At 38.0% G+C, this 57,671-nt stretch carries 52 protein-coding genes and 1 tRNA gene (1 of these 53 running past the window's edge); 29 read left to right on the top strand and 24 right to left on the bottom strand.

All coding sequences use genetic code 11. The features are described from left to right. Together BLQ05_RS05210 and ypfJ are read left to right on the top strand one after the other, a co-directional pair. Nucleotides 1-61, top strand: partial view of a DUF2189 domain-containing protein gene (locus BLQ05_RS05210; protein ID WP_023576650.1) — the final stretch only. 689 nt of this gene lie to the left of the window's left edge; 61 of the gene's 750 nt are visible here — the last part of the coding sequence; its start codon lies off the left edge, out of view; the stop codon is at nt 59-61. 40 nt (nt 62-101) lie between these two features. Further along, complete coding sequence (gene ypfJ, locus BLQ05_RS05205; protein WP_023576649.1) at nt 102-950, top strand: KPN_02809 family neutral zinc metallopeptidase; 849 nt, start codon at nt 102-104, stop codon at nt 948-950. Nucleotides 951-1,014: 64 nt separating this feature from the next. Here the strand turns inward: ypfJ and BLQ05_RS05200 are convergent, their stop codons facing one another. The 3 genes from BLQ05_RS05200 to BLQ05_RS05190 form a co-directional block, all read right to left on the bottom strand. After that, complete coding sequence (locus BLQ05_RS05200) at nt 1,015-2,550, bottom strand: YifB family Mg chelatase-like AAA ATPase (RefSeq protein WP_023576648.1); 1,536 nt, start codon at nt 2,548-2,550, stop codon at nt 1,015-1,017. Nucleotides 2,551-2,704: 154 nt separating this feature from the next. Next, a complete protein-coding gene (locus tag BLQ05_RS05195) occupies nt 2,705-3,334 on the bottom strand; it encodes a DUF6705 family protein (protein ID WP_023576647.1) in 630 nt (209 codons plus the stop codon). A 50-nt stretch (nt 3,335-3,384) separates the two neighbouring features. Then, nucleotides 3,385-3,657, bottom strand: a complete 273-nt coding sequence (locus BLQ05_RS05190; RefSeq protein ID WP_023576646.1) for a hypothetical protein — start codon at nt 3,655-3,657, stop codon at nt 3,385-3,387. A 49-nt stretch (nt 3,658-3,706) separates the two neighbouring features. On the opposite strand from BLQ05_RS05190, the gene BLQ05_RS05185 reads away from it, so the two are divergent. Further along, a complete protein-coding gene (locus BLQ05_RS05185) occupies nt 3,707-4,084 on the top strand; it encodes a PH domain-containing protein (RefSeq protein ID WP_023576645.1) in 378 nt (125 codons plus the stop codon). 31 nt (nt 4,085-4,115) lie between these two features. Here the strand turns inward: BLQ05_RS05185 and BLQ05_RS05180 are convergent, their stop codons facing one another. The 4 genes from BLQ05_RS05180 to BLQ05_RS05165 are packed head-to-tail and all read right to left on the bottom strand — an operon-like array spanning nt 4,116 to nt 9,127. Continuing rightward, nucleotides 4,116-6,140, bottom strand: a complete 2,025-nt coding sequence (locus BLQ05_RS05180) for a protein-disulfide reductase DsbD family protein (protein ID WP_035654579.1) — start codon at nt 6,138-6,140, stop codon at nt 4,116-4,118. Then, nucleotides 6,140-7,444 (bottom strand): tRNA lysidine(34) synthetase TilS, encoded by a 1,305-nt coding sequence (gene tilS, locus BLQ05_RS05175; RefSeq protein WP_023576643.1) that lies wholly within the window; start codon nt 7,442-7,444, stop codon nt 6,140-6,142. The genes BLQ05_RS05180 and tilS overlap by 1 nt, the downstream gene beginning before the upstream one ends. Before the next feature lie 24 nt (nt 7,445-7,468). Then, complete coding sequence (locus BLQ05_RS05170; RefSeq protein WP_023576642.1) at nt 7,469-7,828, bottom strand: hypothetical protein; 360 nt, start codon at nt 7,826-7,828, stop codon at nt 7,469-7,471. Nucleotides 7,829-7,834: 6 nt separating this feature from the next. After that, nucleotides 7,835-9,127, bottom strand: coding sequence for an anthranilate synthase component I family protein (locus tag BLQ05_RS05165; protein ID WP_023576641.1), 1,293 nt, complete (start codon nt 9,125-9,127; stop codon nt 7,835-7,837). A gap of 284 nt (nt 9,128-9,411) precedes the next feature. Between BLQ05_RS05165 and BLQ05_RS05155 the strand changes: the two genes are divergently transcribed. The 3 genes from BLQ05_RS05155 (at nt 9,412) to BLQ05_RS05150 (ending at nt 11,584) form a co-directional block, all read left to right on the top strand. Further along, nucleotides 9,412-10,737, top strand: a complete 1,326-nt coding sequence (locus BLQ05_RS05155) for a tetratricopeptide repeat protein (RefSeq protein ID WP_023576639.1) — start codon at nt 9,412-9,414, stop codon at nt 10,735-10,737. Between the two features lie 12 nt (nt 10,738-10,749). Continuing rightward, complete coding sequence (locus BLQ05_RS13820; protein ID WP_023576638.1) at nt 10,750-11,133, top strand: tetratricopeptide repeat protein; 384 nt, start codon at nt 10,750-10,752, stop codon at nt 11,131-11,133. A gap of 76 nt (nt 11,134-11,209) precedes the next feature. Further along, a complete protein-coding gene (locus tag BLQ05_RS05150) occupies nt 11,210-11,584 on the top strand; it encodes a DoxX family membrane protein (RefSeq protein WP_023576637.1) in 375 nt (124 codons plus the stop codon). Between the two features lie 332 nt (nt 11,585-11,916). On the opposite strand, the gene lpdA is transcribed toward BLQ05_RS05150, so the two are convergent. Further along, nucleotides 11,917-13,320, bottom strand: a complete 1,404-nt coding sequence (gene lpdA, locus BLQ05_RS05145) for a dihydrolipoyl dehydrogenase (RefSeq protein WP_023576636.1) — start codon at nt 13,318-13,320, stop codon at nt 11,917-11,919. 94 nt (nt 13,321-13,414) lie between these two features. Then, nucleotides 13,415-13,873, bottom strand: coding sequence for an Lrp/AsnC family transcriptional regulator (locus BLQ05_RS05140; protein ID WP_023576635.1), 459 nt, complete (start codon nt 13,871-13,873; stop codon nt 13,415-13,417). Nucleotides 13,874-14,052: 179 nt separating this feature from the next. Here BLQ05_RS05140 and BLQ05_RS05135 point away from each other — a divergent pair, with 179 nt between their 5' ends. The 4 genes from BLQ05_RS05135 (at nt 14,053) to BLQ05_RS05120 (ending at nt 19,601) form a co-directional block, all read left to right on the top strand. Further along, entirely contained in the window at nt 14,053-15,258 is a 1,206-nt protein-coding gene (locus BLQ05_RS05135; protein WP_023576634.1) for an aminotransferase class I/II-fold pyridoxal phosphate-dependent enzyme, read from the top strand. Between the two features lie 103 nt (nt 15,259-15,361). Next, complete coding sequence (locus tag BLQ05_RS05130) at nt 15,362-16,714, top strand: T9SS type A sorting domain-containing protein (RefSeq protein WP_023576633.1); 1,353 nt, start codon at nt 15,362-15,364, stop codon at nt 16,712-16,714. A 168-nt stretch (nt 16,715-16,882) separates the two neighbouring features. Further along, nucleotides 16,883-19,054: a S9 family peptidase gene (locus tag BLQ05_RS05125; RefSeq protein ID WP_023576632.1), complete on the top strand. Its 2,172-nt coding sequence runs from the start codon at nt 16,883-16,885 to the stop codon at nt 19,052-19,054. Nucleotides 19,055-19,331: 277 nt separating this feature from the next. Continuing rightward, nucleotides 19,332-19,601 carry a DUF6944 family repetitive protein gene (locus BLQ05_RS05120; RefSeq protein ID WP_143000915.1) on the top strand — a complete coding sequence of 90 codons (270 nt, stop codon included), beginning with the start codon at nt 19,332-19,334 and terminating at the stop codon, nt 19,599-19,601. A gap of 50 nt (nt 19,602-19,651) precedes the next feature. On the opposite strand, the gene BLQ05_RS05115 is transcribed toward BLQ05_RS05120, so the two are convergent. Continuing rightward, the gene (locus BLQ05_RS05115; protein WP_023576631.1) at nt 19,652-21,349 is read right to left on the bottom strand and encodes an amino acid permease; all 1,698 of its coding nucleotides are present in this window, start codon (nt 21,347-21,349) and stop codon (nt 19,652-19,654) included. 265 nt (nt 21,350-21,614) lie between these two features. On the opposite strand from BLQ05_RS05115, the gene BLQ05_RS05110 reads away from it, so the two are divergent. The 4 genes from BLQ05_RS05110 to BLQ05_RS05095 all read left to right on the top strand — a co-directional run bounded on the left by BLQ05_RS05110 (nt 21,615) and on the right by BLQ05_RS05095 (nt 24,817). Further along, a complete protein-coding gene (locus BLQ05_RS05110) occupies nt 21,615-22,250 on the top strand; it encodes a peroxiredoxin (protein WP_023576630.1) in 636 nt (211 codons plus the stop codon). Between the two features lie 95 nt (nt 22,251-22,345). Further along, nucleotides 22,346-22,654 carry a thioredoxin family protein gene (locus tag BLQ05_RS05105; RefSeq protein WP_023576629.1) on the top strand — a complete coding sequence of 103 codons (309 nt, stop codon included), beginning with the start codon at nt 22,346-22,348 and terminating at the stop codon, nt 22,652-22,654. Between the two features lie 2 nt (nt 22,655-22,656). Continuing rightward, nucleotides 22,657-22,914, top strand: a complete 258-nt coding sequence (locus BLQ05_RS05100) for a DUF6952 family protein (protein WP_023576628.1) — start codon at nt 22,657-22,659, stop codon at nt 22,912-22,914. Between the two features lie 151 nt (nt 22,915-23,065). Beyond that, nucleotides 23,066-24,817: a T9SS type A sorting domain-containing protein gene (locus BLQ05_RS05095; RefSeq protein WP_035654576.1), complete on the top strand. Its 1,752-nt coding sequence runs from the start codon at nt 23,066-23,068 to the stop codon at nt 24,815-24,817. Nucleotides 24,818-24,867: 50 nt separating this feature from the next. On the opposite strand, the gene arsB is transcribed toward BLQ05_RS05095, so the two are convergent. The 4 genes from arsB to BLQ05_RS05075 form a co-directional block, all read right to left on the bottom strand. After that, nucleotides 24,868-25,905, bottom strand: coding sequence for an ACR3 family arsenite efflux transporter (arsB, locus tag BLQ05_RS05090; RefSeq protein ID WP_035654575.1), 1,038 nt, complete (start codon nt 25,903-25,905; stop codon nt 24,868-24,870). Next, the gene (locus BLQ05_RS05085; RefSeq protein WP_023576625.1) at nt 25,898-26,530 is read right to left on the bottom strand and encodes an arsenate-mycothiol transferase ArsC; all 633 of its coding nucleotides are present in this window, start codon (nt 26,528-26,530) and stop codon (nt 25,898-25,900) included. The genes arsB and BLQ05_RS05085 overlap by 8 nt, the downstream gene beginning before the upstream one ends. Nucleotides 26,531-26,542: 12 nt before the next feature. Beyond that, entirely contained in the window at nt 26,543-27,013 is a 471-nt protein-coding gene (locus tag BLQ05_RS05080) for a DUF6428 family protein (RefSeq protein ID WP_023576624.1), read from the bottom strand. 112 nt (nt 27,014-27,125) lie between these two features. After that, on the bottom strand, nt 27,126-27,449 hold the full coding sequence (locus BLQ05_RS05075; protein ID WP_023576623.1) for an ArsR/SmtB family transcription factor: 324 nt from the start codon (nt 27,447-27,449) through the stop codon (nt 27,126-27,128). A 117-nt stretch (nt 27,450-27,566) separates the two neighbouring features. Between BLQ05_RS05075 and tpx the strand changes: the two genes are divergently transcribed. The 7 genes from tpx (at nt 27,567) to BLQ05_RS05040 (ending at nt 34,513) form a co-directional block, all read left to right on the top strand. Then, on the top strand, nt 27,567-28,064 hold the full coding sequence (gene tpx, locus BLQ05_RS05070) for a thiol peroxidase (protein ID WP_023576622.1): 498 nt from the start codon (nt 27,567-27,569) through the stop codon (nt 28,062-28,064). Further along, nucleotides 28,064-28,438 (top strand): diacylglycerol kinase, encoded by a 375-nt coding sequence (locus BLQ05_RS05065; protein WP_035654574.1) that lies wholly within the window; start codon nt 28,064-28,066, stop codon nt 28,436-28,438. Before tpx ends, BLQ05_RS05065 begins: the two co-directional genes overlap by 1 nt. Nucleotides 28,439-28,481: 43 nt before the next feature. After that, entirely contained in the window at nt 28,482-31,016 is a 2,535-nt protein-coding gene (locus BLQ05_RS05060) for a DNA translocase FtsK (RefSeq protein ID WP_023576620.1), read from the top strand. 1 nt (nt 31,017) lies between these two features. After that, a complete protein-coding gene (lolA1, locus tag BLQ05_RS05055; protein WP_023576619.1) occupies nt 31,018-31,662 on the top strand; it encodes an outer membrane lipoprotein periplasmic chaperone LolA1 in 645 nt (214 codons plus the stop codon). Between the two features lie 7 nt (nt 31,663-31,669). Continuing rightward, a complete protein-coding gene (locus BLQ05_RS05050; RefSeq protein WP_023576618.1) occupies nt 31,670-33,130 on the top strand; it encodes an LptF/LptG family permease in 1,461 nt (486 codons plus the stop codon). Nucleotide 33,131: 1 nt separating this feature from the next. Then, a complete protein-coding gene (ribB, locus tag BLQ05_RS05045) occupies nt 33,132-34,271 on the top strand; it encodes a 3,4-dihydroxy-2-butanone-4-phosphate synthase (protein WP_023576617.1) in 1,140 nt (379 codons plus the stop codon). Between the two features lie 157 nt (nt 34,272-34,428). Continuing rightward, nucleotides 34,429-34,513, top strand: a tRNA-Ser gene (locus tag BLQ05_RS05040). Between the two features lie 754 nt (nt 34,514-35,267). Here BLQ05_RS05040 and BLQ05_RS05030 read toward each other — a convergent pair. Further along, on the bottom strand, nt 35,268-36,698 hold the full coding sequence (locus BLQ05_RS05030) for a hypothetical protein (protein ID WP_143000914.1): 1,431 nt from the start codon (nt 36,696-36,698) through the stop codon (nt 35,268-35,270). A 334-nt stretch (nt 36,699-37,032) separates the two neighbouring features. Next, complete coding sequence (locus BLQ05_RS05025; protein WP_023576614.1) at nt 37,033-37,983, bottom strand: PhoH family protein; 951 nt, start codon at nt 37,981-37,983, stop codon at nt 37,033-37,035. A 97-nt stretch (nt 37,984-38,080) separates the two neighbouring features. Here BLQ05_RS05025 and BLQ05_RS05020 point away from each other — a divergent pair, with 97 nt between their 5' ends. From BLQ05_RS05020 to dnaN, 5 genes are all read left to right on the top strand, one after another. After that, a complete protein-coding gene (locus tag BLQ05_RS05020) occupies nt 38,081-38,908 on the top strand; it encodes an SAM hydrolase/SAM-dependent halogenase family protein (RefSeq protein WP_023576613.1) in 828 nt (275 codons plus the stop codon). 36 nt (nt 38,909-38,944) lie between these two features. After that, the gene (locus BLQ05_RS05015; RefSeq protein ID WP_023576612.1) at nt 38,945-39,241 is read left to right on the top strand and encodes a putative quinol monooxygenase; all 297 of its coding nucleotides are present in this window, start codon (nt 38,945-38,947) and stop codon (nt 39,239-39,241) included. A gap of 205 nt (nt 39,242-39,446) precedes the next feature. Next, complete coding sequence (gene gldF / locus BLQ05_RS05010; protein ID WP_023576611.1) at nt 39,447-40,172, top strand: gliding motility-associated ABC transporter permease subunit GldF; 726 nt, start codon at nt 39,447-39,449, stop codon at nt 40,170-40,172. Between the two features lie 2 nt (nt 40,173-40,174). After that, entirely contained in the window at nt 40,175-41,860 is a 1,686-nt protein-coding gene (gldG, locus tag BLQ05_RS05005) for a gliding motility-associated ABC transporter substrate-binding protein GldG (RefSeq protein ID WP_023576610.1), read from the top strand. Nucleotides 41,861-41,956: 96 nt separating this feature from the next. Then, the gene (dnaN, locus tag BLQ05_RS05000; RefSeq protein ID WP_023576609.1) at nt 41,957-43,075 is read left to right on the top strand and encodes a DNA polymerase III subunit beta; all 1,119 of its coding nucleotides are present in this window, start codon (nt 41,957-41,959) and stop codon (nt 43,073-43,075) included. Nucleotides 43,076-43,372: 297 nt separating this feature from the next. On the opposite strand, the gene BLQ05_RS04995 is transcribed toward dnaN, so the two are convergent. Next, on the bottom strand, nt 43,373-44,209 hold the full coding sequence (locus BLQ05_RS04995) for a universal stress protein (RefSeq protein WP_023576608.1): 837 nt from the start codon (nt 44,207-44,209) through the stop codon (nt 43,373-43,375). A 140-nt stretch (nt 44,210-44,349) separates the two neighbouring features. Further along, nucleotides 44,350-45,180: a universal stress protein gene (locus BLQ05_RS04990; RefSeq protein ID WP_023576607.1), complete on the bottom strand. Its 831-nt coding sequence runs from the start codon at nt 45,178-45,180 to the stop codon at nt 44,350-44,352. 258 nt (nt 45,181-45,438) lie between these two features. Between BLQ05_RS04990 and mnmE the strand changes: the two genes are divergently transcribed. Continuing rightward, nucleotides 45,439-46,827, top strand: coding sequence for a tRNA uridine-5-carboxymethylaminomethyl(34) synthesis GTPase MnmE (mnmE, locus tag BLQ05_RS04985; RefSeq protein WP_023576606.1), 1,389 nt, complete (start codon nt 45,439-45,441; stop codon nt 46,825-46,827). A gap of 237 nt (nt 46,828-47,064) precedes the next feature. On the opposite strand, the gene BLQ05_RS04980 is transcribed toward mnmE, so the two are convergent. Further along, nucleotides 47,065-47,880, bottom strand: coding sequence for a hypothetical protein (locus tag BLQ05_RS04980; RefSeq protein WP_023576605.1), 816 nt, complete (start codon nt 47,878-47,880; stop codon nt 47,065-47,067). A gap of 356 nt (nt 47,881-48,236) precedes the next feature. Between BLQ05_RS04980 and BLQ05_RS04975 the strand changes: the two genes are divergently transcribed. Then, complete coding sequence (locus tag BLQ05_RS04975; protein ID WP_023576604.1) at nt 48,237-49,694, top strand: FAD-dependent oxidoreductase; 1,458 nt, start codon at nt 48,237-48,239, stop codon at nt 49,692-49,694. 142 nt (nt 49,695-49,836) lie between these two features. Here BLQ05_RS04975 and BLQ05_RS04970 read toward each other — a convergent pair whose 3' ends face one another. From BLQ05_RS04970 to BLQ05_RS04955, 4 genes are all read right to left on the bottom strand, one after another. Next, the gene (locus BLQ05_RS04970) at nt 49,837-51,489 is read right to left on the bottom strand and encodes a T9SS type A sorting domain-containing protein (protein WP_023576603.1); all 1,653 of its coding nucleotides are present in this window, start codon (nt 51,487-51,489) and stop codon (nt 49,837-49,839) included. A gap of 33 nt (nt 51,490-51,522) precedes the next feature. After that, nucleotides 51,523-53,070, bottom strand: coding sequence for an autotransporter outer membrane beta-barrel domain-containing protein (locus BLQ05_RS04965; RefSeq protein WP_023576602.1), 1,548 nt, complete (start codon nt 53,068-53,070; stop codon nt 51,523-51,525). Between the two features lie 408 nt (nt 53,071-53,478). Further along, nucleotides 53,479-55,128, bottom strand: a complete 1,650-nt coding sequence (locus tag BLQ05_RS04960; RefSeq protein WP_081711853.1) for a helix-turn-helix domain-containing protein — start codon at nt 55,126-55,128, stop codon at nt 53,479-53,481. A 300-nt stretch (nt 55,129-55,428) separates the two neighbouring features. Further along, nucleotides 55,429-56,076 carry a DUF6642 family protein gene (locus BLQ05_RS04955; protein WP_316929301.1) on the bottom strand — a complete coding sequence of 216 codons (648 nt, stop codon included), beginning with the start codon at nt 56,074-56,076 and terminating at the stop codon, nt 55,429-55,431. 475 nt (nt 56,077-56,551) lie between these two features. On the opposite strand from BLQ05_RS04955, the gene BLQ05_RS04950 reads away from it, so the two are divergent. After that, nucleotides 56,552-57,007, top strand: coding sequence for a hypothetical protein (locus BLQ05_RS04950; protein ID WP_023576599.1), 456 nt, complete (start codon nt 56,552-56,554; stop codon nt 57,005-57,007). A gap of 65 nt (nt 57,008-57,072) precedes the next feature. Here the strand turns inward: BLQ05_RS04950 and BLQ05_RS04945 are convergent, their stop codons facing one another. Continuing rightward, nucleotides 57,073-57,489 carry an OsmC family protein gene (locus BLQ05_RS04945; protein ID WP_023576598.1) on the bottom strand — a complete coding sequence of 139 codons (417 nt, stop codon included), beginning with the start codon at nt 57,487-57,489 and terminating at the stop codon, nt 57,073-57,075. Nucleotides 57,490-57,671 lie beyond the last annotated feature (182 nt).

Below are 57,671 nucleotides of genomic sequence, written 5' to 3'. Positions count from 1 at the left end.
GCCTTACCTTTATTCTATGTATTATGCTATTTACAAAAACAGCATAGGTTTTGAAGAATAATTATTATCCTTAACGAATTCTAATTTAAAACTGTTTAATTATGAAATGGAGAGGAAACAGAGAAAGTGATAATGTGGAAGACCGAAGAGGTATTTCCGGCGGACAAGTGGCCGTTGGTGGCGGAATTATCGGTATTATCGTTTTATTGCTTAACCTATTTGGAGGTGAAAATGCACAGCAACTGACCCCTATTCTGGAGCAGATGCAACAAGGGCAACAACAACCAACCGAACAAAGAGAACTTACTGCGGAAGAAATTGAAATTGGAAAATTTGTTAAAACCAATTTCGCCTTCATGGAAGATACCTGGGTCAAGATATTCGAAGAAAACGGGATGACTTATGAAAAACCGAAAATGGTTTTATTCACAGGTCAGGTGCAAACCGCTTGTGGGGGGGCAACATCCGCATCCGGACCTTTTTATTGCCCGGCCGATAAAAAAGTTTACATGGACATGGCTTTTTTCGAAGAACTGCGAACCCGTTTCGGAGCCAAAGGCGGTGATTTTGCGATTGCCTATGTTATGGCACACGAAGTAGGTCATCATGTACAAACGTTATTGGGAACCTCGGGAAAAGTACGTCAGTTGCAAGCCGGTAAAAGTGAAGCGGAAGCCAATAAACTATCCGTTTGTTTGGAATTACAGGCCGATTTCTATGCCGGACTTTGGGCTTACCACAATAAACAATTTTTAGAAGAAGGCGATATAGAAGAAGCATTAAGTGCCGCTCATGCGGTAGGTGATGATGCAATTCAAACCAAAATGCAGGGACAAGTCAACCAGGAATCGTTTACGCACGGAAGTTCGGAACAACGAATGAAATGGTTCATGAGAGGCTACAAAACTGGCGACATAAGGCAAGGTGATACTTTTGCTGAAGAATTATAAAAAAATCGGGAAGCTTCCCGATTTTTTTATACTGCCAACTGAAATCTGCGAACTGATTACTGATTTATCCCAACCAACCATCCCTGTCCAGACTTCGGTATTGAATGGCTTCCGAAATATGATTGGCCCCTACTTTCTCTGCGCCCTCCAAATCGGCAATGGTTCTTGAAACTTTGAGAATTCGGTCATACGCACGGGCGGAAAGATTCAGCCGTTCCATAGCCGTTTTTAATAACTGAAGTGACGTTTCATCCAAAGCACAATGTTCCCTAATTTGTTTGGAACTCATTTGCGCATTGTAATGAATATGTTCAAAACTCTCGAATCGCGCCGACTGAATTTCCCTTGCTTTCGTTACCCTTTTTCGGATTTCAACACTGCTCTCCCCATTTCGCGTATCCGATAATTTTTCAAAAGGAACCGGAGTCACTTCGATGTGAATGTCGATTCGATCCAATAAAGGACCGGAAATTTTACTCAAATAGCGCTGCATTTCTGCCGGAGAAGAACTAACCGGCGCATCGGGATCATTGAAATACCCGCCCGGACTCGGATTCATACTCGCCACCAACATAAACGACGAAGGATAAGTAATCGTAAACTTCGCTCTGGAAATCGTTACTTCCCTGTCTTCCAAAGGCTGGCGCATGACTTCGAGAACTTCACGTTTAAATTCGGGTAGTTCATCCAAAAACAAAACTCCGTTATGTGCTAATGAAATTTCTCCCGGTTGAGGATAGCTGCCTCCTCCAACCAAAGCGGCACTTGATGCATTGTGATGCGGACTTCGGAACGGTCGCTGATTCATCAATCCGGTATCTTTTACCTTACCCGCGACACTGTGAATTTTTGTGGTTTCCAATGCTTCTTTTAACGTCATTGGCGGTAAAATACTTGGCAATCGTTTGGCTAACATGGTCTTCCCTGCACCGGGTGGTCCGATGAGAATCAGATTATGTCCTCCGGCGGCGGCGATTTCCATGCATCGTTTTATGGATTCTTGTCCACGTACTTCCGCAAAATCAAACTCGGGATAATCTAAGGTTTTATAAAATTCCTCACGGGTATTGATTACGGTTGGTTCTATCGTTCCTTTCCCTTCAAAAAAATCAATGACTTCCAATACATTTTCCACTCCGTAAACATCCAAACCCGCAACGATGGCCGCTTCTTTTACGTTTTCCTTCGGAAGAAAAAATCCTTTGTATCCTTCTTCTTTGGCTTTGATCGCGATGGACAAAGCCCCTTTTATGGGTTGCATGCCTCCGTCAAGGGAAAGTTCTCCCATAATGATGTACTTTCCAACTTCTTCCGATTTAATCTGACCCGTTGCCGCTAAAATTCCGATGGCAATAGTTAAATCATAAGCAGAGCCTTCTTTTCTCAAATCGGCGGGCGCCATATTGATGGTGATTTTTTTTACAGGAAGATTATAACCGTTGTTTTTTAATGCGGCAGCAATTCTATAACTGCTTTCTTTTATGGCGTTGTCGGGTAATCCTACCAAGTGGTAGCCTACTCCTTTATCTACGTTTACTTCTACGGTAACAGTCGTAGCGTCGACTCCAAAAACGGCGCTTCCAAATACTTTAACTAACATGGCGTGTAAATTTTATCAAATATAGTATTTTACTTATAAAAAACAAACGTACGGAATTAGAATCACAAATTAATTATTACTGTGCAATAGTAAATATAATTGCTGTTCAATAGAAAAAGGCTATCACAAAATCCAGATAGCCTTTTTCTATTCTTTATTCCCGAACAAGTGTATATTCTCCAAAAGGCAAACTAAAACCCTGATAATCATCTCCCAATCCAGCTGGTATACCACTTGCAGGATCTGTCATAATAAATTGAACTCTTAACTTTTCAACTCCACCTTCCATAACTCGTCTAATAATAAAATGAGCTCCAGCTGCCCAATCAGGGTTTCTACTTGGAAGCTCTTGAAATACCATAACTAATCTTTTTGTTACATCACAACCAACACATTCGGGAAACTGATTAATTTTATATCTCATTAAGCTATACATATTATACTTATGGATATCACTGTGATTATTATTAATATTATTAAGTGTATTTACGACAGTAACACCGTTCACTTTATATTCATATTCACCTATCAAATAATCTCTATAAAAAGTAACACCTGGCCTTGTTTCCAAAAATCTCAGTTTCTTTATAAATTTTACTTTTAAATAAGTAGTACCATCATTAAATAACCAACTTCCAACATATTGGTCTTGAAAATTTTCAGTGTCCTTGTAATAAAAATTATTTTTTTTATCTCCGGAACCAATCTGATATATTGGAAAAATTGTTTGAGATTTACAAGATATAGATGTAAATATCAATAAGCTTAAAATTATTTTTCTCATAAACTTCCTATTAAAAAAAATTACTGCCACAGTTTAAATACATCAACCAATCATTCTGCAAAACTTAACATAGTAATTGTTCCGGTAAAAATTAAAATGGCTAAAAAATAGTCAGATTTCAAAGAAAATTTATCCATTTGAATCCATTTAATCAGAGTCATTATGTAAACAACCGCAAGTCCAAGCAGGAAAGGAATGGTTAATAGTTCGCGTAAAAAATCAATGGCAACACTCTGTATTTTATAGGTACTTAGAAAGACCAGAGTACCAAAATAAAGAAAACTAATTATACTGAAAGTTACTGCGGCTTTTTTAAATGTCATACGTCGTTTTTTTATAAATTTATCGAAATTATTAATACGTCATAAAATTATGGGATTATTTAACGCCATTATGGGGAATGCTTCGGAAGTAAGCATCGAGAAAATTTCACAGGAATTCCAACCGATTTTAATTAACGGGGAACATATTGAGAAAGCATACAAAATCGTTCGCGATACTTTTGTTTTCACTAACAAACGTTTGATCTTGGTAGACAAACAAGGCTTAACGGGTTCGAAAGTGGATTACCAGTCCATTCCCTATTCAAGTATTAAGAAGTTCTCAAAAGAAAGCGCCGGTCTTTTGGATTTGGATGCCGAACTGAAAATCTGGGTAACCGGAGAAAGTTTACCGATTAAAAAACAATTCGGAAAAGACAACAACATCAACGAAGTATATCAGATTTTAAGTCAGCATATTTTGAAATAAAAAAACGCCACTCGATTGAGTGGCGTTTTTTTTATTTTTTGAATTTGGCTATTCCGTTTTCCAGCCAGGTTTTGTATTCGGTTGCGTCGGGTGTATAACCAACCGGCTCGGACAATCGGTTGCCTTCAGAATCCAAAACGATATAATACGGTTGTGCATTGGCTTTATAATTCGTAATCTGAAAATCACTCCATTTGTTACCGATGGTTTTAATTTCTTTCCCGGTTTCTTTTGACGTATATTTTTCGTTTTCAGGCAATTCACGTTTATCGTCTACATATAACGAAATCAGGACTACCTTATCTTTTAAAAGGGAAAGTACTTCCGGTTTCGACCATACATAATCTTCCATTTTACGACAATTTACACAAGCAAATCCTGTAAAATCCAACAATACGGGTTTGTTTACCGATTTTGCATACGCCATCCCTTTTTCATAATCTTCAAAAGCTATCAGATCGTGGGCTCCTAAATGGGCGCCATCCGGTAAAATTTGTGCTGATGCAGTTCCTCCTCCTTTTGAATTACCCACCCCATACGGACTTTCGCTATACGTCATTGGTGGCGGGAAACCGGAAATCAGTTTTAAAGGCGCACCCCAAAGTCCCGGAATCAGGTAAATGGTAAAAGATAAAACTAATAAGCCTAATGATAATCTACCGACTGAAATATGTGAAAGCGGACTATCATGTGGTAAGGTAATTTTTCCGAAGAGATAATAGGCTAATGTTCCGAAAATGGTAATCCAAATCGCTAAGAATGTTTCTCTTTCCAGTAAATGTAATTGTAACACTAAGTCGGCATTCGATAAAAACTTAAACGCTAAAGCCAATTCTAAGAATCCTAAAACCACTTTTACCGTATTTAACCAGCCACCGGATTTTGGCAGTGAATTCAACCAACCCGGGAACATTGCAAACAACATAAACGGTAAAGCCAAAGCCAATGAAAATCCTAACATCCCAACAATTGGTGCTATTCCACCTTTGGAAGCGGCTTCAACCAATAACGTTCCCACAATCGGTCCGGTACAGGAAAACGATACGATTGCCAAGGCCAAAGCCATGAACAAAATACCGATTATCCCTCCTCTGTCCGCTTGACGGTCCACCTTATTTGCCCAGGAATTTGGTAACATGATTTCAAACGCGCCTAAGAACGAAGCCGCAAAAACCACTAATAAAACAAAGAATATAATGTTAAACCAAACGTTGGTTGACAAAGCATTCAAGGCATCGGCACCAAAAACAGCGGTAACCAAAGAACCCAATAAAACGTAGATAAGAATAATGGAAACACCATAAATAATTGCGTTTTTAATTCCATCCGCTTTTGTTTTGCTTTGTTTCGTAAAAAAACTCACGGTCATCGGAATCATCGGGAAAACGCACGGTGTCAGTAAGGCCGCGAATCCGGAGAAAAAAGCGAGAATGAAAATCATGAACAAACCTTTTTTCTCTTCTTGTTTTCCAATCGGTTTCTCAGAAGCTGCAGCAGTTGTTGTTTTAGTTTCCGATGAAGCTACTGTATCTGTTTTCACTTCTTCTTGTGTTGAAGTAGTATCAACTGAAGTCGTTGTTGTAGTAACATCTGAAGCTTTCACCGCTAAAGCCGGCAATTTGATTTCGAAAGTTTTGTCTTGCTGAATACACGATTCCTTACAAACCTGATATTCCACGTAAACCGAAACCGATTTTGCGTTGGGATTGGTAACTTTTATCGTCTGACGGAATTGCGCTTTGTTTTCAAACATATACTCGTCTACTTCAAAAATATCGCTGTAGACTTTTTTATACGGACTTTCCTTTGTTTTTCCGACTAATTCATAGTTTCCTTTCGCATTTTTGAACTGGAAAACCGTTGGCAGGGAACCACCTTCGGGTGTGAATTGTGAAAACATATGCCATTCGTGTTCGATAACGGCATCAAAAATCAAAACCACTTCGGTATCGGATTTCTTCTCCACCGAAGTTTTCCATTTTACCGGATCTAATATTTGAGCATAACCAGTTGAAAAGGCTAAAGATAATAACAGTAGGGCGAATAATTTCCTCATTACTTCAATTCAATTTTTATAATAGTTTGTGTTGTTTCATTTGCAAGGAAGCGTCTGTCGGCACGTTTTCCGACTATCCAAACGACTTCATTTTCAGAACATAAAATACGGACATTTTCCTTATCGATAAGCGAATATTTTTCGTCTTTGAAATACTTACTCAGCTTTTTCTTTCCATTCATTCCGGAAGGGTAAAAATAATCACCTTCCTCCCATTTACGAAATGTCAGCGGAAACTTTAACGTATCTTTATCAACAAATATACAGCCTTTCTGCTCCAAAGAAATGTCACCTTTGTTACAAACCGTTATTTTTAATGGAACATTAAGATTCTCCTTATCTTCATAAACAGGAAAAATTTCCGACTCCAACTCGTTTTTTTCGGCTAAAATAAGCTCATTTCGGTCTTTAAGCAATCGGTAGTGTTCTGAAAAAACCTGTTTTCCAGATTGTGCGGCCACCAAATCGTAGATATCATTCCAAGCCGTAAATCCGAAAGGTTTCAGCCATTGGTACAAATACGCCTGATAATTCGGTAAAACCATTAATTCGGTAAGGTTGATTCTTTTCTGATAATTGACATCCTCCACCACTTTCCGATATACGATTCGGGAAGCGTCATCTACCATGGAATGAGCTTGTTGCAGGTTTTCCAATGTCTGTTGAAAAGCATCTGAAAAACCAGGATTTAATTCTTTAAAAATCGGAATAACGTTATGGCGGAGTGTATTGCGTAAGTATTTGTCGGAAGCATTACTGCTGTCTTCTCGCCATTTTATATCATTTTCCTTGGCATAGTTTTCAATTTCCTTTCTTGAAAAAATCAAAAGGGGACGAATGATTTTACCATTCTGTTGCGGAATTCCGGTTAGTCCTTCCAGCCCGGTTCCCCTGGTAAAATTGATTAGAAAAGTCTCTATGGAATCATCGAGATGATGGGCAGTCAGTACATAATCAAACCCTTCTTTTTCCAATACTTCGTTAAACCAATCGTACCGAAGTTGGCGTGCAGCCACTTGAATGGACAGTTTATGTAAATCGGCATACTCTTTTGTTTCAAAATGATTTACAAATAATTTTATGTTGTAGTGATTACATTCTGAATTTACAAAAGTTTCATCACCATCGCTCTCCCCACTTCTCAAATTGAAATTGCAATGGGCTACTGAAATATTCAATTTCAGATGATGTAACAAATGAACCAAAACCATACTGTCGATACCACCGCTTACTGCAATAAGCAACCTTTTCCCATTTAGAAAAGGAAAGTTTTCATTGATATGATTTTGTAGTTTTTGAAGCATTTTCTATTTTACAATTTAATTTTGCTATTGATTAAGATTGTGTTTTTTGTTAAATTCTTTTCGGTTAAAAAGATAAGTATTTAATTCTCTTTTAGAATTTCTGATGATAAACCTTATTTTTTCTTTTTTTTCATCATTAACCCTATTTACTCTATCTGACTTTTCTTTTTTGTATTCATGGTAAGTCCAAAGAGAAAACAGTAAAATTATAAAACCCAAAACAATTGCAGAAGTACCGTTTATAGTACCATGCACTATATTTCCACTTTTACTGAATGTAAATCCTCCTGAAATGGTTTCGTTCAATTTAAGGTTCAGACCTATCAATACAATCAGTATCCCTCCAATCAATGAAACTCCGAAAAATATTTTTTTACCGTACATTTAATTTTATTTATCTGACAACACTTCCCGCATCGCCCTCGCCTTCAGCAAACATTCTTCGTATTCACTTTCCGGTTTGGATTCGGCAGTAATAGCGCTTCCTACGGAAAAGGAAACGTATTTTTCTTTGGAATTATACAAAATACTGCGAATGACCACGTTGAAATCGAAATCGCTATTCGGAGTAAAATAACCCACTGCCCCACTGTATAAGCCGCGTTTGGTTTCTTCGAGTTCTTCGATGATTTTCATTGCGGATATTTTGGGAGCTCCCGTCATGCTTCCCATCGGAAAAGTTGTCTTTATGATTTCCAAGGGAGCAGTCGCTTCGTCAACCTTAGAAACTATGGTGGAAATCATCTGATGCACCTGTTTGAAAGTGTAAATTCCGCATAATTCTTCCACCTGTACCGAACCTTTTGTAGCGGTGTGCGATAAATCATTACGAACCAAATCGACAATCATGATATTTTCCGAACGTTCTTTTGGGTTTTGAGATAATTCCAATTTGGATTTTTCATCCATTTCCTCATCAAAAACCCTTTTGGCCGTTCCCTTAATGGGTTGCGAAATTATTTTGGTTCCTTCTTTTCGGAGATAACGTTCCGGGGAAGCCGATAACAAATAATCGGTATTGTTTTTAAAGAAAGTGGCAAAAGGCGGTTCGGAAATCGCATTCAGCTTTTCATAAATCGAGAGCGGATTGATTTCGGTATTTTGTGCAAAAAATTCCATACAGAAATTGGCCTCATAAATATCGCCGCGGTGAATATGTTTGAGCATTTCACCTACTTTTTCAAGATAACTTTCTTTTGAAATGCGTTGCTCGATACTTACAGAAGGACAACTTTTGACTTCTGACTTTTGACTTTCTGCTATTTCTTGAAAATCGTACTCAATCTCATCATCACACATGTTCAGATAACAGATTTCCAGCTCATTGTCTTTTAACAGAAATAACTTCTTTGGCTGAAAGAAAAACAGGTCCGGAAAATGCAAACCGTCAAAATTTTGGGATTTCAGAACTTCGGTATCATTTTTTAAATCGTACGACAAATAACCAAACAACCAGTCTTTCGCTTGCTGCTGGTATTGTTTTAAATCTTCAAAAGCATTGTGGTAATCCGTTTTGATGGATGTGAAAGCATCCGCAGCCAGAACGACATCGTAACTTCCATACTGCTGCGGATAGGCATTACTGTCGAGAAAAATGACTTCGCGAAATTGTTGTGCCCAACCCAATAATTGTGCTTTGAAAGAATCCGGATCCGAAATATGCTTAAAAACAGAAGTTCTCAAATAGTGTTATTTAAAAGGTAAAAGTACGGTTTAACTGCTAAGTTCGCAAAGATTTTCACCAAGATCACAAAGATGCTATGGTTTTTCCTGTAGCCCCGGTTGGAGTGGCATTTTTAGACCTGACAGGTTTTTGAAACCTGTCAGGTCTAAAAATACAACGGAAAACGGGAACATGGATTCCTGATAAATCCCAAGCCATTCGCTCCAAATTACTACTTCAGGAAGAATCAAATCATCAATTTTAAGTAACTTTATATTGATTTTCAATCAAATACATCAGCATCATGAAAAAAGTCATTTTACTATTGGTGATTGTACTTCCCTTGTTTTTTTCGTGCAAAAAAGAAACACCACAAAAAGAGGAAGCAGTAGCTGGCAAAAACAGTATGAGTTGTGCACCTCAAACCGTCGATGCGAAATGGTATACTTCGGATAACAAAGCGCCGTTATTCAAAGGCATGGATGTGATTCATTATCCGATAACCACCAAAAATCCCGAGGCACAAAAGTATTTTAACCAAGGCTTGGCATTAGCATATGGTTTTAATCATGCCGAAGCTGCCCGTTCCTTTTATTATGCCACAAAACTCGACCCCGAATGCGCGATGTGTTTTTGGGGATTTGCTTATGTATTAGGTCCGAATTACAACGCCGGAATGGAACCCGACAATTACGAGAGAGCCTATAAAGCCATACAAACTGCTTTGAAACTGAGCAACAAAGCTTCTGAAAGCGAGAAAGCCTTAATCAACGCATTATCAAAACGCTATGTGGAAAAAGCAATTGAAGACCGAAGCAGTTTAGATATTGCCTATTCAAAAGCGATGAAAGAAGTCAATGCTAAATTTCCGGACGACATCAATATCAATGCGTTGTATGCGGAATCTGTCATGGATTTGCATCCGTGGGATTTGTACGAGAAAAACGGAACACCAAAAAAATGGACACCAGAAATCGTTGCCTTGATGGAAAAAATCCTGAAAAAAGACCCGAAACATATCGGTGCCAACCATTTTTACATTCACGCGGTTGAGGCCTCCACTACGCCGGAACGGGCAAATGCCTCTGCTAAATTCTTTGATGACGGATATGCGGCTTCTTTCGGGCATTTGGTACATATGCCGTCTCATATTTACATCCGGACCGGGGAATACCATAAAGGGACAATGGCAAATATTAACGCGGTGAAAGTCGACAGTAATTATGTTACGATGTGTCATGCTCAGGGCGCTTACCCTCTGGCTTATTACCCTCACAATTATCATTTTATGGCGGGTACGGCTACATTGGAAGGTAATTCAAAATGGGCTATGATTGGCGCTAATGAAACCGCAAATCATGTGCATCCAAAAAACATGATTGAGCCGGGTTGGTCCACCCTTCAACACTATTATGTGATTCCGTATTATGTGGCTGTGAAATTCGGGAAATGGGATGACATCCTGAAAATGAAATTGGTTTCCGATACGCTGAAATATCCAAAAGCTGTCTCTCATTACTCAAAAGGAATGGCTTATTTAGGCAAGAACGATTTGCGAAAAGCCAAAGCCGAAATGATGCGTTTGGAAGTTTTAGCCAATGACAAATCGCTTGAAAAAATGACGATTTAGGAAATCAACTCCATGCATTCTATAGTTGAAATTGCCTCCAAAGTTCTGAAAGCGGAGATCTTAGCATCGGAAAGAAATTATACCCAAAGCATTACTCTTTTACAAAAAGCAGTTGCCATTGAAGACGGCTTAAATTATAATGAACCGCCGGATTGGTTTTTCTCCGTAAGACATCATTTGGGAGCCGTTCAGATTGAAGCCGGCCACTATGAAGATGCAATTAAAACCTACGAGGAAGATTTAAAAAGATTACCGAAAAACGGTTGGGCACATCACGGATTGAAATTGGCCTATGAAAAACTTCACAATAAAGCGAAAGCAGCTGAAATGGAACAACTTCTTTCAAAAAGCTGGGCTACCGCAGATTTAAAAATTACAACGTCCAGAATCAAGTAAAAAATTAGAAAATGAACTCGATTATTTGATTTATTTTCTTACATTTAGCTTGCTAACCATTTAAAAACGAATACTTATGAAAATCGCAACTATTATTGTAAGAGTTCTGATTGGTGCTTTATTACTATTTGCCTCAATCGCCTATTTTTTCAAACTGTTTCCGGAACCTGAGATTACAGGCGATCTTAAAACTTTTAATGAAGGATTAGCGGCTTCCGGCTATTTAATGAACCTTGTAAAAGGATTGGAATTGCTTTGCGGTATAGCTTTTATTTCCGGAAAGTTCGTACGCTTGGCAAATTTGGTTTTATTACCGATATCAGTAAATATTGTATTGGTTCATCTTAATTTAGATCCGGCCAATATTGGCGCCGGAGCCTTCTTGTTTCTGGGAAACCTTTTTTTAATTTACAGACATTGGGGAAGTTACAAAGAATTATTCAAAGCTTAACTCTTAAAGTAATAAGGAGTAATAAAATTAAGGGCTGATAAAGAATTGAAATTGTAATAATTATATCTAAACGTACATTTTTAGCTATAATTTAAATTTTAAAACTGATTTAACTACTATTAAAATAACCAACCCTTAATTACTATTAAAATTGATGATAAAGCGCAAATTAAAACATAATACGCTAATTAAGCCGTCACTAAATTTAGTGATATTGCCTCACTGTTTTTAGTGATTTTACAGTTGGATGTTTTTTTGCAGTCGTCAGATATAAAAAAGAAACCCGTCTCGTTTTTCACAACAAGACGGGTTTTAATTTTAATTTATTTTGATTACACGTGTAACGCTCTGTTATCGGTAGCTGCTAATGCCGCTTCTTTGATAGCTTCGGCAAACGTTGGGTGTGCGTGCGACATTCTTGAGATGTCTTCTGCAGATGCTCTGAATTCCATTGCTGTTACCGCTTCGGCAATTAAATCGGCAGAACGTGCTCCAATCATGTGGATTCCTAAAACTTCATCCGTTTTAGCATCGGCAAGAATTTTCACGAAACCGTCTGTATCCGCACTGGCACGGGCACGACCTAAGGCTTTGAACGGGAAGTTACCCACTTTATAAGCTACACCGGCTTCTTTCAATTGCTCTTCTGTTTTACCAACGGCAGCCACTTCCGGCCAAGTGTAAACCACACCCGGAATTAAGTTATAATCGATATGCGGTTTTTGTCCGGCTAAAATTTCAGCAACCATAACTCCTTCTTCTTCCGCTTTATGTGCTAACATGGCACCACGAACTACGTCACCAATCGCATAAATATTTGCAGCAGTTGTTTGTAAATGATCGTTTACTTCAATCTGACCTCTTTCGGTAACTTTTACTCCGGCTTTATCAGCGTTTAAACCGTCTGTATAAGGACGACGACCAACAGAAACCAAAGAGTAATCTCCTTCTAGCGTGATGATTTCTCCTTTTGCGTTTTCGGCTTTAACCACAACACCTTCACCTACTCTGTCAACAGCTTGTACTTTGTGAGACGTGTAGAATTTCATGCCTTGTTTTTTCAAGACTTTGGTTAATTCTTTCGATAAAGCTGCGTCCATACCCGGAATGATTCGGTCCATGAATTCCACAACGGAAACCTGAGCTCCTAATCGTAAATATACCTGACCTAATTCTAAACCGATAACACCACCACCAATAATTACCAGGTGTTTAGGTACTTCCGGTAATTTTAAAGCTTCGGTAGAAGTAATGATTCTTTCTTTATCGATTTTGATGAATGGCAAAGACGATGGTTTTGAGCCGGTGGCAATGATTACATTTTTAGCTTCCAATTTTTCTACAGAACCGTCCGCTTTAGTTACATTAACCGTAGTTGCATTTTCGAATGACCCAACTCCTTCGAATACAGTAACGTTGTTTTTGTCCATTAAATATTTCACTCCGCCTGATGTCTGATCCACAACCGCTTGTTTACGATCGATCATTTTCTGAAGGTTTACTTTTACTTCTCCGGTCACTTCGATTCCGTGATCGGCAAAATGCTGTAACTCTTCGTAATGGTGAGAAGAAGCTAACATGGCTTTGGAAGGAATACATCCTACGTTAAGACAAGTTCCTCCAAGGGTTGAATATTTTTCGATAATGGCAGTTTTCATTCCCAACTGTGCGCAACGGATAGCCGCTACATAACCACCGGGACCTGAACCTATAATAACTACGTCAAATGCACTCATAGTATCTGATTTATGTTGTGTTTTTAAAAATTTCGAGTGACAAAATTAAGGAATTTTGTTTATTCGGGTATTCGTTTATTCGGTTATTTCTGAATTAAATTTCGAAAATCGTTGTGTTTTTCACTTCGCCAATCATAAAGGTACTGTGCGTACTTCCGATGTGCTGTAATGTGGTTAATTTGGTAACCATAAATTCACGGTATTCTTCCATATCTTTTACGCAGACTTTCAGAATGTAATCGTAATCCCCACTCACGTGAAAGCACTCCAATACTTCATTAAGCTGCACCACTTCTTTCTCGAACTGGTTGATAAATTCTTTGGTGTGCTGCAGTAATTTCAGATGACAGAAAACCACAAACCCTTTGTTGATCTTATTACGGTTAACCAAAGCGACATAGTTGGAAATGATGCCTTCTTTCTCCAGTTTCTTAATCCGTTCATATACCGCCGTTACCGAAAGATTCAGTTTCATGGAAAGCTCTTTCGTGGTCTGCTTACTGTCAGTCTGCAATAATTTCAATAGTTTTTTATCGATAGCATCAAAATTCATCGGAAGATTATTTTTTGGTTTACAGGTCAAATTTAACAAAAAGAATTTATATTTAATCTTTAATAATGATTTTTTATAGTTTTATTATCTAATTATTAAACATTATGTTGATTATTTTTCCTGAATAACCTTATTTTGACTTCGATATAACTACTAACAACCTACTTAAAATTATTATTATGACAGATTTTAATCCGGCAGACAGAATTCAGGATTTACAATATTTCGGCGAATTTGGAGGCGTAAACCCTTCCATTTCAGACAGTTCTACATACACCTTCCTTTCCGCAAAAACCATGTTTGATACGTTTGAAGGCAATGCCGAAGGATGCTACCTGTATTCCCGTCATTCATCGCCGAGTAACTTATATTTAGACAAGGCTTTGGCAGCAATGGAAGGTACCGAAAGTGCTAACGTAGCCGCTTCAGGAATGGGTGCCATCACGCCTACTTTATTACAATTATGCGGAAACGGCGACCATATTGTTTCGAGTCGTACCATTTACGGAGGAACCTATGCTTTCCTTAAAAACTTCGCTCCGCGTATGGGTGTAAAAACCACTTTCGTAGACATCACAAAATTGGATGTTGTGGAAGCTGCTATTACCCCAAACACTAAGGTTTTATACTGTGAAACGGTAAGTAATCCTTTATTGGAAGTCGCGGATATCGCTTCATTGGCAAAAATCGCAAAAAAACACAACCTTAAATTGGTTGTTGATAATACTTTTTCCCCTTTATCAGTAGCTCCGGCAAAATTGGGCGCGGATATCGTAATTCACAGTTTAACGAAATACATCAACGGAAGCAGTGATACAGTTGGTGGTGTGGTTTGTGCTTCTCAGGAATTCATTAACGACCTGAAAAACGTGAACAACGGTGCCAGTATGTTGTTAGGTCCGACAATGGACAGTTTACGTTCGGCTTCTGTGATGAAAAACCTTCGTACGTTACATATTCGTATGAAACAACACAGTCATAACGCACAATATTTGGCGGAGAAATTTGAAGCGGACGGAATCAAAACGGTTTATCCGGGATTGAAATCTCACCCGAGTCATGAAATTTACAAAACCATGATTAATCCGGAATACGGTTTCGGTGGTATGATGACGATTGATGTTGGTTCTTTGGACAAAGCCAACGAATTAATGGAATTGATGCAGGAAAGAAACTTGGGTTACCTTGCTGTGAGTTTAGGGTTTTACAAAACTTTATTCAGTGCACCGGGAACGTCAACTTCTTCTGAAATTCCGCTTGACGAACAAAAAGAAATGGGACTTACTGATGGATTGATCCGTTTCTCCATCGGTTTGGATAACGATATTGAGAGAACCTACACTATGATGAAAAATTGTATGAAGGAACTTTCGATTTTAAATTAAGTTTTTTAGTTTTTTAGTTAAGAATCCGCTTTTGAGAACTCATTGGCGGATTTTTTTGTGACTTTTAATTTATCTAAAACTATATTTGCAAGAAAAGCATTTTATGAGAAAAATTCACACATTGATTATTGTAGGTTTATTGAGTTTAAGCATGAATGCACAAATAATCAATATACCTGATATTAATTTTAAAAATGCATTAATATACACTTATTGCGTTGATAATAACAATGATAGTTCTTATGAAAATGATGTAGATATTAACAATGATGGTGAAATTCAAATGAGTGAAGCCCTCATGGTTACTTCCCTTTCCGTTGATAATGAAAATATTTCAAATTTGACAGGTATTGAAGCTTTTGTTAACTTAACTAAATTAGATTGCAGCTACAATAATTTATCAACTGTTAACTTATCTGACCTTGCACAATTAACCCATTTGAATCTTTCTAATAATCAATTGACAGCAATTAACCCCACTAACATATTTGTCAATATTACAAATTTAAATATTAATAATAATTTAATAAGTTCAATAAATCTAACCCTATTTCCGAATTTAATCGTTCTAAACTGTTCACACAACTTATTGACTGATATCGATTTGCAAAATATGCAGAGTTTGTATTCGGTTGTGTGCAATAACAATTCATTAAGTTCATTGAACGTAAATAATTTAAACAATCTCAGCTATATTGATTGCTCTTATAATTCTATAATAAACTTGTCTGTTTCCAATCTTACCAACCTGATAAATTTAGTAAGTAACAATAATTCAATTTCAAATTTGAACATTATTAATTGTCCAGAATTAAGATATTTTCATATTAATAATAATTCATTGTCTTCGTTAGATCTTTCAAACTCCTTAAACTTAATTACCTTATATTGTTTTGACAATATCCTTTCTAATATTAATCTTTATAATTGCTCGAACCTTACAAATTTATACTGTGAAAACAATTATCTGACTACTTTAGATTTATCCACATGTTCTTCTTTAGAACAACTTAATTGTCATCACAATGAATTGACATACATAAATTTAAAAAACAACAAACGTGAAAGTGGTTGCAATTTTTGCAACAATCAAAATTTGAATTTTATTTGTGTTGATGACACCCCAACAGAAATTCAGCAAATCAACTTTCAGGCAACTTTATGTGGCTATAACAACATTGTCATTAATTCAAATTGCTTATTGTCTTATGAAGAATCTGCAACATTCACGGATTTTAAAGTTTACCCAAATCCAGCTGATTCAGTTTTATATATTGAAACCAAAAATAACCAAAAAATCAATTCAGTGATATTTTACAATAGTTTAGGCCAAATTGTTTTCAATGAAAAAACGGGCAACCGAGTTTTTCCCATTTCTTATCTAAAATCAGGCTATTATATTATTCAAATTGAATACGACTTTGGAATGCAAATTGAAAAGTTCATAAAGAATTAAATTTTGATTCGATACTATTCATCATATTTTTAAGTTTTACCAACGGATTTTTTGTAACAAACGAAACAAGTCTGTAACTAATTGATGTATCAAATAAATTTTGAGTTTCTTAACACATTAGGAATTCAACTTTGTATAAATTAGCCCTTTAAAATTTTAAATCACGAAATGAAAAAATTTACTTTATTCTTTCTTCTTGCCGGTTCAATGGCTTTTGCACAAAAGAACTTCACAATTGAAGAAACGGTAACCGGCGGCAGAAAATATGCTCCCACAACCCAAATGGCGCAACAATGGCGCAAAGAAACCAAATCCATTACCTACTTGAGTGCCGATTTTTCAAGCTTATTAGAGAAAAGTGCTGCAACTGCTTGGAAAGAAACCACTCTGGCTACAAAAGCGGAATTTGAAAGCGCCTTAAAAGCAAAATTCTCAAATGAGGAATTCACGGTTAGAACTTTCCCTTTTGCCATCAACTGGAAAACCGCAAACACTTTTGAAACGGAAGTTGCCGGTAAAAAGAACAATTATAAAGTAATCTACGATGTGGTTGCAAAACAAATCCTAAGTTCGGTTTCCTATGCGACCGAAGGTGCTCAGGCTAAATTTGCTTCAAACAATAATGTTGCCTGGTTGAAAGACAATAATATCAAAATTACGGATGCTTCCGGAAAAGTGATTGATGTAACCAATGATGAAAATCCGGCGATTGTAAACGGTTCGGATTATGTACACCGTCAGGAATTCGGCATCGATCGTGGCATGTGGTGGAACGAAACCGGAACACAATTGGCCTACTACAGAAAAGATGAAACCATGGTGGGCAACTACCCTATCATCAACTGGAACGAGCGTGAAGCGGTAAACAAAGACATCAAATATCCGATGGCGGGTATGAAAAGTGAAGAAGTTACGCTGGTAATTTATGATATCGCTTCAGGAAAAAAAGTTACGATTCAAACCGGAGAACCGAAAGAACAGTATTTAACGATGGTTTCTTGGGAGCCAACCGGAAAACACATCTTCATCGGTATCTTAAACCGTGAACAGAATCATTTGAAATTCAACAAATATGATGCGAAAACCGGTACTTTCGTAAAAACCTTGTTCGAAGAAAAAGCGTCGACTTGGGTAGAACCGCAACACGCACTGACATTCGTACCAAACAATCCGAATCAGTTTATTTACCAGACGGATTTCTACGGTTTCAACCAAATGTATTTGTATAACACCGACGGAAAACTATTGAAAAACCTTGGTTATAAAGATGTGGTGGTAAAAGAACTATTAGGTTTTGACGCTAAAAATACTAAAATCAATTACTTAGGAACAGCGAACAACGGTTTAGACAAGCAATTGTTTCAGGTAGATATCAAATCCGGAAAAACTGTTCAGCTAACAACGGCATCCGGAATGCATACCGCTTCCGTTTCTTCAGACGGCACCATGATTTTGGATCAGTACAGCAATGTGACTACACCAAACGAGATTTCGGTTATCAACATAAAATCGAAGAAAACGACCACTTTAGTTAAAGCCGACAATCCGTTCACCGGAAAAATCGATATGCCTAAAATGGAATTGGTTACGATAACTTCTGCTGATGGCAAAACGCCTTTAAACGGAAGAATCATTTACCCTGGTAATTTCGATGCTGCTAAAAAATATCCTGTAATGGTCTATGTTTACGGAGGTTCGCACGCACAATTGGTGAATAACCGTTGGATGGGCGGCGGAGGCTACTTCGACTATTACATGGCACAACAGGGCTACGTGGTATTTACATTGGACAATCGTGGAAGTGATTCTCGTGGAAAGCGATTCTGCGATGTAACGCACAGAAATTTAGGGGTTAATGAAATGGCCGATCAGATGAAAGGTGTCGAATTCTTAAAATCGAAAGCATTTGTGGATACCGATAAAATTGGTGTTTTCGGATGGAGTTTTGGTGGATTCATGACCACGTCGTTAATGACCAACCACAGCGATGTGTTTAAAGTAGGTGTTGCCGGAGGTCCGGTAATTGACTGGAAATATTATGAAATCATGTACGGAGAACGTTATATGGACATGCCACAGGAAAATCCGGAAGGTTATGCAAAAACATCTTTATTGGACAAAGCAAAAGATTTAAAAGGAAGATTGTTGGTAATTCACGGCGCTCAGGATCCGGTGGTAGTGCAACAACACAGCATGAACTTTATCGAAGCGTGCATTAAAGCCGGAAAACAGGTGGATTATTTCTTATATCCTAACCACGAACACAATGTGGGTGGTAAAGACCGAATTCATTTGTATGCGAAAGTGGCCGATTATTTTAATGTGCATTTGAAGAAATAGACTTCTTAAATTGTTAGACTTCTTAGATTGTTAGACTTCTTAGATTGTTAGACTTCTTAGATTTTTAGACTTCTTAGATTGTTAGACTTCTTAGATTGTTAGACTTCTTAGATTTTTAGACTTCTTAGATTTTAGAGAATTAGAAAATCCGTCTTGTGAAAACAGGGCGGATTTCTTGTTTAATGCCCACGCAGTACTAATAATTACATTTAAAATAATTTAACTGAGCTTTTGTGTTTTGAATTGCAACGTCAGAACACTTTGAGTAATGGGGCTAATGCAGACGTTAGGCAGTTCAATGCAGACGTTAGGCAAGGCGATGCAGGAGTTCGGCAGGTCAATGCAGGAGTTCAGCAGGTCAATGCAGGAGTTCGGCAGGTCAATGCAGACGTTCGGCAAGGCGATGCAGACGTTCGGCAGGACAATGCAGACGTTCAGTAAGGCAATGCAGGAGTTCGGCAAGGCGATGCAGACGTTCGGCAAGGCAATGCAGACGTTCGGCAGATCAATACAGGAGTTCGGCAAGGCGATGCAGACGTATGGCTAATCAAATAACAACAAACAAAAAATCCCGGGCTTTCACTCGGGATTCTGTATTTAATCTTCTATAGTCGATTTCAGTTTATTGAAATTCAGTTTACTGTTTTTGTATCCGTAAGCGAAATAGAACACCAAACCAATTAATAACCAAACGCCAAACCATTTCCAATTGGATACGGCCATTCCGGTTAACAGGTAACAGCAGGAAATCAATCCTAACAACGGAATTAACGAAAGGTTTTTAAGGAAGGCCACTACTGCCATTACGATACACAATATGAAGAACACTACCATGGAAATATTGGTAGCGAATTTATCTCCGGAGAAATCGAAAGTATCGGCAAAGAAGGTTGGAAAAGCGTAGTTTACAATAAAAACGGTACCTACTACAATGGCAGGGAAAATGAATTTGGAATTGATATACGGAATTCTGAATTTACCTTTTGTTGCGCGCTCTGCCAATTCCGCTTCACTTTGTGGAGATAACATTAATACGCCGCCGCAAACCAATACGAAAGCAAATAACGTTCCGATACTGGTGAAGTCCAATACGAAGTTTTCATCCGTAAAGAAAATCGGCAAACCTACCACGCAGCCAGTTACTATGGTTGCAAAGCCCGGTGTTTTGTGCTTCGGATGGATTTCTGCGAATTTCTTCGGCATCAAACCGTCACGGCTCATGGTCATCCAGATACGCGGTTGTCCCATCTGGAACACTAACATTACGCTGGTCATAGCCACTACAGCAGCAATAGAAACGATGAACAACATCCATTTCACGCCTTTTAAAGCGAAAATTTCAGCCAACGGATCACTTACGCCTAACAAATCGTATTTCACCATTCCGGTTAAAACCAAAGCTAAAATGATGTAAATCACGGTACAGATTACCAACGAATAAATCATTCCTTTCGGCAAATCGCGTTGTGGATTTTTACTTTCTTCTGCTAAAGTGGAAACCGCATCAAAACCAATATAAGCGAAGAATACGGCTGATACACCGGCCATTACACCTCCGAAACCATTCGGCATAAAAGGTGTCCAGTTATCAATATCCACATAAAAAGCACCCACCACAATTACCAATGCAATAATCACCAATTTGATGATTACCATAATGTTACTGAAGTTTTTAGACTCTTTTGTTCCTTTATATACTAAATAAGTGATCAATAAATTAATTACAACGGCGGGTAAATCGAAAATGACTCTTAAACTGCCGATCATGGGTGCGTTTTGCCAGGCATTGAAACCTTCCCCCGCTTTATTTTCAAGGAAAGCAGAATGTGCCGACTGGTAATTTATCGTTAACCATTCCGGTAAATGAAGATGAAAACTTTCCAAAAGATTGGTAAAATAACCACTCCAGGAAAATGCGATATAGATGTTTCCGATGGAATATTCCATAATTAACGCCCATCCGATTATCCAGGCAAACAATTCCCCGAAAGAAACATAAGCATAGGTATAAGCACTACCTGAAACCGGTACGCGGGAAGCGAATTCGGCATAACACATTGCCGTAAATCCACAGGCTACGGCACAAATGATATACAAAAGCGTTACTCCGGGACCACCGGAAAAACAGGCATTACCAATAGCAGAGAATGTGCCTCCACCAATGATGGCTGCAATTCCGAAAAAAGTCAAATCCCGAACCGTTAATACTTTGCTCAAACCGGAATGTTCTCCGTCTCCTCCTTGTTTTAATATGGTTGTAGTTGATTTTCTTCTGAATAAATCGGTAAAAGACATAACTATTTTTAGGTGTATAGGGTTAGTTTGTTGGCGAATAATCCTCGAAACTGCTGATTATTCCGTATTTTTTTTAGCAAAAACAAATATATAAAACCAATTGTATAAATAGCATTTTGGTTTTAAAAAATGTACAATCAGTATAACTATAAGTATTTACTATCGTAAAATAAGAAATTATAATAAAACTTAATCGCGTAGCAATTTACTTATCCTTATTTTTGCGGTGTTCAAAAAAACAATAATCTTTAAAAACAGATAAATTATGTCATTAGTAGGAAAAAAATTCCCAAACATTACCGTAGATGCGATTTCAGAAATGGGTGATAACTTAAGAATCAACGTTCTTGAAGAAGCTGTAAAAAACAATAAAAAAGTATTATTATTCTGGTATCCGAAAGACTTTACTTTCGTTTGTCCTACAGAATTACACGCGTTTCAAGCGGCTTTACCGGAATTCAATGCAAAAAACACTATCGTAATCGGTGCTTCTTGTGATACTAACGAAGTTCACTTTGCATGGTTAAATACTGCAAAAGATAATGGTGGTATCGAAGGTGTAACTTACCCTCTATTAGCGGATACTACAAGAAATCTATCTGCTGCTTTAGGAATTTTAGATGCGGAAGAAGAATTCAACGAAGAAACTGGAGATTATTTGATCGCAGGTTCAAACGTTACTTACAGAGCAACGTATTTGATTGACGAAACCGGAAAAATTTTCCACGAAAGTGTTAACGATATGCCATTAGGAAGAAATGTTGGTGAATATTTACGTTTAATCGACGCTTATACACACGTTCAGACTAAAGGTGAAGTTTGTCCTGCTAACTGGGAAAACGGAAAAGAAGCAATGACTGCTGACCGATTAAGCACTGCTGCTTACTTGAGCAAGAACTAATTTGTAAACAGATATAAATTCCAAACAACAGGATTCCGTTTACAAAAGGAGCCTGGAGTTTGGAATTTCTTTTTAATCACTAAATTATATAAGCTATGTTAATAGAATTAAACGAAGACACCCTTCAAAATATAGTTGATTCAAACGAAAAAGTTGTAGTACAATTTTCAGCCTCATGGTGCGGAAACTGTCGCATTATGAAACCGAAGTTTAAAAAACTGGCTACTGAAAAAGAAAACCTGACGTTTGTTTTGGTGGATGCAGAAAATTCTCCGGAATCAAGAAAACTGGCTAATGTTTCCAATTTGCCAACCTTTGCGACTTTCGTAAACGGAAAACTGGTAAACGAAACCCAAACCAATAAGGCAGAGGTTTTGACGGAATTGGTTAACGAAATTGCATAATTATGAAGTTACCCGTAATCAAACACCTGACACAGTTTATTGAAGAAAACGATCAGGATTATATTATAGAAACCATAGAAGTTTTGGAAGCTTTAACCGAAGTGCCTTCACTAAAAGATGAAGAACTGGATGTGATTGGCGAATTGATTTCCAACATGTATGGTGCGCTTGAAGTAAATAAGATGGTAAAAGAAGGAACCGATAAAAAAGAAGCACTTAACGCATTCATGCAGCGCGTTTTAGGTTCTATAGACAAGTAACCCCTTTTTGTCCTCAATAAAAAAACGCGCTCTTTTGTTATATAGAACGCGTTTTTTTATCATTTATAATTTATTACAGGAAAAATAGTATGCATTCATATTATTTTAACAAAATATTTATATATTAGCATACCAAATTAAATATATGCTTATGTATAAAATTACTATTAATGCTTTTATTTTATCCTTATTATTCTTCAATTCGGTAACCGCTCAGGATACGAAATCAGAATATAAACCACGTCCGAAAGAATTCGAATTGATTGGTCAAATTGGTGACAGTATTTTTACGCTGAAAACACCAATAACAGACAATATAACAAATCGGGTTTTTGAAAGTAAATTAGCTTACCCTATCATCTTCATACACGGGTTAAACTCCAGTTCGGAAACCTGGAACGTTACCACCAATTATCTGGATTCACAATACAGTTATACCTATGGCGGAAGGTTTGATTTCTGTTTAAATGCAGATGGGAATAATACCACCACTAATAAGAACTTCTATCCTACTGCCGGGGCTGATATTGCCGCATTTGAATCTGCAGTTGTGAATGGTGACTATTACTACGTAAATTTCAATGTAAAAGTTGACGGTTCCTTTAATACCGATGTTTTAAGCAACCAATCGGCGATTGCAAAACAAGGTGCTGCCGTTAAAAAAGCGGTGGAACGTGTGTTGCAATTAACCGGAAAAGACAAAGTCATTTTAGTTGGTCACAGTATGGGTGGATTGGCATCCAGAGAATACATTCAGAACACTTATAACTGGCAATCGGACAACAGACACCATGTTGCTAAATTACTAACCATAGGAACACCGCACGGAGGCAGCAATGCCAGCGACAACATATTGGCTGGATTAATTGGTACTGACGTATCTTCTGAAGCCATCAGGGATTTAAAAACAAGCTACTATTATAGTGGTGAAGCAGGCCGATTTTTATTTGGCGGAACGGAAATCCAAAACAGTTCCAACATGAATGATAACTCCTATTCTCCTGATTTTTATAATGTTGACATCAACTGTAATGGTGTGGTTGGCGAATCCATTCAGGGCTTGAACCAAAAACCAATCGATCATTTTATAGATTTTTCAACCGTTATCGGAAGAATTACCAATGCTTTTGGCGGAAACATAACTACCGATGGAGTTGTTGAAGAACCTTCCTCTAAAATGGACACTTATTTGACCGGATTAACCTATCCTACCAAAATATTTTACTTCAATTCCGGATACGATATCATCGAAAACCATACGGAGCTGCCGGGTTACTATTATCAGATCATGCAAGGTTTGGATGAGCCTAATTTTAAAGAGTTGGCTTATGAGATTGCACCTAATAAAACGTACTTGGGGTATACAACAATACAAGCACCAACCGGAGCAGATAACGATTATTATAAATTTACCGTTACAGACAATGTTACGGCAAACGTAGGCATCACTTCCATCGTAACGAGTGCCATGAATGCCACTATTTTAGACAGTACCGGAACCGCTGTTGGTGCTGCACAAAACAACTCGGGTGCCAGTCTGAATTTCACAAGATCTTTAACCCCAGGTTCCTACTTTCTAAAAGTAACCAGTACATCACCAACCAATACCAATTATCAAACACCATATAATTTTATAATTACAAGCACACTGGCAACTCCGGAAAACAGTTTAAGCGCAATGACATTCTATCCGAATCCCGTAAAAGAGGTGTTGCATTTGGATAATGTGAGTATATCCAAAGCGTCCGTTTACTCCGTTTTAGGACAACAATTGGATATGAAATCGTTTGACAGTTCGTTAACTTCAAATACCATTGACATGTCGGGATATTCTAAAGGAGTTTACCTGATTGTTTTAGAAAACGAAGGACAACAACAAACCATTAAAGTAATTAAAGAATAAATTCTTAATACTCTGAATAAAAAAGCTCTCAATAATTGAGAGCTTTTTTATTATTTATAGTATTTCTTTTTGAGCCAGAAAGCGACACGCACCAACAATATTAAAGCGGGAACTTCCACCAGCGGACCAATCACTCCTGCAAAAGCCTGACCGCTATTGATTCCGAAAACACCAATCGCAACCGCAATTGCCAATTCAAAATTATTACCGGAAGCTGTAAAAGAAAGTGCCGCCGCATCACGGTAAGTCGCTCCAATTTTCTTACTTACGAAAAACATTAGGAAGAACATGATTCCGAAAAAGATTACCAACGGAACAGCAATACGAAGTACATCCATCGGAATGTCCACAATCATTTCGCCTTTTAAACTGAACATCACCACAATCGTAAACAAAAGTGCAATTAAAGTAATGGGCGATATAAACGGAAGAAAAGTTTGATTAAACCATTTCTCGCCAATATATTTTCGAATCATGAACCTACTGATAACTGCTAATACAAAAGGAATTCCAAGGTAAATCCCAACCGTTTTGGCAATTTCCTCAATGGTAATATCGATGGACAATCCGTGAATTCCAAACAACGGAAGCATGATTTCGAGATAAAAATAAGCGTACAAACTGAAAAATAAAACCTGCAACAAACTGTTGATTCCCACCAAACCGGCGGTTAATTCACGGTTTCCTTCGGCCAATTCATTCCAAACGATTACCATCGCGATACACGGTGCCAAACCAATGATCATAAGACCTGTCATGTATTCCGGATAATCCCTTAAAAAGAAAATCGACAACAAAAACATTAAAAACGGACCAACAATCCAGGTAATAATAAAAGAGGCTATGAGCAATTTCGGTTTTTCAAACATTTGTGGGATTTTCGAAAAATCGACTTTGGTAAGAGGCGGATACATCATTAAAATCAGTCCGATAGCCAAAGGAACATTCGTCGTTCCCGATGAAAACGAATTGATAAAACCGGAAGAATCGGGAATGAAATACCCAATCCCTACGCCTATTGCCATGGCCAGAAAAATCCACAACGTTAAATACTGATCTAGAAATTTTAGTCGTTTCCTGTTAGCCATGCTTATTATTTTTTATTTGTGAAAAAACAAATTTCATTTCGGTAGCGATTTCCATGCTGCGTTCTGAATATTTTTCGGTTTGTAAATCGGTGTTGTCATATACTTTCGGGTCGTCGTAACGAATCGGGTAACGCTTTTCGGCTCCGGCAATAAACGGACAGCCTTCATCCGCCTGTGAACAGGTCATAATCGCGGCAAAACCCGATTTCGGATTGAATTCGGCATCAAAAACCTTTGAAAACCCTATTACAGGATGTTCATTATCGGCAAATTTAATACTGTAAACCGGATTGGCTTCGGTGCTCAATGTAGTAACTGAAAAACCTTGCTTCAACAATGTTTCGGCTACTTTCGGAAACATGGCAGTAGCTTCCGTTCCGCCCGAAAAACACTGCACATTCCCAATTCCGAAATGAAAAGCCATCGTTTGTGCCCAAATTTGCGACAAATGACTCCTTCTGGAATTGTGCGTACAGATGAAATTCAGCTTAACGGCCTGATTTGCGTCAATTTTGGATTGAATATAATCAATCAGCGGTTGAAGCTTTGTTTTCCTTTCGGAAGAAATTGTGTTTTCTGACAACCCCTGAATCTGATTTTCTAAATCGGTAAACAATCTGTTCATAAAATCATCTTTTTAGCAACAGCCTGAATTTGGTGTGCAACATGATGATTGTTCCTGTAAATCTTTTAAGGAAACTTTCATTTTCTCTTTCGGAATCCCGCATTGGTCCTGCGCTAAACAAGCCGTTTGTTTGGCAACCAAAAGAAAATCTTTCCCGTTAAAAGCCAAATCATACTTTCCTATGGTTTCCGCCTGAAATTCCACTTCAACTTCAAGATCTTCAATGCCCAATACTTTTTCAGATAGAGCAATGATATCATTCAGTTTCTTAGGCTTTAATCGGTGTTCAAAATCGTTGGCATCCCACAACTGGAAGTTAACGACTTTCTCATTTCGAACCGTTCCGCCGCAGTCGATGAAGTTTTTGGTAATCATGCCTACTTCGGTAACGTGAAAATGTTCCGGTACAAAGGTGCCGTTTGGCAATTGAAAATTCACAGTTTCCACTGTTTTCAATACTTCTTTAATTTCAGATAGTTTCATATGTAAAATATTTATTGTTTTTTAACGGTCATATGGTATCGCTTTCCTTTTATTGGTGTTTGCTTACGCAAACTTCTGGTTAATAGCGATTTCATAATACTGATATTTTAAATTAACAACATTTTGATTTCAATTCGTTTGATATACCTGAAAAATAGTTTTCCAGTTTTTTCATGGTTTCCGGGTTTAAGCAATAACAGATTGCCGTACCCTCAATGTTTCCTTTTATGATTCCAACGTTCTTCAATTCTTTTAAATGTTGGGAAACGGTTGGTTGTGCTAAGGGCAATTCGTTTACGATATCACCGCAAATGCACGAATCTACCTTTAAGAGATATTCGATTATAGCCACTCTTGCCGGATGCGAAATGGCTTTGAATAACGAAGCCAATTCGTTTTGTTGTTCCGAAAAGAATTCCGATTTAGATGCTCCCATTTTATTTATTTTTATATTGCAATATTACGATAAACAAATTAAACAAAAAAGGAATTTGTCAAAAAATTAAATTCAAATAAATTCCTTACTTTTGAAGCTCTCAAAAAAACGACAAAAATGGCACAGATAAAATTAAAAGGAAACCCGGTAAATACTACTGGAACTTTACCGCAAGTAGGCTCACAGGCATCGGATTTCACATTGGTAAAAACCGATTTATCCACAGTTTCTTTAACCGATTTCAAAGGAAGTAAACTGGTTTTAAATATTTTTCCGAGTATTGATACGAGTACGTGTGCCACTTCGGTTCGCAAATTCAATGAAACAGCAAGTAATTTAACAAACACGAAAGTACTTTGTATTTCCCGTGATTTACCATTTGCACAAACGCGTTTTTGTGGCGCCGAAGGTTTGGACAATGTTGTTAACCTTTCGGATTTTAAAGACGGATCTTTCGGAAACACTTACGGACTAACCATTACTGACGGACCGCTTGCCGGATTACATTCCCGTGTGGTAATCGTATTGGACGAAAACGGTGTGGTGAAACATACGGAACAAGTTGATGATATCGTAGACGAACCAAATTACGAAAAAGCTTTAGCTGCACTTTAATGGAAGTAAATAAAGACACTACCTTTTTTACGGGACGACTTAAAAGTGTAGGTTTTGCCGTTAAAGGAGCCGTAAAACTGATTACCACCGAACATAGTGTTATGGTGCAGTCAGCGATTGCCGTTTTAATGATAATTGCCGGATTTTATTATACTATTTCCCCAACGGAATGGATGTTTCAAATACTGGCTTTCGGCTTGGTATTAAGTATCGAAGGATTAAATACGGCTGTTGAAAAAATTGCCGATTTCATTCATCCCGATTATCATGAACGTATTGGTTTTATTAAAGACATTGCCGCGGGAGCCGTTTTTTTTGCCGCTTTGTCTGCCATCGCAATCGGATTAATTATATATTTACCAAGAATAATCTAATTTAGAACCGATTATCAATTTTTACCAAATTTTAGTATTCTAAATGGCGAAGACATCAAAAAAAGAAACTACTGAAACAAAAACTAACGACGACACTCCAAAAAAAGGTTGGAAGTTAAATCGCAGAAACAAAGTCCTTCTTGGGGCTTTGCTTGTTTTATTTTCTGTGGCACTACTGCTCTCCTTTGTTTCTTACTATATCTACGGTGATTACGACCAAAGTGCGCTTACGTCCTTTGCCGACAGAAGTGAGAAAACCTATAACTGGCTGGGTAAATTCGGGGCCTATTTGTCTGATTTCTTTTTGTATAAAGGATTCGGAGCAGCTTCGTTTCTGTTCGTTCGTCTTTTCTTTTTAGCCGGAGCTTATCTATTGGTGGACATTACTTTGGCAAAACTGAAAGGCTCCCTTTTCTGGGATATGTTTGCCATGGTAATCATTTCGATCCTTTTGGGTTTTTTCTGGGATTATGTTCCGCAGTTGGGTGGCGTGATTGGTTATGAAATGAACCTTTTTGCTCAGGATTATATTGGTAAAATAGGAACCTTTCTGGTATTGCTTTTCGGAATCATCGTTTATCTTATTTTGAAAATTAAGGTGTCTACCGAAGGTATTAAAAACTTCTTTGAAAGCAGAAGCAAGTCTTTCAATGAAGAATTAAATGAAGGTAATCAAGTTGCTGAAAATATTACAGTTACACCTGAAGCACTAATCAATGATATTATTGTAGATGAAGAAATCGTAAACTCAAATCCGAGTCTGGATTTCAATGATGCGGAAGACGACGAAATCCTTTCAAACATAGAATTAAAAACCGCTCCTTCCTCTTTTGAAATCAACAAGGAAGCGTTAAAACCAACCATCAGCAATCCGTCGGAAATCAGTCTGAAACCGGTTCCTCCGGTGGCCGTTCCTCATATTATTGAGCCGGTAACGCCGATTGTTTCCGAAGCTCCGAAATCAGAAATTATTCAAACCAGCGACGACAGTTTCACCATTGAAAAAATTGAAGAAGAAGCTACGGTTGAAGAAAATTTAGCGGCACGATTAGTTCAGGATTTCGGGGAATTCGACCCAACCTTAGAATTGTCCAATTATCAGTTTCCGTCGATTGAACTTTTAAAAGAATATTCGTCAGGCGGAATTACCATTAATCAGGCCGAACTGGAAGAAAACAAAAACCGAATTGTAGACACGTTGAAAAACTACAACATCGGAATTTCACAAATCAAAGCGACTGTTGGTCCAACGGTTACCTTATACGAAATTGTTCCTGAAGCCGGAATCCGTATTTCAAAAATCAAAAACCTAGAAGATGATATTGCCTTGTCCTTAGCGGCATTGGGAATCCGTATCATCGCCCCTATTCCGGGGAAAGGAACCATCGGTATTGAAGTGCCGAACAACAATCCGACTATGGTTTCCATGAAAAGCGTAATTGCTTCTCCGAAATTCCAGTCGGCCGAAATGGAATTACCGATTGCATTAGGAAAAACGATTTCCAATGAAACTTTCGTAGTCGATTTAGCCAAAATGCCACACCTATTGATGGCCGGAGCTACCGGACAAGGAAAATCGGTGGGATTGAATGCCGTGCTGACTTCCCTTCTTTATAAAAAACATCCGGCCGAAGTGAAATTCGTTTTGGTGGATCCGAAAAAAGTGGAATTGACGCTTTTCAATAAAATCGAAAGACATTATCTGGCCAAATTACCGGATGACGGGGATGCCATTATTACCGACAACACCAAAGTAATCCACACCTTAAACTCGCTTTGTATCGAAATGGACAACCGTTACTCGTTATTGAAAGATGCGATGGTGCGTAACATTAAGGAATACAACGAGAAATTCAAACAAAGAAAATTAAATCCGGAAAACGGTCACCGATTTTTACCGTACATCGTATTGGTTGTCGATGAGTTTGCCGATTTGATTATGACTGCAGGTAAAGAAGTGGAAACTCCTATCGCCCGTTTGGCGCAGTTGGCCCGTGCCATCGGAATTCACCTGATTATCGCCACGCAACGTCCTTCGGTAAACGTAATTACCGGTATGATTAAGGCGAATTTCCCTGCGCGAATCGCTTTCCGAGTGACTTCAAAAATCGATTCCAGAACCATTTTGGATACCGGAGGCGCCGATCAGTTAATCGGACGTGGAGATTTATTATATACACAAGGTAATGACATTGTTCGTGTACAATGTGCCTTTGTAGATACCCCTGAGGTAGAAAAAATAACCGAATATATTGGTTCTCAAAAAGCCTATCCGAATGCTTATTTGCTTCCGGAGTACGTTGGCGAAGAAAGTGGCATAAGTCTTGATATAGATATCTCCGAAAGAGATTCCATGTTCAGAGATGCTGCTGAAATTATTGTTACAGCACAACAGGGTTCTGCTTCGTTACTGCAACGCAAACTGAAACTGGGCTACAACCGCGCCGGTCGATTAATCGATCAGTTGGAAGCTGCGGGAATTGTTGGTCCGTTTGAAGGCAGTAAAGCACGAAGCGTGAACATTCCTGATTTGGTCGCTCTGGAACATTTTTTCGCAAACGAACAAAACAACATGTAAAATGAGACACTTAGTTTATATATTTTCGATTTTATTTTTCGGATTTACCGCATCGGCTCAAAATTCACAAAAAGCAAAAGAATTATTGGATCAGGTTTCCGCTAAGGTGAAAAGCTATGATAATGTTGTGATTAACTTCAGTTACTCGCTTCAGAATTTAAGACAGAACATCAATCAGGACAGTAAAGGAAATGTTACCATCAAAGGAAATCAGTACGTTTTGAACTTTATGGGTGTGACTAAGATTTTCGACGGAAAGAAGAATTATACCATTGTTCCTGAAGACGAAGAAATTACGGTTTCAAAACATGACGACAATGATTCCGATGCCCTGACACCGGCTAAAATGCTTACTTTTTTCAATTCCGGCTTTAAGTACGCTTGGGATATTCCGCAAAATATCAAAGGCCGACAAATTCAGTATGTAAAACTGACCCCGTTAAATGCAAAAGATAACCGAAAAGAAATTTTGTTAGGCATTGATGCTCAGACCAAAAACATCTATAATTTGATTGAAACCGGCAAAAACGGGTCGAAAACCACGATCACTGTTAATTCTTTTAAAACAAATCAGCCTATTTCGAAAAATCATTTTACCTTTACCCAGAGTAAATACCCCAATTACTACATCAACAATTTAGACTAGATTTCGGGTGAAAATTTTAGATCGCTATATTCTTAAATCCTTTCTGATTACATTTACTTCGGTATTTGTAATCCTTTTTTTTATATTCGTTTTACAGGGTATCTGGTTGTTCATATCAGAACTTGCCGGTAAGAATCTGGATTTTATGGTGATTATCAAATTTTTGGTATTCTACTCCCCTAAGATTGTTCCACTGGTTTTACCGCTTTCCATTTTATTGGCGTCCATCATGACATTTGGAAGCTTCGCTGAGAATTACGAATTTGCCGCCATGAAATCGGCCGGAATTTCGCTGGGAAGAGCCATGAAAGCCCTAACCGTTTTTATATTCCTATTGAGCTTTGCCGCTTTCTTCTTTGCCAATAATGTAATTCCGAAAGCCGAATATAAATTCATCAATCTCCGTAAAGACATTCTCCAAACCAAACCCGCTATGGCCATTGCCGAAGGGCAGTTCAATACCATTGGAAATTCCAACATCAAAGTGGATAAAAAATCCGGGGAAAACGGTGAGTTATTGGAAGGTGTTACCATGCACGTTAAATCCAATCAGGGATTCGGAAACAAAACCGTAATTAAAGCCAAAAGTGGCGAACTTAAAAGCGAAGAAGGCTCTAATATCCTGAAACTCGATTTAATTGACGGGTATTACTACGAAGACATTTACCCGAAAAAATACGAGGAGCAGCACAAAATGCCTTTTGCTAAAGCCAATTTTAAAAAATACCGAATCAATATTGATCTTACCAATTTAAATAAAAGCGAGCAAGCCGGCGAAATTGTAAACACCAATACAATGCTTAATGTAAACGAATTGAATTTTACTATTGATTCGCTTCAGACAAGTTTCAACAAAGATGTCGTGTCGTTCACTGAAAATATTTCACAGGGGATTGAATTTGGCTTAAAACCGAAACCCGTAAACAATCCCGGAAAATTCAAAAGTGCCGAAGACATCTTGGCTTCACTTACAATTGAAGAAAAAAACAGGGTTTATGAAAGTGCGTTAAACAATATTTCCAGCACCGATTTCTCCATTCAAACCAATAAAAACGATTTGTTTGAAAAACAGAAAAACATCAACAAACACTGGATTGCATTACATGAGAAATTTGTAGTGGCTTTTTCCTGCTTACTGATGTTTTTCATTGGAGCTCCACTGGGAGCCATCATTCGAAAAGGCGGATTAGGACTGCCAATTGTATTTGCCGTTTTAATTTTCATCACCTTCCATTTCATCAATACCTTCGGTAAAAAAGTAGCACAGGAAAACGGAATGCCTCCTTTTTTAGGGACTTGGTTATCGTCATTTATATTGACCCCTCTTGCGGTTTCATTGACTTACCGGGCCACGAACGATATCGGCGTGATGGTGAATTTCGATTGGATAACGGAACCATTCCAAAAACTGGTAAATAAAATATTCAACAATAACAACGAAGCTGAAATCAACGATAACGACAACTAAAATGCTAACTACAGAAGACATAAAACTCAACACCATTGAGGAAGCTATAGAAGACATCCGTCAGGGAAAAGTGATTATAGTGGTAGATGATGAAGACCGTGAAAATGAAGGTGATTTTTTGGCTGCAGCCGATAAGGTAACCCCGGAGATGATCAATTTTATGGCAACTTACGGAAAGGGACTTATTTGTACGCCTTTAACCGAAAAACGCTGTAAAGAACTGGATTTGCACGCGATGGTTGGAAACAACACCGACCCGATGCAAACCGCATTTACCGTTTCTGTGGATTTAAGAGGTAATGGCGTAACTACTGGTATTTCCGCCGCAGACAGAGCCAAAACCGTGGAAGCTTTAGTTGACCCGAATACAAAACCTTTTGAGTTAGGTCGTCCCGGACATATTTTCCCGCTAATTGCCAAAGAAGGCGGCGTTTTACGACGTACCGGCCATACGGAAGCGGCGATTGATTTTGCCCGATTGGCAGGATTTCGTCCCGCCGGTGTGATTTGTGAAATCATGAACGATGACGGAACCATGGCCCGCTTACCGCAATTGGTGGAAGTAGCTAAAAAACTCGATTTGAAACTGGTTTCCATTGAAGATTTGGTAGCCTACCGCATGCAGCACGACAGTTTGATCCACAAAAAAGAGGATTTTGAAATTCAGACCCGTTTTGGTGAATTTAGATTACGCGCCTATTTACAGATTACCAACAAACAGGTGCACATCGCATTAACCAAAGGTAGCTGGAGTGCCGGAGAACCAATTTTAACGAGAATCAATTCGACACACATCAATAACGACATTTTAGGTACGCTTACAAACAATGATGCCGACAAAAAGTTAGACGATATGTTTAAACGCATCAATGAAGAAGGCAAAGGCGCCATTTTATTCATAAACCACCAAACACAATCTTCTGATTTATTGAATCGTTTGTCGGAATTAAAAGAATTACAGGAAAAAGGCATTCACAAAGCACCACAAATTAAAATCGACATCAAAGATTTCGGAATCGGCGCACAGATTTTACACGATTTGGACATTTCAAAAATCAGATTGTTATCCAATTCCGAGCAGACAAAACGTGTAGGAATGATTGGATACGGACTTGAAATCACGGAATACGTAGGATTCTAATGAAATCTTTCATTTTTTTTATTTTGTAAAATAAACGAAATGAAAGAGTTAAAAAAAGATTGGATTTTATTTCTTCTTTTTATCCGAAAAAGGTTTGCAGAAATAAAAAAACCGTCTATATTTGCACTCGCAATACGGAAGTAATGCGATATTTACTGGAGAAATGGCAGAGTGGTCGATTGCGGCAGTCTTGAAAACTGTTGACTGTAACAGGTCCGGGGGTTCGAATCCCTCTTTCTCCGCAAAGAAAAACCGATTAGGAAACTAATCGGTTTTTTTGTTTTTATAGTGCAATCTAAATCACTCCAAATGTTTGAAAGTACTCCTAATTAGAAATAAATTTCAAAAGGATTCAAGACCTAATACCATAGTCTATAGCTCATCTATACCAAACGATTAATTTAAAACTCATTATTCATAAACATCACAATAGATTCTTACAAACAGAAAAATTTTTTTGAGGTCAATTGTAGGCGGGTCAATTGTATGCATCCGCCTAATTTTAAACACATGAATATAAAAGAAAGATTTGGGATAAAAGTTAAGCAACTAAGAGAACAAAAGGGTTTTTCAACAGAGCATTTATCCAATGTTTCCAATGTGGACAGAAACTATATCTCCGATATAGAAAAAGTAAAAAAAACTAGTTTAAATTTAAATCTATAAATTTATTTGATATTGAATTCGTCTATTTTAATTCTCTTCTAATTCATTAATTGTTAAAAAACATATGACGATCCTTTTTCATTTAAACTAACAAAACAAAATCTAAACCTATCGCCAAAAATTTTACCGAATTTAAATTCATTTTCAGTAGCTCCGAAAAAAAACTTTTGGGTTTTCTGGTAAATATTTTTTAGTAGTTTGTAATTCAATCAGAAATATAACCTTGTTAACATAGACTATTTTGTCTGACTTACTGGGTTATAAGCGCTAAACCTATAAGCCCTCTTTTAGATTAACATAATCCAATCTTTTTATTTTTGAACAACCGGATTATTTAAGATTGAAAACATTAAATGAAACTCCAAAGTAGAATCCAAAATCATAGACATTTTTTGTGAAGCTATTTACATCATTCAATGTTGTGCTATCGCCAACTTGTAACCCGTTTGTGAGTTTTCTTACTGGACCAAATGCCAGGCCTCCTGAAAGCGCTAAGCGACTTTTGTTGCCTAAAATTAAGGAAGGGCCAAATAAATAATTAATGCCGCTAATTCCTTCAGCAATAGGAATAGAAACACCAAAGCTTCCCCCTAAATTAAAGTTTTCAGAGATTACGGGATAAAAATTAATTAAGGTGCTTAGATTCGGAGTAAAATAATCATTTTTTTCTGAACCGATTATACCATTTTCGTCAATAAAATAATCATATGATTTTGATTTAAAATTATTTAGTGTCAATGCAATACTGGTGTTTATTTTAAATCCTCCTTTTGAGAATAATTTAACGTGACGGGTTTTTATAGTGGTGGTGCTTACATCGTCGTCTAATTCATTAGCAAATTCACTTTGTACAAACTTTAATTCTAAATTTACTTTATCTGCCGTTATTTCATAATCATAGGTTTGTTCAAAGGAAGACGCTTCCAGTGATGTATAAAGCGCTTCAATCTTATTCAGATTTTCTGTCGTCCAATTCGATGATTCTTCTAATTTAACTAATAAGCTTTCTAAATAGGAATAGGTTGTATTTTGTCCTCTTAATTCGCCTAAAGAAAGGGTGCTTTTTTCATTATCGGACTTTATGGCTAATTCGTTTTTTAATTCATTAACATTAAAAACAATACTATTGGAATCCTCATTAACTATTTTTTTTAAACTTGATATGTAAACATGAAAGTTCTCATTTGGATCTGCAATTCGGATATCTGTCTGAATAGCCGCTACTTTTCTAATGTTATTAAGAATGGTTGCCTTGTCTAAATTGGGATTGGTTAAATTGGCTAATAGCGTTCTTTTGAGCGCATCAACATTAGAAGACAAGGCATTAAGTTGTGAAAATTTATTTTCAATTGCAGTGCTTCTTGAAGTGGTTTCGCCAAAAATCTCTTTGTTAACATATTGATCGTCAATGTTATCGGGTAATTTGGTAACATTAAGTTTTAAGTTGCCATCAGTCATAGAGGAAATTCCTCCTAAGAGATTAGAAAAATTATAGCCGCCTGAACCTGTAGCATGAATTTCTTCCTCTTGAATATCAGTTTTAATGTTTATTGCAAAAGGGTTTACATTGAGCAACTTGATTTCAATTAAACTGTTTCTTTTAAATCTTGGATTATTTAAAGTGTCAATAACCTCATACGATTTGTCTAATTTGAAATATTCAAAGTTATCGGTTTTATAATCGTATTGAATTCTGTATTTCTCTTGCGCCATTAAAAAAGTGGTACAAAATAAAAGAGTGGTGGTTAGAAGTAGCCTCATTTTTGTTTTCAATTGTATACTCAAATTTAAGATAAATATTAACAATTTCTTTCATAATATGTTGCAAATTTTGTGTTAATATTTTGCATGGATAGCTTAATTACAAATCATTTTAAACACTCTTGTAACACTTTCTGGAATAATTACATCACAAATTTCCCGAACAAAACCAATCAAAAACCACAACCTAAACCAAAAGTCCTAAATCGATACATTTACCCTAAAATGACCTAAATTAAGAATCCGCATTACTCAGCAAAAAACAACTTAATTTTATAAAAAGAACAGCCCTTGTAAAAATTCACAAGGGCTGTTCTTTTGTATTAAACAATAATTAATCGTGGTTTTCAATACTCTTATACGCATCAATAACCTTTTTCACCAATCTATGACGTACGATGTCTTTATCATCCAGATAAATGATTCCGATGCCTTCGATGTCCTTTAAAACCAAAATCGCTTCTTTCAGTCCCGAAATCGTTCGGCGCGGTAAATCCACCTGACCCGGGTCGCCGGTAATGATGAATTTGGCATTTTTTCCCATACGCGTTAAAAACATTTTCATCTGCGAATGGGTCGTGTTTTGTGCTTCATCCAGAATTACGAAAGCGTTGTCCAATGTTCGTCCGCGCATGAATGCCAGGGGCGCAATCTGAATAATTCCTTTCAGAATATAATCTTCCAGTGTTTGCGGTGGCAGCATATCGCGCAACGCATCGTATAACGGTTGCATGTACGGATCCAGTTTCTCCTTCATGTCTCCGGGAAGGAACCCTAAATTCTCGCCCGCTTCTACAGCCGGACGCGTTAAAATGATTCGTTTTACCTGTTTCTCTTTTAAAGCTTTCACCGCCAAGGCTACTCCGGTATAGGTTTTTCCTGTTCCCGCCGGTCCTACGGCAAATACCATGTCGTTTTTATGCACATAATCAACCAGTTTCTGTTGATTGGGCGTCATGGCCTTAATTAACTTCCCTCCGATTCCGTGTACCAAAATCTTGTCATGATCCGCCATGCGGTGTTCGTCCTGACTGTTGGTTTGCACAATCCGCTCAATCACATTATCGTCAATGGAATTGTAACGTGTAAAATGGGTAATCAATCGATTAAAGCGTACTTCAAACTCGTCCAAAATTTCCTTTTCTCCGTAGGCTTTCACCAGCGTGCCCCGGGCTACGATTTTTAATTTCGGGTATAATTTTTTAATTACTTCAAGATGAGAATCTTGAGCACCCCAAAATTCTTTCGGAGTGATGTCTGTCAATTCGATGGTTCTTTCGTTCAAAAGCAGCAAGATTTAATTAAAAAAATAAGTTAGCTTTGCATTATCTCAAATCTAGTGAATTTTCGAAAAACTTTCTGTAATAGTTATAAACAAAATGATGTCAATAATTACGCTAACTACCGATTTTGGCCTGAAAGACCACTTTGTTGGCGCATTAAAAGGTAAGATAATTACAGAACACCCTCAGGCACAGATTATTGATATTTCCCACGATGTAGATTTATTTAACATTTCCGAAGCAAGTTACACTATTAACGCGGCTTACGGCAGTTTTCCAAAAGGTTCCGTACACTTAATTGGGGTGGATTCCGAACGTACAACCGAGAACAAACACATCGCCATGCAATGGAACGATCATTTTTTCATTTGTGCCGATAACGGGATTCTGAGTATCCTCACCCAAAAAATTGTACCGCAGAAGATTGTCGAAATCAACATTCACGATAGATTACCGGAAGGCGCTTCCGATATGGACGTATTCGTTAAAGTAGCCTGTCATCTGTCCAAAGGCGGTGCGATGAGCGTAATTGGGAAAGAGATTACGGCGATTAAGGAAATCAATGAACTTCAGGCAGTCGTGGCATCCGATAACAATTCCATAAAAGGTTCGGTGGTATATATTGATCATTTTGGAAACTGTGTAACCAATATTTCCCGAAAACTGATTCAGGAAACCGGAAAAGGACGCCCATTCGAAGTAAAATTCGGCACCAAAACCATCAAAAGCATCCATAAAAGTTATTCCGATTTTAAAATCTCCGAACGCTTTACACTGAAAGATTATGAAGGCGAACGACTGGCGCTTTTTAACGAAGCGGGCTTTCTGGAAATTGCCATCTATAAAAGTAATCCGTCTACGGTGGGTTCTGCTACTTCCTTACTGGGTCTAAAGTTTAGGGATACGGTAACCATTCAATACAAATAACCAAATAACCAAATCAACAAATAACAAAAAAATAGTATGTTTGTACGCATTGTAAAACTGAGTTTTCACGAAGAAAATATTCCGGCTTTTCTGGAGAATTTCGAACAAATGAAAGAGAAAATACGAAATGCGCCCGGAAACCGTTTTCTTGAATTGTATCAGGATAAAAACAATCCGTGTATCTTTTTCACTTACAGTTATTGGGAAACCGAACAGGATTTGGAAAATTACCGGAATTCGGAATTGTTTTATGATGTTTGGACATTCACCAAAAAGTTATTTAATGATAAACCAGAGGCTTGGAGCGTGGATAAATTACACAGCTTACATTAAAATACTTTTACACAAGATGTTTTTTTAATTATCAAAATTGAAAAATAACCGCAGATTCGCAGATTATTTTTAAATATTAATTTTTAATCTGTGAATCTGCGGCAAAATATTTAAAAGCAGAACACAAAACAAACGATAATTTACAGGTTTTGATTATTTTTGAAAGCTTAGAATCTTTGTGCCTTCGTGGCAAAACAAATTAAATATGAAAGCATTATTATTAAGAGAAATCAAATCGTTTTTCGGTTCGCCGATCGGGTATTTGGTTATCGCTATTTTTCTTTTGCTCAACGGACTGTTCCTTTGGGTTTTTGAAGGAGAATTCAATATTTTAAAAAGCGGATTTGCCGATTTGAGTCCGTTTTTCACTTTAGCACCCTGGATTTTAATTTTCCTGATTCCTGCCGTAACCATGCGTAGTTTCTCCGACGAGAAAAAACAGGGAACCATCGAACTGATGCTGACCAAACCGCTAAGCACCTGGGAAATTGTAAACGGAAAATTCTTCGGGGCTTTCTTATTAATCGTTATCGCCATCATTCCAACCTTAATCTATGTATTCGTGATTTCCGATTTGGGTAGTCCGACCGGGAATTTGGATATGGGAAGCACGATGGGTTCGTATTTCGGATTGCTGTTTTTAATTGCGGCGTATTCCGCTATCGGCATCTTCACTTCTACCCTTTCCGACAATCAGATAGTGGCTTTTATAGTTGCTGTTTTCCTTTGCTTCTTCTTCTACTTCGGATTTGAAGGATTGGCTTCTTTTATGGGGGATTTCGGCGGATTATTTTCCAGCTTCGGTTTCGATTATCACTTTAAAAGCATGAGTCGTGGCGTATTGGATACCCGTGACATTTTGTATTTCGTTAGCGTTACCATCGCTTTTTTAGCGGGAACGGTTTATCAACTTAAATCTTTGAAATGGTAATGATGAAAGAAGCAAAAAAACAAGGATTAAAGCAACTAGGATTACTCATCGCCGGCTTAATTGCTATAAATGTTTTCGGAAATTACTTTTTCAAGCGTTTCGACTTAACGGCCGACAAACGGTATACCTTATCGGAATCGTCTTTAAATATCATCAAACAAATCGACAGTCCGCTGTACATTGATGTATTTTTGGAAGGACAGTTTCCGGCAGAATTCAAACGTCTGCAAAGCGAAACCCGTCAGACCTTAGAAGAATTCAAAGCCTACAATTCCAATATCATTTTCCAGTTCGTAAATCCGTTGGAAAAAGAAGAAGAGCGTGAGGCGAATATGAAAATGCTGTACCAACGCGGTTTGACTCCGGTAAGCATCACGGTTGACGATAAAGGAAAACAATCGCAGGAAGTCGTTTTCCCGTGGGCGATTGCCACCTACAACGATAAAAGTACGAAAGTACAATTGCTGAAAAACATGATGGGCGCTTCCACGGAAGAAAAAGTGGTGAGTTCCGTTCAACATCTGGAATATGCTCTGGCAGACGCTTTCAATAAAATCACCAAAGCGAAGGAAAAGAAAATTGCCGTAATCAAAGGCATCGGTGAATTACACGACATTCAGATTGCCGATTTCCTTAAATCTGTACGCGAAAGCTATTACATCGGTCCGTTTACCATGGATTCTGTGGCTAAAAGTCCGCAGCGTTCTTTGGAAGCCTTGAAAAAATACGATTTGGCGATTATTGCAAAACCTTCCAAACGTTTTACCGAAGAAGAAAAAGAAGTATTGGATCAGTTCATCATCAACGGTGGAAAAACACTTTGGCTGGTAGACGATGTTCAGGCCGAAATGGACAGTTTGTATAATGAATCCGGTTCCATTTTAGCTTATCCTAAAGAATTGAACCTTACCGATATGTTCTTCAAATACGGTATCCGTATCAATCCGATGCTGATTAAAGACGAACAGGCAACACCAATAAAACTCGCAACAGGCGAACCGGGAAGCAAAACCGAGTACCAACAATACCCTTGGCGATTTGCCCCGTTTGTGTATCCGCAATCCCAACACCCGATTGTAAAAAACATTGAAGGGGTGAAATTCGAATTCGCCAATCCGATTGAGTTGCTGAAAAACGATATTAAGAAAACCGTTTTAATGGAATCGTCGCAGTATTCCAAAGCCATCGGAGTACCAACGGAAGTGAGCCTTGATATGGTTACCGAAGAAACGAATCCGAAAGACTACCTGAGTGGCGGTTTGTTGCCAATGGCAGTTTTATTGGAAGGAAAATTCCATTCGATGTATGAAAACCGCGTACTTCCGTTTAAAGATGCCAAATACAAGGCACAGGGCAGCAATAACAAAATGATTATCATTTCCGACGGGGATATCATTAAAAACCAATTGGATCAGGCGTATCAGCCGTTGGAATTAGGTTACGACAAATGGACGAACAATCTCTTCGGAAACAAGGAATTTTTACTGAATTGCGTGAATTATCTGTTGGATGACAACGGACTTATTAACATTCGAAGCAAGGATGTCGATTTACCGTTATTGGACAAAGAAAAAGTACACGAGAATTATACTTTCACGCAAATCCTAACTGTCGGATTACCAATAGTTGTACTGGCTGTTTTCGGATTCCTTTTCACGTTCTTACGAAAACGAAAATATGCACGGTAGTTGTTAATAAAAAATATTTTTAAGTTGACTATATTAGAATATATTTGTGAATTGTAAAATGAAAATAAAATTTTACAACCCTAAAAAAGAAAGAAGATGAAGTTTATAGTATCCAGTTCCTATTTGTTAAAACAATTACAGGTTTTAGGAAGTGTTATCAACAGCAGTAACACCCTGCCTATTTTAGATAATTTCTTATTTGAATTAGATAACAACCAATTACGTGTTTCGGCTTCCGATTTAGAGACTACCATGTCATCTACTTTGGAAATTGATTCTACCAGTAAGGGAAGTGTAGCGGTTCCTGCAAAATTAGTATTGGAAATCCTTAAAACTTTCCCGGAACAACCGTTAACCTTTACTGTTGAAGACAATAATACGATTGAAATCAGCTCCAATTCGGGTAAATATGCCTTGGCATACGCACCGGGTGAGGAATTCCCTAAAGCAGTGGTTTTAGAAGAACCGTCTTCTACATTGGTACCTGCCGAAGTATTGGCAACGGCCATCAGCAAAACGATTTTTGCAGCCGGAAACGACGATTTACGTCCGGTAATGTCGGGTGTATTCTTTCAGTTCTCTACAGAAGGTTTGATTTTTGTGGCAACAGATGCTCATAAATTAGTGAAATATGCGCGTACGGATGTAAAAGCATCACAGGCAGCCGATTTCATTATGCCAAAGAAACCTTTAAACATTTTAAAAGGAATCTTGGGAACATCGGATGCGGAAGTGAAAATCGAATACAACGATTCCAATGCAACTTTCTCTTTTGACAATTATACATTAACTTGTCGTTTAATCGACGGAAAATATCCGAACTACGAAGCGGTAATTCCGAAAGAAAACCCGAATAAATTAGTGATGGACAGATCGCAGTTCTTAAGTTCTGTACGTCGTGTGGCTATTTTTGCTAACAAAACCACACACCAAATCCGTTTGAAAATCGCCGGAGCCGAATTGAACATTTCTGCAGAAGATATCGACTACTCCAACAAAGCGGAAGAACGTTTGACATGTGATTACCAAGGTGATGACATGCAGATTGGTTTCAACTCCCGTTTCTTAACCGAGATGTTGACCAACTTGCAATCAGACGAAATCCAATTGGAAATGTCGTTGCCAAACCGTGCCGGAATCCTTACTCCAGTTGACGGATTAGACGAAGGCGAAACCGTTACCATGCTGGTAATGCCGGTAATGCTGAATAACTAATTTAGAATTCAGAAATCAGAGGGTAGAAATTCAAAACTCTAAATTCTAATTTCATATTTCTAAATTCAAAAGCGCTATAACCAACCCTTTTATACCAAAGAACCGCAATCCTGTTATGGGGAATTGCGGTTTTTTATTTTTACTACTTAGACTATTTAGACATTTTAGAGTGTTAGACTTCTTAGACCTTTTAGAGCGTTAGATCTTTTAGATTTTTTGATTGTACCTTAATACTTCCCTTCTGCCTTCTGCCTTCTGCCTTCTGCCTTCTGCCTTCTGCCTTCTGCCTTCTGCCAACTACTTACTCTCATGAAAAGCCAACAAAGGTGTTTCGATATGGTACGCCAATTTCTGAGTTAAACTGTGTGTAAACAATTCCTCAAAGAAGTTTCGTTTTTGGGTTATCATAGCCAGAATATCAATATCCTGATGCTCCACAAAATCCAGAATGGTTTCTTTCACATCGTCGTGCGGAATCAGGAAGAACTCTACTGGCTCGTTCTTAAACTCTGATTTCCAGTATTCAATCCCTTCTTGGGTAACCTTGAAACTATGCGTTTTCACCGCCAGACATTTTACGGTAGCGTGTAATTTTTTTGCAATGGCAATAACCCTATGCAGCGCAATTCTGTCCTGATCGTTGAACGTAGTGGTAAATCCAATGTATTTTATTCGCTTAAACTTGGCCTGAATGGGCACGCTTAAAAGAGTTACCGGTATATTTACTATCGCATTACCGGTGTTGGAACCCAAAAACATTTCCTGCAAACCGGATGCACCATTCGTACCCATTACGATCATGTCAATGTGATCTTCATGGCACATGTCTTTCATAATGCGTACCAAATCCCCGTGACGGAGCACGTGACTCATTTTTACATCGCCCAATTGGTGTTTTTCGGCAATCTTTCTGAGATGCGGAATCTGGTCTTTAAAGTTCTCAAAATTATTGAGTTCAATGGAATCGTAAATTTCAACCAAAGTGACCGGCACTTCACCAAATGAAATTGTAGGCAAATCATACACGTGAAGCACTATAACTTCAGCATTTATGGATTTTGCCATTTCCAAAGCATACACAAACGCATTGTTGGCCGTTTCGGAAAAATCGGTAGGGAAAAGCAGCTTTTTCATAATCGGTTGATTTTAAAATTCTTACTTAAAGTTACTGAAATTCCCGCAAATAAAATCTGATAATAATCAGTTTTACAATTATTTAACCTGAGTTAAAAAGAAATCATTCATCAATGATTAAAAAAAACGTACTTGTCTTGTTATACATTGATGGACAAAATAGGAGTATCCGTATGAAAAGAGAGCCTTTGTGTTAAACTGCGTGTGAAAAGCGTTTTAAAGAAATTACGCTTATGAGCAGGCATCGCAAAAACATCTATATGTTGTCCTCTTATAAAATCCAGTATGGTTTCTTTCACATCGTCATTCGGAATCAGAAAAAAATCCACAGGCTCTTTTTTGAAATCTTTTTTCCAACGCTCCACTTCAGAAGGCGCTATACTTAACGTATCGTTTATCACCGTAATGCATTTCACTTTAGCGCCAAACATGGTGGCAAAATTGACCACTTTCATCAAAGCGATACTGTCCCTGTCACTAAATGTAGTGGCAAAACCAATACTTTTAATATCTGCATACTGAGCTCCATCCGGAACTGCAAGTACCATAGCCGGCAAATCAGTAATTACACCGGAAGTATTCGTTCCCAAGAAAACCTCCAGCCTGCCCGTAGCCCCTTTTGTTCCCATAACCACAAAATCAATATGTTCCTGTTGAATCACCTCCTTCATGGCATCCGTTAAATTTCCGTGTTTTAAAACATGACTCATCTTTACGGCACCCAGATTGTGTTTTTCTGCCAACTCACGAAGGTAAGGCACGTAATCCTTAAAGTTTTCAAACTGATCAATCTCCACACTGTTGTAAATTTCCAATAGATTATCCGGTAGCTGTGTATATGTCAGATTCGGCAACTCAAACAGGTGCAGTACGACAACTTCAGCATCATAAACTCTGGCTAATTTTAATGCATATACAAAAGCATTATTGGCTATTTCGGAAAAATCGGTAGGAAAAAGAATCTTCTTCATGACAATTGATTTTCAGTTACTCACATAAAGTTACCAAAAGAACCGTACATGAAGTAGTATAAGCAAGTCTTTTAGACCATCTGCAAAAAAATCAGGTATGTAAGGTTTAACACTTCGTTTCTCACCCTTCTTAAGTTTCTTGATAGCTTAGTTTCTTACTCGGTTCTCAATCACCATCAACTACTAACTCAACAACCCAAAACCAAAAAACTTTGTACCTTTGCCACTTTATAACTTTGTAACTTCGTAACAAAAAAAATGATTTCACACGATACCATTGTAGCGTTAGCAACACCCTCAGGAGCAGGTGCGATTGCGGTTATCCGTATTTCGGGTAAAGAAGCCATTGCCATAGCCGCACAGGTGTTCCAGTCGGTTTCAGGAAAAGACATTACCAAACAGAAAACCCATACCCTGCATTTGGGACATATCGTGGATAACAGCAAAGTTATCGATCAGGTACTGGTATCCCTTTTTAAAGGAACGAATTCCTATACCGGGGAGCCTACCGTAGAGATTTCCTGCCACGGTTCAACGTATATCCAACAACAGATTATCCAATTACTGCTGCGTAAAGGATGCCGAATGGCACAAGCCGGGGAATTTACCCTTCGCTCCTTTTTGAACGGTAAAATGGACTTATCGCAGGCCGAAGCCGTGGCCGATTTGATTGCTTCCGATAACGAAGCCAGCCATCAGATTGCGATGCAGCAGATGCGCGGCGGATTCAGTAACGAGATTGCCAAACTGCGCGAAGAGCTTTTAAACTTCGCCTCCCTCATAGAACTGGAACTGGATTTTGCAGAAGAAGATGTAGAATTTGCCGACCGTACCCAATTCCACGAGTTATTAAACCGCATTGAGTTTGTATTAAAACGTCTGATTGACTCCTTTGCCGTGGGTAATGTGATTAAAAACGGTATTCCGGTAGCCATTGTAGGCGAACCAAACGTTGGTAAATCAACACTTTTGAATGCTTTATTAAACGAAGAACGCGCCATTGTATCCGACATTGCCGGTACAACCAGAGATACCATTGAAGACGAGTTGGTGATTGACGGTATCGGTTTCCGATTCATTGATACGGCCGGTATCCGTGAAACGGTAGACGTGGTGGAAAGCATCGGTATCAAAAAAACCTTTGAAAAAATGGAACAGGCACAGGTAGTGGTTTATCTGTTCGACAGTTCGGAATATAAAACATTGGGCGGACCGCTGCAAACGGAAATCCAGAAGATTAAAAACCAATTCCCTTTAAAACCTTTGGTTATTATCGGGAATAAAGCCGACAAACTGAACGAAACCGAACGTACCGAACTGAAAGCCCTGATACCCGACATCCTTTTACTGAGTGCCAAAGAAAAACTAGGCATTGACGAACTGAAGCACCAACTGCTTTCGTTTGTAAATACCGGAGCCTTACGCAACAACGAAACCATCGTTACCAATACGCGCCATTACGACTCACTCTTAAAAGCCTTAGAAGAAATCCAGAAAGTGCAATGGGGATTACAGAGCGGTATATCTTCCGATTTAATGGCCATCGATATCCGTCAGGCGTTGTATTATTTCGGGGAGATTACGGGTCAGGTTACCAATGACGAATTGCTGGGGAACATTTTTGCCAATTTCTGTATCGGGAAATAAAAAAACTCACCTTTAGTTTTCTGTGATTTTTACCATTTGATTTATAAGTGATTGTGATTATTTACTTATTCATCATTTCTCAAAATCGCTTCAGTTGTTTGCATCTGCTGTAAATCTTTTAAACCCAAAAGGTGAAACGAACACCCATAAGAATTACAGAATCAAAATCTCCTCATTCGATCAAATAAAAAAAGCTGATTAAAATTAATCAGCTTTTAAAATAGTGTGTCATCTAAATTAAGGTAGGGCTACAGAAACCTTCCCATTTAAAACAGTTCCATTTCTTAAAACGGTATTGCAAAAAATAACTGTCAATGTTGTCCCGTCATTAATAGTGAATAATTTCGTATTCGGCGTAGAGTTGCCTTCAATTAACACCTGGTTAGAAGATTTTACAACTTCTTTATTATAATCTGTTATATCAAAACGATAGTCAACACCAAAATACTGTCCCGTATTTGGATATCCATTGTTTAATTCGTTAAAGTTGATTTCATAGATATTTGGCCAACTTCCAAATGTGATACCAAAATTCCCTTCATCACAACACATTGGATCACTAATTTCAGGAGAAACAGTATCCCATACTCCCGAAATACTAACATAGTTGTTTTGTGTATAGGTACAAGGTATTTCAGATGTTGTAAATTCTTCCCAATCATTCTCCTCATAAATACCATTTTTTGTAAAACAAGTATAGAAATATTTAGTATTTGGTTCTAATGAACTGATAGTAGTACTGAAATATCTTCTGTAAGGTTCATACTCCACATTTTCATCTACCATAATAATTTGTTCACCATTAGTATTATTCATACTTTCGGTTCTAAAGACAAATCCTACTTTATAGGTACCGGGCCCTTGATAATAATTATTGGTATTATCTATAAAACCATTTAGGGTTACAGCGTTCTGTGAAGTGTAAGTAGTGTACGACCTGGGTCTAGGAACTTCTCTCCCTTGGGAAGTATCGTCACTAGTACCATTGTCGCCATCACTGCTGCATGAAGTGATAAGATTTAAAACAAAGAAAAGGGCAAAAATTTTTTTCATTTTGGTTACGGTTAAATTTATGTCCCCAAAAGTATTGAATTAATATGCCATATTAACATGAATCCTCTTAAAAAAATGGTTGGTTCCGTTTATTTAAAATGGTGTATCGAGTATCCTCATAATTCTTGAAAAGACAGTAACGAAAGCATAGACTATTTCAAAAAGAAGTTTTCCGGGAAGCCTAAAAAACGTAAATTTGAAAAAAAAATTCAGAACACTGAAAATAGTATTTTAACATCCCACGTACACCTCTACCCTCTTACACTCTTATAAATAGAGGGGGAAATCTGTATCGGAAAAAAATCTGTTAAACCGTTATAATTTTGAGGAAACTTAAAATCAAGTAAAAGAAGGAAGTGAAAAAAGAGGAAAATGAAGGAGTAAACTGGATTATCTGTCCGGAATGTCAGGGACGCGGTAAAAAAAGTCGAAGGCTCAGCAAGAAAGTGCGACACCTCTACCAGATAGCATTAGAGCAATTTGAAAAAACGAATGGCGAAGGAGTAGCACCGGTTCGTCCTAAAGCTCCCTTATACTCCTGCCCGAACTGTTCCGGATCCGGGTTAGTTGCTTCTGCCGTTCCTCCGAAACCAGATACAGAAAACTATCCGCACGTTGCAATTATTGGTGCCGGTATTGGTGGCGTGGCACTGGCTGTGGCTTGTTTGCACCGCGGGATTCCCTTTACCCTTTATGAGCGCGATGACAACTTCAATGCCCGGTCTCAGGGCTACGGACTCACTTTGCAGCAAGCCAGTAAAGCGATTGAAGGATTGGGCATTTTCGCATTAGAAGAAGGCGTGATTTCAACAAGACATCTGGTTCATACCATAGAAGGAAAAGTTATCGGTGAATGGGGAACCAGAAAGTGGATGCCCTCCGATAGGATAACGACTCCAAAACGTAGCAACATACATATCGCACGGCAATCGTTGCGCTTAGCGTTACTGAAGCAGCTTGGCGGAAACGATGTGGTACAGTGGGGACACCAGTTAGTGGATTTTAAGGAATGTGAGGAGGATGGCATTACGTTAAACTTTCAGGTAAACGGAAAAATTAAAAGCGCTAAAGCAGATCTTGTGGTCGGCGCCGATGGTATTCGCAGTTCGGTGCGGAGATTACTGATTGGTGAGGAAGTTACCCCTTTACGTTACTTGGGCTGCATTGTGATATTGGGTATTTGTCCGTTGAGTGCTCTCGAAGATATTGATAGTCCGTTACTGGACTCGGCCACTGTCTTTCAAACCGCCAACGGTAATGACCGGATGTATATGATGCCTTATACGTCCGACTCCGTAATGTGGCAACTTAGTTTCCCCATGCCGGAAAATGAAGCTAAAGCGTTAAGTGATAAGGGACCTCAGGCACTCAAAGAAGAAGCGTCTCGCAGAACCCAATGGCACAATCCCGTTCCTCAGATTGTAATGGCAACCCTGGAAGCTCAGATTTCCGGTTATCCTGTGTATGATCGGGAAGTACTTAAGTCGGAATTGCTGGAAAAAAAGGGGGCAGTGACGCTGATTGGCGATGCGGCGCACCCAATGAGTCCGTTTAAAGGACAGGGAGCAAACCAGGCGTTGCTCGATGCACTCTCACTCGCTCGGGGAATCACAAGAGGATGTAAATCTTCATCACACTGGAGAAAAGCCGGAGTGAGGGAAAGTGTATTAACCGAGTTTGAAACGGAAATGGTAGAGCGCAGTGCCGTCAAAGTGAAAGATTCAGCTGCTGCTGCCGAGTTTTTACATTCCGAAATTGTGCTTCATGAGGGTGATGAACCCAGAGGACGGTGTCTGAAGAAAAAAGGAGATTAAAATAGTCGCACTATCAACTAACTTCATTTTCTTTTTTAATACAGATTCGCAACTCACGTTAACACATCCTGAAACTACATCCATATAAAAAAGCCTTGCGTTTTAAGGCAAGGCTTATAAATAACACCAAATAAATTTCGTTCTATTTTTTGATAATTTTTTTAGTAATTGTTTGTCCGTTGTCTAATTTGATTGTTGCCATATAAACACCTTTGGTTAATGATGAAACATCAATCGTATTACTATTTGTTTTAGTATGGATTAACTGACCAACAAGGGAATAAATTGTAATACTTTCAATTTGGTAATCTGAAGCAACAGTCAGAATATTTTCAGCAGGATTAGGATACATGCTAACCAACTTGTCAAAACTCTCAGTTCCCATTACCGGTTGGGTGTATGTGAAGGTTAAGTAAGGTTTGTCAAAATCCCAACCATCCACGGCAATGTACTCTTCCGGATAAAAATCCCCTTGAGGCATGAATCCAATAGAGAAATAATTATTTACTAAGCCGTTACTAATGTCCGTTTGTACTGCAGCCGAAGTTAGCGTATGTGCCTTCCATCCTACAGAATTAATGGCTGTGGTAACAAAAGGCCCATAACCATACTGCTCAATAGCATTGTATAAGGCGCTTCCGCTAGCCGTAACAGGGTCTAACGTAAGTTGTGAGAAAACCAATTCATGACCATAGGCCGGACTGTAATCCGGAGAGGCATAATATACATAGTAGTTAATCGTTACGCCGTTGGAAACGATAGCATCTTCTGGTACCGATGCGGTATTAAATTTAGCCCAACCTCTAAGGAAATCTTGCATACCTCCATTATCAGCATCTCTTCCAAAACCGATATCTGCAGTAAGTTTATAGTAATCGGAAGAGTAAACAGAACCCGTATTGTAATTTGACATGTCAGGATATACCGTTACCGTTGGATCTACTGTTACCGGGAAAATCCTGTTTGTACTCAAAAGCCAGCTTGTTTTAACTTTTGTAGCAATCGTTAAAACATTGTCTTGGGCTTCTACAGTCATTATAGTGTTATTGCTACGCAATTTTTTTCCTCTACCATCAAAGGAATACGGGTTGCTGTAAAGGTAGATTCTTTCTTGCTTTTCATTGCTTACCACTACCCCATCTTCGGTATTTGCATACGACCAGTTAGCTGGAAGGATTACTTTTTCGGTGAAAACCAAATAGGTTGCATTGGCTGGTGCATTAACAAGCGCATCGGCACTTGGAATGATGTAGTTTAATTTGCGTTTTCCGTTTAACACAACAAACTCCGCGTTAATGGCACCGTACAAATTGTTATAATACGCTTTATCATCGACTGTAGTTACCGGAACATTGGCACTTTGCTGTTCGTTCACTTTTAAACCGGCAACTTCCCAGTACATCGTAGTGTTAAGGAATTCCAATACTTCGCCTTCTTTGGTTTTGTTTTTTACGCCTTTATGTGCTGTAGTCCCAAAATAAGACTCCATTAGGTTTTCTTTATTGGCGTATGAGTAGATTGTGGAGGAAAAAGGGCGGATAGTGTTTTCTATGTTTGAGAAAACACCTTCCTTTTGATAATGGATTGGCCCAGAAGCAATAGCCGCTGTGTAAGACCCGTCTTCGTTTAGAAAATGTTTGGCAAACAGGTCTCTCTTTGCAATTACTTCATTTCCCTTATCATCATAAATGGGATTTTTAGAAGCTGTTTGTGCAAAACTTATACCGCTTGCCAGTAGGATGACAGCAAAGCATAAGTGATGTGATTTTAATAGTTGCGTAATTTTTTTAATCATTCTTTTACAGGTTTTAGATGTTATACATATTTATTATTTTGCGTCTAACTTTTTCATATCATGCATTTGCGCATCATTCTCTTGTAACAGCTGTAATTCGGCACCTTTAGCGTCGATAATCATAAATCGTTTAGGAGCATTAAATTCATGAATACTTCCGTTCTTAGCTGTAAAATTTTTAGGAGCCCTGCTTGCGATAATGGAATAAGAAAACTCAATATCGGAAGTACCATTCGCCAACTCCACCACTTCAAAACCTGTTGCCGATTTATTGGTAACATAAACACCGTTACAATCACCTTCCAATTGAACGAATACTTTTAAAGGATGCTCTTTATCCACTAAAATATTCTCACTCAAAATCGGATTGATTGTAATGGTAGCGCGACCATTTACCAATTTTCCGGTGCCATAATCCTGAAACAAACTTTCCGGTGCCGATACCGCCGGCATTACAATAGTCTTGTTATTGCTTTCAATAGTCGTTGCGTTTATTCCGGGACCTACGACATTTAACATCACCTTATCTTCGGCTTTAGGTTGTGAGGTTTTGTAGGTATCATAATACGTTCCACCGGTAACTAAGGCAAAACCGGTCCAAATATTATAACTACTTGCATATCCGATATAGGCGGCACCACTTGCTGAAGGAAAGCTGGAATACGTTCCCACGGGATTACCTTGCGTTATTATTCCGTATCGGTGATTTCCTGCAAAAACATTGGTTGCTGTTAAGGCTGTTAAACCTGCTCCGTTAAATTGTGCTGCGGTTCCTTGGGTTGCATTCAAATAACCCGCAAAGGCAGAACCGGCAGCTGTTTGACTGGTACTGCGAATTCCTATAGCTCCAATAGCATCTATGGCGGCGCCTCCCGTTGTTCTGAAATTGGTGACTTTCATAGCGTTGGGGGCTACCGAGGTTGCGCTTGCTTCAACAGTAATGGCAGTACCGGCAGCATTAGTGGTAGAAAGAATTCCCGAACCCACAGTGGAGTAATTCGTTACCTGCAAACCGGAATATACATTATTGGTATCGTTATGATCTATCATAACACCCACTCCGTCAGCAGTAACATTGGCGACAATACCAATGGTGTTGTTGTTAACCACATTGGTTCGTTGTCCTGAAATACCCGCTGCAGTAGAATTATTATTAATTAAAAGTCCCGAACTTGTTGCATTAGTATTAGTAATAGTTACGGCTCCTGCGTCAGCACTAATAACACGGCCTGCACCTGCGCCTCCTTCATCATAGGCTTTATCTAAGGTATTGTGTGGTGTTGATGCCGCACCCGCAGCCATTCTTTCCCAAGCAGTGCCGTTCCAGTAATAGTAACCGGGGGCAACATCATTAACCGTTGCCGTATTATACACTATCGTTCCTGCCAACAAGGCGCCACCTAAAGGGTTTACTACCGGAGCACTTACAGTAGTCGCACTTAAAGCAATTTGAGGTGTTAAAAAACCGTTTGTTGCCGAAGTGACTTCTAAAGCTGCTCTGGGAGTGGTTGTTCCAACACCTACCTGAGAAAATGCTACAGGAGATACCGTTAAAAAAACAAGTAGTACTATTTTTTTCATCTTTATGATTTTTGTTAACTATTTAGCCAGGTTAAAGACATACAATTCAAGCTAAATCCTTGGCTGACTAATTTGATGCAAAAAACAAAAATTACTATGGTGAAAAAAGTGTTTGTGTATCTGTTTTCCGTAATTTAGAAATACTGTTATTTACGAATAACTGTAAATCAATTAATTACAAAACAACACTACCGCTTCAGTAGTGTTTGAAAAGTGTTCTAAAAAAGGATTGGCGATGGAGGGTAGTACCTAAAACAGGTAAATTTAATTTTCCAAATAACCATTTTTCAGCTACGCTACGATAGCTTACATGCTTTAAGGAAAAAATTAAAAGAAAAGCAGTAGATCGATTAATTGATTTTTAAATTCAGTAATGCAGTGGTTTACTTTTCAGATTGCCGACAACTGTTACTTCTTTTCAAAATACTTAATGAACTCGGATGGAGAAACGCCAACTGTATTTTTGAATACCGTTGCAAATTTGGAATGCGAGGAAAAGCCGGTTTCTTCAGCAAGGAAATTTATTTTGTATTGTCGGTAAACAGGGTCATCGTTTATCTTCTGAACGATATAAGCAATTCTTAAATCATTGATGTATTTGTTAAAGTCTTTCCCTTTGTGTTTCTTGATAATGTACGACAGGTACTTGGTATTGCTCTCTATTTCTGCAGCCACATAAGATAAAGAAACTTTCCTTTCAAGGTAAAGCTTCTTATTTTCAAAATTATGAAGCTTTTCCAATAATTTTTCTTCTGCCTCAACAGACATAAGCATGTTTTCTTCTTCCTTATCGTCTGTTTCAGCAATTTTATGCTCTGTAAACAAAACCTCTTGGGAATCACGTTGTTTGGCTTCTAACTGTTCTAATATGGTTTCGATTTTCTTTATCTGGTTTTGTTTTTGCTTTTTATAGTACAGGAAAAAGGAAGTTCCAAAAACAATTAAGGCCAAACTCGACAAAGTATACATTACAGTCTGTTTACTGGTACTGTCCAGATATAGCTTTTCCTGTTTGGAAATCGTACTGCTTAAAGCGGTATCCACGGCTTTCTTATCAATATTGGAAATACTGTCATTTAATGCCGTAAACAAACCGAGGTATTTTTTAGAGTCTTCCGTTTTATGCAATTCCAGATAGGATTTGGATAACGTTTCAAAAAGATCCCTTCGTAATTGCGGAAAACTGGCTTTTTTCTCTAAGGCAACCCCCATTTCTGCATATTTTACCGCTTTATCATATTCTTTTTGGTCGTTATAAAAATAACCTAATTCGCTTAACAACACCACGCGCTCTACCAAAGGTACCGGTTTTGCATTGTGTATTTCAAGGGATTTCTGGTAATACTCGCCCGCTAATTGCTGATTGCCGGATTTGGAATATTCGTTAGCCAGAATGATATAGGAATAGGAAATCAGACTGTATTTTTTGGAAATATACGAATTGTCGGTTTCGGATATTTTTTCCGCTTCGGCGATGCTTTTGTTGATATTGGAAAAAACAGAATCCTGAGCCACAGCGCTTTTCATAAAATGATTTGACCGGTTACTGTAAATCACACTTATCGCATGATGCCTGTTGTTGCCCGGTTTAATTTTTTTAGCATACTGCAACGCCTGTTCCAGTTCTTCGCTGCTTTTGTTCAAAAGACCTAATTCAGAGTAAGCACATCCTTTAAGCCGGTGAATATGAGACAGCTTTTCATAATCTTTAATTTCATTGCCTATTTTCAGGAACTCCTCATCAAGAGTAATCACTTTATTATAATCGGAACTATTGAAATAAATAATGGCTAAAGTGTGCCCTACTCTGGTTATACCGAGCTTGTACCCTATGCGTTTACAGTCTTTGTTTATTTTATCTAATATGGGAATTGCTTTTTCAGGATTGCCTGTATGCACATAAACATTTGCCTGGTCGAATTGTTTATTGATACCATCTATGGTAGCCGTTTTTTGAGCAAAGACTACACTGGAAAATAAAAGTAGCAAAAGATGAATTTTGTTTACAAGAAGGTAATATAAACTCGCTCTTAAAGAAGTAGGCATAATTCGTGGCATTTTTTACAAAAAAACTTGTTTCTATTTATTTTCAGAAAACGGCTTTACATTCGGGAAAAAAGATTTTACAAAAACATAATGTTATAATAATCCTCTAACAAGATTTTGAAAGTCAACTAAGTTATAGAAACAAATTCAATATCCAAAACTTCCCATACTAAAATAAAAAATGATAGCGTTATTCCGATTTACAACATCAATTTTCATAGGTATACCTACGAATATAACCGGAACATTATTCGCGGCAATATTGTTATCGATTCTTTCGCACTAAACCATTACCCTCTTCAATCCACATTCTCAATAATACATCCTGAAACCCATACCGGTGCACAAAGCGGGTTGCTTTTCAAACAAGGTTTCCGTTAATTCCACCACGTCGTCGTATTCCTGACTCAAATAGAAATAAAAGTTGTCCAATACCGTACTCAAAACCGGAGCGGCATTCACATAACCGGAAACCGCTTTGGCTCCCGTAACATCTAAAAAGTACTGAAACGTTTCTTCCTCCAAATCCAGTTGCAGGGTGTTGGCAAAGTGAATGAGTTTCCCTTTCAGCTTGCCTTCAAAAAATTCGGCTATTTCTTCAAAACTATAATAGAAGTCACCAATTTTCAATTCATTGTTTCTTCCTTCAAAGGCCAGATAAATAACGGCATAATCCTTGAAATGACGGTCTTCATACAATAACGTACTGATACTCTCTTCGAAACCCTCTATACAGTCACAGGTTTTATACACGTTAGTGATACGGTACTGTTTCGCCAACGATTCCATGGAAGCAAGTATGGCACTTCCCATTGCCGCTTCCACATCTTTAACGGATTCGAGACAGTAGAGGTATTTGTTTTCAGACATGATAGTTAATGCTAATGTAGTGTTGTGGGAATAACCACAAAGGTAGTTTCTTTTTCTGTATCGTTGCGTATTCTCAGGCTGTTGATGCAAGGATTGTTTTTGTAATTCCTTCCTTTAGAAGGTGTCCGCAATAACAATCCACACACACCGTCATTGCGAGGAGTCCCGATAGCTATCGGGACGACGAAGCAATCTCATAATTAAAGAAGAGATTACTTCGCAGGCTCGCAATAACAGGAACCACTAAAAAATTGAAATTATATAACTTATTTCAAAAGTTCTGTAACACCCATTTACAAAAGAATTCCCAAATTTACATAAGCTAAAAAACAGATTTTACCGTCGCAAAAAATCTGAAAAAACAGCTTAAAAGAAAGTTCGATTTTGATTGATTATTTTCAATAAAGACCTTTGATTTCATAGGTCTTTATTTTTAAAGAAAGTATAAATGCCTTTTTTAATTACTTATTTGAAAAGAAGATCTATTATAAAATTGAATAGCAGCAGATTGACAAAAATTACAAACCGCACAAGTTGCACAATACACAAATTAAATTTTACAACTATGAAAACAATATTTTCAATTGCAATAGGATTCATGCTTTTGGTATTCGGTTCTTCCATGCAGGCTCAGGTTTCTTTAAATGTGAATGTCGGAGAACCGCCTTCTTGGGGTCCGGCGGGTCACACCGGGGTAAACTACTATTACTTACCCGATATTGAAACCTACTACGATGTTCCCGCAAGGCAATTTATTTATTACAACAGGGGAACCTGGGTGCGCACAAAATACTTGCCGAGAGCCTACAGAAACTACGATTTGTATGGTGGTTATAAAGTGGTGTTGAATGACTATCGTGGTAAAAGTCCTTACGCCCATTTCAAAAACCATAAAGTGAAATATCACAAAGGATATAAAAACGGGGTCCAAAAAACATATGGTGCCAAACAAAATAAGCAAGGCAATCATGGAAATCAGGGCAAAAAGAATAATCATGGCGGGAATGGTAAAAAACACTAATCCCATAAATTAAAAAAACCGGAAGCGCAGTACATGCACTTCCGGTTTTTTATTGTAAGGTGCTACTACACCAAGGCAGCAGTCAAACTGATTGAAGCTTTCAATGATTGTGAAATCGGACACGTTGCTTTGGCTTCCGCCGCAATTTTCTGAAACACCTCATCCGTAATACCCGGCACTTTCGCCTTTAAATCAAGATGACTTTCCGTAATCATCCCGTCTTCAAAAGTAACCTTGGCTTCTACACTCAAATCCTCCGGTGTAAAACCCGCATCACCAAGCAAAAAGCTCAGTTTCATCGCAAAACAACCCGAATGGGCAGCTGCAATCAGTTCCTCGGGGTTAGTGCCCACCCCCTCTTCAAACCGCGACTTAAACGAATATTGCGTGTTGCTTAAAACGGTACTCTGTGTGGTAAGGGTCCCTTTTCCCTCCATACCACTGCCTTTCCAGTTGGCACTTGCTCTTCTGTTAAATTTCATAATTAGTATAGTATTGGTTATTTATTATGTTTAAGCCTTAAGTTGTATTCTCAATCTATCTGCTTTGTACATCTGCAATCTTGTTTCTTGCTTCTTACTTCTTACTTCTTGCCTCTTGCCTCTTGCTTCTTGTTTCTTGCTTCTTGCCTCTTGCTTCTTGCCTCTTGCTTCTTGCTTCTTGC

Source organism: Flavobacterium saliperosum, assembly GCF_900100625.1.
Taxonomy (GTDB): domain Bacteria; phylum Bacteroidota; class Bacteroidia; order Flavobacteriales; family Flavobacteriaceae; genus Flavobacterium; species Flavobacterium saliperosum.
The sequence above is the reverse complement of the archived record's forward strand: the minus strand, read 5'-3'. Positions and strand labels throughout refer to the sequence as shown.

Coding starts and splice junctions, on each gene's coding strand:
- BLQ05_RS13820 (WP_023576638.1), top strand. CDS start 10,750: ATGCATTCTATAGTTGAAATTGCCTCCAAAGTTCTGAAAGCGGAGATC.
- BLQ05_RS05080 (WP_023576624.1), bottom strand. CDS start 27,013: ATGAAACTATCTGAAATTAAAGAAGTATTGAAAACAGTGGAAACTGTG.
- mnmE (WP_023576606.1), top strand. CDS start 45,439: ATGATTTCACACGATACCATTGTAGCGTTAGCAACACCCTCAGGAGCA.
- BLQ05_RS04970 (WP_023576603.1), bottom strand. CDS start 51,489: ATGATTAAAAAAATTACGCAACTATTAAAATCACATCACTTATGCTTT.
- gldF (WP_023576611.1), top strand. CDS start 39,447: ATGAAAGCATTATTATTAAGAGAAATCAAATCGTTTTTCGGTTCGCCG.
- arsB (WP_035654575.1), bottom strand. CDS start 25,905: ATGGCTAACAGGAAACGACTAAAATTTCTAGATCAGTATTTAACGTTG.
- BLQ05_RS05200 (WP_023576648.1), bottom strand. CDS start 2,550: ATGTTAGTTAAAGTATTTGGAAGCGCCGTTTTTGGAGTCGACGCTACG.
- gldG (WP_023576610.1), top strand. CDS start 40,175: ATGAAAGAAGCAAAAAAACAAGGATTAAAGCAACTAGGATTACTCATC.
- BLQ05_RS05185 (WP_023576645.1), top strand. CDS start 3,707: ATGGGATTATTTAACGCCATTATGGGGAATGCTTCGGAAGTAAGCATC.
- BLQ05_RS05120 (WP_143000915.1), top strand. CDS start 19,332: ATGCAGACGTTAGGCAGTTCAATGCAGACGTTAGGCAAGGCGATGCAG.
- BLQ05_RS04995 (WP_023576608.1), bottom strand. CDS start 44,209: ATGAAAAAGCTGCTTTTCCCTACCGATTTTTCCGAAACGGCCAACAAT.
- BLQ05_RS04980 (WP_023576605.1), bottom strand. CDS start 47,880: ATGAAAAAAATTTTTGCCCTTTTCTTTGTTTTAAATCTTATCACTTCA.
- BLQ05_RS04960 (WP_081711853.1), bottom strand. CDS start 55,128: ATGCCACGAATTATGCCTACTTCTTTAAGAGCGAGTTTATATTACCTT.
- BLQ05_RS05105 (WP_023576629.1), top strand. CDS start 22,346: ATGTTAATAGAATTAAACGAAGACACCCTTCAAAATATAGTTGATTCA.
- BLQ05_RS05075 (WP_023576623.1), bottom strand. CDS start 27,449: ATGGGAGCATCTAAATCGGAATTCTTTTCGGAACAACAAAACGAATTG.
- BLQ05_RS05065 (WP_035654574.1), top strand. CDS start 28,064: ATGGAAGTAAATAAAGACACTACCTTTTTTACGGGACGACTTAAAAGT.
- BLQ05_RS04990 (WP_023576607.1), bottom strand. CDS start 45,180: ATGAAGAAGATTCTTTTTCCTACCGATTTTTCCGAAATAGCCAATAAT.
- dnaN (WP_023576609.1), top strand. CDS start 41,957: ATGAAGTTTATAGTATCCAGTTCCTATTTGTTAAAACAATTACAGGTT.
- BLQ05_RS04945 (WP_023576598.1), bottom strand. CDS start 57,489: ATGAAATTTAACAGAAGAGCAAGTGCCAACTGGAAAGGCAGTGGTATG.
- BLQ05_RS05110 (WP_023576630.1), top strand. CDS start 21,615: ATGTCATTAGTAGGAAAAAAATTCCCAAACATTACCGTAGATGCGATT.
- BLQ05_RS05140 (WP_023576635.1), bottom strand. CDS start 13,873: ATGAATTTTGATGCTATCGATAAAAAACTATTGAAATTATTGCAGACT.
- lolA1 (WP_023576619.1), top strand. CDS start 31,018: ATGAGACACTTAGTTTATATATTTTCGATTTTATTTTTCGGATTTACC.
- BLQ05_RS05125 (WP_023576632.1), top strand. CDS start 16,883: ATGAAAAAATTTACTTTATTCTTTCTTCTTGCCGGTTCAATGGCTTTT.
- BLQ05_RS05155 (WP_023576639.1), top strand. CDS start 9,412: ATGAAAAAAGTCATTTTACTATTGGTGATTGTACTTCCCTTGTTTTTT.
- BLQ05_RS05130 (WP_023576633.1), top strand. CDS start 15,362: ATGAGAAAAATTCACACATTGATTATTGTAGGTTTATTGAGTTTAAGC.
- BLQ05_RS05015 (WP_023576612.1), top strand. CDS start 38,945: ATGTTTGTACGCATTGTAAAACTGAGTTTTCACGAAGAAAATATTCCG.
- BLQ05_RS05020 (WP_023576613.1), top strand. CDS start 38,081: ATGTCAATAATTACGCTAACTACCGATTTTGGCCTGAAAGACCACTTT.
- ypfJ (WP_023576649.1), top strand. CDS start 102: ATGAAATGGAGAGGAAACAGAGAAAGTGATAATGTGGAAGACCGAAGA.
- BLQ05_RS05170 (WP_023576642.1), bottom strand. CDS start 7,828: ATGTACGGTAAAAAAATATTTTTCGGAGTTTCATTGATTGGAGGGATA.
- lpdA (WP_023576636.1), bottom strand. CDS start 13,320: ATGAGTGCATTTGACGTAGTTATTATAGGTTCAGGTCCCGGTGGTTAT.
- BLQ05_RS04950 (WP_023576599.1), top strand. CDS start 56,552: ATGAAAACAATATTTTCAATTGCAATAGGATTCATGCTTTTGGTATTC.
- BLQ05_RS05095 (WP_035654576.1), top strand. CDS start 23,066: ATGTATAAAATTACTATTAATGCTTTTATTTTATCCTTATTATTCTTC.
- tpx (WP_023576622.1), top strand. CDS start 27,567: ATGGCACAGATAAAATTAAAAGGAAACCCGGTAAATACTACTGGAACT.
- BLQ05_RS05100 (WP_023576628.1), top strand. CDS start 22,657: ATGAAGTTACCCGTAATCAAACACCTGACACAGTTTATTGAAGAAAAC.
- BLQ05_RS04965 (WP_023576602.1), bottom strand. CDS start 53,070: ATGAAAAAAATAGTACTACTTGTTTTTTTAACGGTATCTCCTGTAGCA.
- BLQ05_RS05150 (WP_023576637.1), top strand. CDS start 11,210: ATGAAAATCGCAACTATTATTGTAAGAGTTCTGATTGGTGCTTTATTA.
- BLQ05_RS05195 (WP_023576647.1), bottom strand. CDS start 3,334: ATGAGAAAAATAATTTTAAGCTTATTGATATTTACATCTATATCTTGT.
- BLQ05_RS05060 (WP_023576620.1), top strand. CDS start 28,482: ATGGCGAAGACATCAAAAAAAGAAACTACTGAAACAAAAACTAACGAC.
- BLQ05_RS05190 (WP_023576646.1), bottom strand. CDS start 3,657: ATGACATTTAAAAAAGCCGCAGTAACTTTCAGTATAATTAGTTTTCTT.
- BLQ05_RS05135 (WP_023576634.1), top strand. CDS start 14,053: ATGACAGATTTTAATCCGGCAGACAGAATTCAGGATTTACAATATTTC.
- tilS (WP_023576643.1), bottom strand. CDS start 7,444: ATGCTTCAAAAACTACAAAATCATATCAATGAAAACTTTCCTTTTCTA.
- BLQ05_RS05085 (WP_023576625.1), bottom strand. CDS start 26,530: ATGAACAGATTGTTTACCGATTTAGAAAATCAGATTCAGGGGTTGTCA.
- BLQ05_RS05115 (WP_023576631.1), bottom strand. CDS start 21,349: ATGTCTTTTACCGATTTATTCAGAAGAAAATCAACTACAACCATATTA.
- BLQ05_RS05030 (WP_143000914.1), bottom strand. CDS start 36,698: ATGAGGCTACTTCTAACCACCACTCTTTTATTTTGTACCACTTTTTTA.
- BLQ05_RS05180 (WP_035654579.1), bottom strand. CDS start 6,140: ATGAGGAAATTATTCGCCCTACTGTTATTATCTTTAGCCTTTTCAACT.
- ribB (WP_023576617.1), top strand. CDS start 33,132: ATGCTAACTACAGAAGACATAAAACTCAACACCATTGAGGAAGCTATA.